Source organism: Bradyrhizobium sp. 61 (genome assembly GCF_023073075.1).
In the GTDB taxonomy this organism is placed as follows: domain Bacteria; phylum Pseudomonadota; class Alphaproteobacteria; order Rhizobiales; family Xanthobacteraceae; genus Bradyrhizobium; species Bradyrhizobium barranii.
On sequence record NZ_JADPIU010000084.1, the window covers coordinates 229,805 to 286,670 of the forward strand.

Sequence of the window (56,866 nt, forward strand, 5' to 3'; positions counted from 1 at the left end):
CTTGCTCTTGCGGGTCTCCTGCACGACCACTTTGCGCGGCTCTTCCGCGAGATCCATCGCCTTCGCGGGCTTCGCGGTGTCGATGTAGCGGCTGGCCCAGGCCGCGATCACGTCGGCCGCGTAGAGGGCGTCGGCCGGCTTGGTCAGGAGATGATCGGCGTGGTCGAGCGAGACGAAGCTCTTGGGGTGCTTGGCCGCAACGAAAATCTTGGTCGCATTGTCGATGCCGACGGTGTCGTCGACAGGGGACTGCATCACCAGCAGGGCCTTGTGCAGGCCGGTGATGTCCTTCATCAGTTCTTGCTCGGCGATGTCGTCGAGGAATTCGCGCTTGATGCGGAACGGGCGCCCCGCGAGCGAGACCTCGACTTCGCCCTGCGCGCGGATGCTGTCGAGATGCTCGCTGAACAGACCGGTGACGTGAGCGGGGTCGGACGGCGCCGCGATGGTCACGACAGCCTTGGCTTCCGGAATCCTTCCGGCCGCGGCGAGGATCGCGGCACCGCCGAGGCTGTGGCCGATCAGGATCGATGGCGCCGTGCGGAGCTGGCGCAGATGATCGGCGGCGCGCACGAGGTCGGCGACGTTGGAGGTGAACGTCGAATTGGCAAAATCGCCTTCGCTGGAGCCGAGCCCGGTGAAGTCGAAGCGCAGCACCGCAATGCCCGTGGCGGCGAGCGCGACCGAGATGCGTTTTGCTGCCAGCGTGTCCTTGCCGCAGGTGAAGCAGTGCGCGAACAGCGCGTAGGCCGCGGGCTCGCCATCGGGCAGTTCCAGCGCGGCGGCTAGTTGATGGCCACCTTCGCCGGTGAATTGAAAGCGTTCGGTCGGCATGGGTTTCCCCCGTCCTTGCTTGAACTTAATCGCTTGAATAACGCTGCTCGGCCCAGGGATCGCCGCGGTTATGATAGCCGCGGACTTCCCAGAAGCCCGGCGCGTCCTCGGTCAGGAATTCGATGGCCTGAAGCCATTTGGCACTCTTCCAGAAATACAGATGCGGCACGACGAGCCGTACCGGGCCGCCGTGCTCTTCGGTCAGCGGCTGACCCGACCAGCTGTGGGCGAGCAGGGCGTCTTCGGCGGCAAAGTCTTCCAGCGTCAGGTTGGTGGTGTAGCCGTCATGGGAATGCAGGACCACGAAGCGCGCATCCTCGCGCGGCTGGCAAGCTGCGAGCAGCTCGCGCGTGGCGAGGCCCTCCCACTCATTGTCGTAGCGCGACCAGGTTGTCACGCAATGGATGTCGGAGGTGATCTGCGCCTGCTTCTGCGCCGCGAATTCGGCAAATGTCCAGAACACGGGGGTCTCGATCGCGCCGTAGACGTCGAGCCGCCAGCGTTCGCGCGAAACCGGCGGCACGACTCCGAGATCGAGCACCGGCCAGTCCTTGGTGAGATGCTGGCCCGGCGGTAGCCGCTGATCCTCCGGTCGCGTAACGCGGCCGGTGAGGAAGCGGCCTTCGCGCGCCCATTTCTCCTTGGTGCGCGTCAGCTTGCTGTCGGGCGGCTCGTTGTCGTCGGCCATGAGCTACTCGTGGCGATGCATCGCAGAGGCGTGCTTGGTGTCACGCATGGTGGAATAGATGATCAGCGACAAACAGATGACGCCGGCGAGATAGTAGTAGAACCACTCCTCGTGCCCGATGCTCTTGAAATAGAGCGCGATCGCCGGCGCCGTGCCGCCGAAGATCGAGACCGTGATGGCGTAGGGCAGGCCGACACCGAGGGCGCGGACATTGGTCGGGAACAGCTCGGCCTTCACCACGGCGTTGATCGAGGTGTAACCGGCGACGAACAGCCAGGCGCAGCAGATCAGGATGAAGGCCATGAAAGGCGACTTGGTCTCCTTCAGCGTCATCAGCAGCGGCACGGTCGCGAGCGTACCCGCGACGCCGAAGAAGATCAGCAATGGCTTGCGCCCGATCTTGTCGGAGATCGCGCCGTAGATCGGCTGCAGGATCGTCGCGAAGATCAGCGTGCCGAAAATCACGAAAGTGGTCTGGTCCTCGGTCAGGCCGACCGAGAGCTTGACGAACGTCTGCATGTAGGTGGTGAAGGTGTAGAACGCCGCGGTGCCGCCGGCCGTGAGGCCCACTACCAGCAGCAACTCGCGCGGGTAGCGTAGCAGATTGGCCAGCGAGCCGGTCGGCTTCACCACCTTCTTGGCTTCCTCGAAGGCCTCAGTCTCGTGCAGATTGCGCCGCATCACCGCGGCAAAGATCGCCAGCGCCGCGCCGATCGCAAACGGGATGCGCCAGCCCCAGGCCTTCAGCTCCTCCGGCGTGAGGAAGACCTTTTGCAGGAGCAGCAGCACGATGATCGCGGTGAGCTGGCCGCCGATCAACGTGACGTATTGAAAGCTCGAATAGAAGCCGCGATGCTTGGGATCGGCAACCTCGCTGAGATAGGTCGCGCTGGCACCATATTCGCCGCCGAGGCTCAGGCCTTCGATGACGCGGGCGAGTGCCAGGATCACCGGCGCGGCGAAACCGATGGTCGCATAGGTCGGCGTCAGCGCGATGATCAGCGAGCCGAAGCACATGAAGACGACGGATAACGTCAGCGAGATACGCCGGCCGAAATGATCCGCGATGTAGCCGAACAGCCAGCCGCCCAGGGGGCGCATCAGGAAGGTCGCCGCGAACACCACGGCGACGTTCAATTGCTGGACGACGGGGTCGTTGCCGGGGAAGAAGGCCGGAGCGAAATAGAGCGCGAACGCCGTATAGGCGTAAAAGTCGTACCACTCGACGAGATTGCCGATCGAGCCGATAAAGATCGCCTTGATCCGCCGTTTGGCGTCGGCGATGTCGATGTCGATATCGATGTGATCAGAGGCCGGTAGGGTTGCTTGCTCTGTCACGTCCGGCCTCTCTCCGTTGGTCTTGGAAAGGCCTACATCGCCTTTCCGAACAGAAATGGCAACTGGCGGGGGCCTCTCACCGTGCCCTGTGACCAGGTCACCGTGCCTGCCGGATCGAGGGAGAAGTCCGGGATCCGCTTCAGCCATTCCTCCAGCGCAACCTGCATCTCCATGCGTGCAAGGTTGGAACCGACGCAGCGGTGGATGCCGAGGCCGAAGGCGGCATGGCGATTCTCCCGGCGGTCGATCACGACTTTGTCAGCGTCCGGAAACATCTTGGGGTCGCGGTTGGCGGCCGGGAACGACAGCAGCACCATGTTGCCCGCCTTGACCGGGCAGCCCGAGATCGTGGTCTCCTTGACCACCTCGCGGGCCATGGTCACCGGCGAATAGGCCCGCAGCAGCTCCTCCACGGCGATCGGGATCAGCCCGGGCTCGGCGATCAGCCGTTCGCGGTCGGCCGGCGTCCGGGCGAGATGCCAGAGCGAGGAGCCGATCGCACTCCAGGTGGTGTCGATGCCGGCGATCAGGAGCAGCCGCAGCGAACCCAGCACATGGGACTCTTCCAGCGGCTGGCCTTCCTTGTCCTTGGCGTTCATCAAATAGGAAATCAGGTCGTCGGTCGGCTTCGATCTGCGCTCCTCGATATGCGTCCTGAAATAGGCGCTCATCTCCTGCACGGCCTGGAGCAGCTTGTTCTCGTCCTTGATGCCGAGCTCGAGGATCATGTGGATCCAGTCGATGAACAGATCGCTGTCGCTCTCGGGAATGCCGAGCATGTGGGCGATGGCCTGAACCGGAATATATTTGCTGTAGCGCACTGCGGCATCGACCTTGCCATCGGCGATGAACCCGTCGATCAGCTCGTTGCAGATCGCGCGCATCCGCGGTTCCAGCTTCTTCATCGCGTCCGGCGTGAAAGGCGGCAACAGCAATTGCTTGGCTGGCTTGTGCACGGGCGGGTCGGAGGTGATCGGCGGAGCGGCGTTCCTGGCGACTTCGGGCCGAACGTCACGGACGATGATGCGGCGCGAGGAGAAATGCTCGGTGTCGTTGGCGATCTCGCGCACCGCCTCATAAGTCGTCGGCATGTAGCAGCCGAGGAAGCGCTTTGTATGCACCACCGGGCTCGCGGAGCGAAGCTCCTCCCAGATCGAGAACGGATCCTCCGTCCATTGCGGATCGGTGTGGTCGAAATCGTTGACCCAGTCGGTGACGGGCGGGTGGGCGACAGGCTGGCTGACGTCGGACATGGCAGGAAATCCCTCGGGGCTCGTGTTCGCTAAAAGCACGCAAGCGGGCAGGGGCCGCGCTACTCCTCGATCACATCGATCGCAATTTCCGGGCAGTTGGATTTGGCAAGCCACGCCTTGTCTTCGAGACCGGGCGGCACGGTGCCGTCCCCGGCCTCATGGGCGTTGCCGTATTCGTCGAGCTCGAACAGCTCCGGTGCGAGCGCCTTGCAGCGTGCGTGGCCCTGGCATTTGTCGGGATCGACGTGAACCCTCAGTCGCTCTGTCATGGCGGCTTCCTCGGTCGTGTGCGCGGGGCCCGAAGGCCGCGCGATCCTCATGTCAATTTTATCGGCGGCATTTGCCGCCGCTTTAAGTTATATGCTATTACATTCGCGACGGGCTTCCCCTGTCAAGCGCAAACTTATAGGCTTGACGTAACATGCGTTCACAACTCGTCCGTAAGCCGGAGAATACTTACCACCATGGCGATCTCCGTGACGCCTTGATCAAGGCCGCGCTGCGCGAGGCGGAGCAGGGCGGCGCCGAGGCGATCAGCATCAAGGCGCTTGCCAAACAGCTCGGCGTCTCGCAGCCGGCGCCGTATCGGCATTTTGCCGACCGTGATGCGCTGCTAACGGCGGTGACGGCGGAGGCGTTCCGGCAGCTCAGTGCACTTCTGCGCGAGGCGATGGCGAAGCCGTCGAAGCAATCGAAACTGTCGCGGCTGGCGCAGGCGACGCTCGATTTCGGTCTGCGCCGCAACGGCATCTATCGCCTGATGTTCGCTTCCCGCACCGTGTCATGCGCGGCAAAGGGCAGCGAGCTGCACGACGCCACGCGCGAGACTTTCGCGCTGGTGATCGAGGCCCTCGAGGCGCCGGCGGTCGGCTTCTTGCGCGAGCGGCAAGCGCTCAAGATCTGGGCGGCGTTGCATGGCGTCGTGATGCTGGCCGAGCAGGGCCTGTTCACCGGCGAGGCCGCGCATGCCACGCGCGAGGAACTGGTCGAGGACTTTGTGAGCGAAACGAAGGCCGCGCTCGTTGCTGCGATCAAGGATGCACGACGTCGGAAAAAGTCCGGCGCCTAGGCCTTCGCTTTCAGCAGCCTCATCAGCTTGTCGACCGCGCTGTCCGGGGTCGTCACGACCGGGCGGCCGGTGGCCTCGGCGACCAGCGGCGCGGTTGCCGCGATGCTGAATTGCGCAAGCGCAATGACGTCGCAATCGCGCAAGTCCTTTGAAGCCTCGACAATCAGCCTGTCGTGCGTGGTGCGATCGCCGCGATCGAGCGCGGCCAGCGCGCCCTCGGCGAGTTTCGGCACGACCTTGGCGGAGGCCGGAAACTCCGGTGGCATCGAGGCCAGTGTCGGCGGGAAGGTCGAGAGCAGGCCAATGCGCTTGCCCATAGTCACGGCCTGCTCGATCATCGCCTCGTTCGGCTTCAGCACGGGCATCGGCGCATGTGCGCGCGCGACGGCCTCGATGCAGGGGCCGAAGGCCGAGCAGGTGAACAGGATTCCGTCCGCCCCGGTCGCTGCCGCATAGTCGCCGAGCGCGAGGAAGCGCTCGGTCATGGCATCGTTGAGCACGCCGTCGCGGGCCAGATCCGCCGAGAGGCTGTCATCGAGCAGGTTCATCAGCCGCGCCTCTGGCCACGCCTTCGCGAACGCAGCCTCGATCGGCGCGATGGAATGCTTGAGGGCGTGAATCAGGGCGATGCGCATCGGTGTCTCTTCTCCCTCTCCCCGTTCTTACGGGGAGAGGGTCGGGGTGAGGGGCTCTATCCACGTTGAAAGTGAGGGATGAATTCGCGGAGGCTCCCCCTCACCCGACCGCTGCGCGGTCGACCTCTCCCCGCAGGCGGGGAGAGGTGAAGCACCGTTTACTTGAACGGCACCGCGTACATCAAGCCGCCCTTGCTCCAGAGGCCGTTGAGGCCGCGGTCGAGCTTGAGCGGGCTCGCCTTGCCGACATTGCGCTCGTAGATCTCGCCGTAATTGCCGGTGGCCTTGATCACGGTCACCAGCCACTTGTTGTCGAGACCGAGCCGCGAGCCGAGGTCGCCGGAGGCACCCAGCAGGCGCTGGACCGCCGGCGTCTGTGACTTCGCCATCTCATCGACATTGCCTTGCGTGACACCGAGTTCCTCGGCCTCGATCAGGCCGTAATGCAACCAGGTGATGATGTCGCTCCAGACTTCGTCACCGTTGCGGGTGAACGGGCCGAGCGGCTCCTTGCTGATGGTCTGCGGCAGCACGACGTAGTCGGCCGGATTCGGCGCCGCGGTCGTCACGGCGCCGGCGAGCGCGGAGGCGTCCTGGGTCATGGCATCGCAGCGGCCGCCGAAGAAGGTCTGGTACATGGTGTCGACGCGGTCGAACACCAGCGGCTTCCAGTCGATGCCGTTGGCGCGGCCGTAATCGCCGAGCGTGACCTCATGCGTGGTGCCCTGCGCGACGCAGACAGTCGCACCCTTCAAATCCTTTATCTCCTTCACGCCGAGGTCCTTCTTCACGACAAAGCCCTGGCCGTCGTAGAAGTTGACCGGACCCTGGCGGAGGCCCAGCGTCACGCCACGCAGATAGGTCTGGGTCGAGTTGCGGTAGAGTACGTCGATCTCGCCCGATTGCAGCGCGGTGAAGCGGTTCTGCGCGGTCAGCGAGACGTAGCGCACCTTGCTGGCGTCGCCGAGCACGCCGGCCGCGAGCGCGCGGCAATAATCGACGTCGAGACCCTTGTAATTGCCCTGCGAGTCCGGCGCGGAGAAACCGGCAAAGCCGGCGCTGACGCCGCAGATCAGCGTGCCGCGGCTCTTCACCGTGTCGAGCGTCGCCGCCGACGCGGCAACCGTCGATGCCGCAAGCATGCCGGCTACGATAACAACTTTCCTCATCATATGACTCTCCCCTCAGTGATTGACACTACGCAACACGTTGTCGACGGCGGTGCCGAGCTTGTCGACGATCAGATCGATCTCGGCAGCCGAAGCGATATAGGGCGGCGCCAGCAGCACATGGTCGCCACGGACGCCGTCCACGGTACCGCCGCCGGGATAGCAGCCGAGCCCGTTGGCGAAGGCATCCGCCTTGATCTTCTGGTTCAGCTTGAGCGCGGGATCGAACGAGGTGCGGCCGGCGCGATCGGCGACGAACTCGATCGCCCAGAACAGGCCGCGGCCCCTGATGTCGCCGACATGGCGGTGATTGCCGAAGCGCTCGGTCAGCCGTTGCTCGAGCTGCTTGCCACGCTCCTTGACGCGGTCGAGCAGGCGGTCCTCGCGGATCACGTCCTGCACCGCGAGCGCGGCCGCGCAGGCGAGGGGATGCGCCAGATAGGTGTGGCCATGCTGGAACGCGCCGGAGCCTGAGCGGATGGTGTCGATAATCTTGCCGCTCGCGAGCATCGCGCCGATCGGCTGGTAGCCGCCGCCGAGACCCTTTGCGATCGCCTGGATATCGGGAGCAACGCCCTCCTGCTCCCAGGCGTGCGTCGTGCCGGTGCGGCCCATGCCGCTCATGACTTCGTCGAGGATGAGGAGGGCGCCATGCCGGTCGCAGATCTCGTGCACCGCCTTGAAGTAGCCGTCCGGTGCCGTCACCGCACCGGCGGTGGCACCGACGACGGGCTCGGCGAGGAACGCGGCGACGGTGTCGGGGCCCAGCCGCTGAAATTCGCCTTCGAGCTCCGCGGCCAGTCGCGCCACGAACTGCGCATCGGATTCGCCCTCGTGCTTCTCGTGATAGGCGAAGGCCGGCGTCACATGGCTGAAAGCACCGGACAGCAGGGGCGCATAGGGCGCGCGCCGCCAGGCATTGCCACCGGCGGCGAGCGCGCCGAGCGTGTTGCCGTGATAGCTCTGCCGCCGCGCAATGAAGTGCTGCCGCTGCGGCTCGCCGCGCTCGATGAAATATTGCCGCGCCAGCTTGATGCTGGCTTCGATCGCCTCCGATCCGCCACTGACGAAATAGGCGTAGGCGAGACCGCCGGGTTCATGCCCGACCAGCGTCTCGGCCAGCGCCTCGGCCGGCTCGGAGGAGAAGAAGGCGGTGTGCGCATAGGCCAGCGTCGAGGCTTGTTTTGCCATCGCCGCGATCACGCGCGGATGCTGATGGCCGAGGCAGGAGACGGCTGCGCCGCCGGAGGCGTCGATCACGCGCCGCCCGTCCTCGGCGAAAAGATAGACGCCTTCGCCGCCGATCGCCTTGGGCGGCGTTTCGCGCAACGAACGGTGCAGCACGCGGCTGGTGCGAGCGGCCATGGGTCAACCTTTCTCTGGGACGTAAGTGGAGGCCGCGGCGAGCCGCGCCTCGGTGGTTTCCAGGCGCTTCTTCGCGGCCGTGCCGCCGAGCGAGAATGTGACCGCCGCGAGCGATTGCGCAATCGCGATGGCACCCGTGAGACTCGGGAAGAAGCCGGGGGACGAGGCCGCCTCAAACAGCAGCACGTGGTCGGCGCCTTCGGCCATCGGCGCCGAGAGGCTGTCCGCGATCGCGATCAGCGCTGCGCCTGCACGATGGGCGGCCTGCGCAACACGGACGCTCGCGTGCGTGTAGGGCAGGAAGCCGATGACGATGACGGCTTCGCCGGGACGAAAGGCGCCGAGATCGAGATCGTCGGGGCCGGATGCGCCGACGAGTTGCACCTGTTCGGGACGGAACAGCCGGAGCTCGTAGTTCACGAGCTCCGCGACGCTCCGGCAGCTTCGGTAGCCGGCAATCCAGATCCGCTTGGCGTCGTGCAGCGCGCGGGCGGCATCCGCAATCGGCTGGGCCGGAATGCGCAGAAGGCCGGCGCCCTCGGCCTCGAGCTTGTCGGTGACGAGCGCGACATCGGCGTGCGGGCCGTGACGGCGGCTCTTGGCGCGGCCGGAGAAAGGTGAGATCTGCGACGGCCGCCGCGCTTCGGTGAGTGCCGCGCGCAATTGGTCCCAGCCGGAATAGCCGATGGCCTTGGCAAGCCGCGTGAATGCGGCCGGGTCGGCGCCGGCCTCGGCGGCGAGATCACGCATCGAACGGGTGGTGGCGTCGTAGTCATTGGCGGCAACGAAGCGGCCGACCTCCTGCAGGCGCAGGGGGAGCGATGGCAACGCAATGCGCAGTTCGCTCAAGGGCGAGGATTTCGCGGGCTCGGCCATGAAACATTTGTTGCACGCTTTTTAGATTGGTGCAACAGTTGACGTGCGCCGCCGGAAATCGTTGCTCGCCAGAAGGATTTTTGTGCTGTGACTTCAGACAGTCCAAGACCGCCGCCCCGCCGTCGCTTCTTCGGCGGATTTGGCCGCCGAGAGCTGCAAGGCCTGTTCTGGCAGGTGCTCGTCGTCGGAATCGTGCTTGGGGTTGTCGCCTTCCTCTGGTCCAACACCGTCACCAATCTCTCGGCCCGCCGCATCACCACCGGCTTCGCTTTCCTCGGCCGCGAAGCCGGCATGCCGATCGCCGACAGCCTGCTCTCTTATAATCCAAGAGACACGTACCTGTGGGCCTTCGTCGTCGGCATCGCCAACACCTTGCGCGTCGCCGTGATCGGCATCGTGCTCGCGACGATCCTGGGCACGCTGATCGGCATTTCGCGTCTCTCCGCCAACTGGCTGTTGTCGCGGCTCGCCGCGGTCTATGTCGAAACGCTCCGCGACATCCCGCTGCTGCTGCAGCTCCTGTTCTGGTACGTGTTGATGCAGGCGCTGCCGGCCGCGCGCGCGGCCTGGCGGCCGGTCGAGGGCGTATTTCTGTCCAATCGCGGCCTGATCCTGCCGGCGATTCCGGTCGGCTCGCCGCAGCTCTGGGTGCTTGGTACAGCCGTGCTCGGGCTTGCCGTGTTTTATCTCATCAGGCGATGGCTGATCGCGCAGCAGATGCGCGACGGCAAGCCGCGGCCGGCGTGGCCCTTTGCGGTTGGCTTCATCGTCGCGCTGCCGGCGGCAATGTCCGTGGCGCTTGGTGTGTCCTGGAAGATCGAATGGCCGGAGTTGCGCGGCTTCAACTTCGTCGGCGGGCTGACGCTCGCGCCGGAGTATTTCGCGCTGCTGATCGCGCTCGTGACCTACACCTCGGCCTTCATTGCCGAGATCGTGCGCAGCGGCATCCAGTCCGTGCCGCGCGGACAATGGGATGCCGCCAATGCGCTCGGCTTGCGCCGCAGCTTCATGCTGCGGCAGATCATCCTGCCGCAGGCGCTGCGCGTCATCGTGCCGCCGATGACGAGCCAGTATCTCAACCTGACGAAGAATTCCTCGCTCGCGGTCGCGATCGGTTACCAGGACGTAGTGTCTGTCGCCAATACCACGCTGAACCAGACCGGGCAGGCGATCGAGGCGATCGCGCTGATCATGGCGGTGTTCCTGACCATCAGCCTCGGCATCAGCTTCTTCATGAACTGGTACAATTCGCGCATCGCGCTGGTGGAGCGCTGATCATGACGGCGATCACCGACATTCCGGACGCCCCGCGTGCTGCCCGCCGCCCGCAGATGGGCAACCCGGTGCTGCGCTGGCTCCGCACCAACTTGTTCTCGTCGATTCCCAACGCCATTCTTTCGGTCGTGTTGCTGGCGATCCTCGCCAAGGGCATCTTCAGCTTCGTGCAGTGGGGCATCGCGAACGCGGTCTGGCTCACGCCGGCAAACGATTCCAGCGCCTGCCGCGCCGCACGCAGCCTCGGTGCCTGCTGGGCGATCATCCCCGAAAAATATCGCTTTATCCTGTTCGGCACCTATCCGTTCGACGAACAGTGGCGGCCGGCACTGTCGGTCGTGCTGTTCATCGCGCTGTTCTATCTCTCGACGCGTCGCGCCCTGTGGCGACGCGAACTGGCCTATATCTGGATCGGCGCGCTCGCGCTGATCAGCGTGCTGATGTGGGGCGGGGTGCTCGGCCTCTCCTTCGTCTCGCAGGACCGTTGGGGTGGCTTGCCGGTGACGCTGATCCTGGCGACGTTTGGTCTCGCGTTCGGCTTCCCGCTCGGCATCCTGGTCGCACTCGGCCGGCGTTCAAAGCTGCCGGCGATCCGCTCGCTCAGCGTCCTCTATGTCGAGCTGATCCGCGGCGTGCCGCTGGTGAGTCTGTTGTTCATGGCGAGCGTGATGTTTCCGCTGTTCATGCCGAGCGGATTCAACATCGACAAGCTGTTGCGCGCGCAGATCGCCATCATCCTGTTCGCGGGCGCCTACCTTGCCGAAGTCATCCGTGGCGGCCTCCAGGCCGTGCCGCGCGGGCAATATGAGGCCGCCGATGCGCTGGGGCTGTCCTACTGGCGCAAGCATCGCCTGATCGTCCTGCCGCAGGCGATCCGCCACGTCATCCCGCCGCTGGTCAACACCTTCATCGCGTTCTTCAAGGACACCAGCCTGGTCCTGATCATCGGCATCTTCGACCTGCTGACGACGGCCAAGACCGCGATCATCGATCCGGCCTGGCAGCAGTTCTCGGTCGAGGTCTACATCTTCGTTGCCGCGATCTACTTTGTCTTTTGCTTTGCGATGTCGCGGTACAGTCGCGGCCTGGAGGCGAATACCGCCGCGAGGTGAGCGGCTTTCCCCGCCGCGGGAGCGAGCCAGGAGCGCTGGAAGCCTATACTGGAGCGCGAAATGCTTATGCCGCGCCTATATCGCGTGCCTGGATTCAAACTGGCAATCCTACGCGGCGAGATCCATCTGCAATTTGCTGGTGGCACTCACAAGAGGCACGTCACATCATGATGAAATCAGTTCTCGCAGCGTCGGCCATGCTGGTCGCGCTTTGCTCCGCCGCCTCTGCCCACGAGGCAATGAATCACTCGCACGTGGCTTCGGCGGCCACCGTCCAGATGTCGGAAACGCATCCGAACTCCTTCGCCTTCGCCGCTCCAACGGATGAGGCCGGATACGATGCGCATCGGTATCACGGCGGGCCGAAAGCGAACGACTAGGGTCTGACCGGCGCACGGCGGGGACGGCCAAGTCCCCGCGGTGCGGCTCGCGTTATGCCTTCACCTTGGGATCGATCGGCGTGGAGCCGCGCAGACCCAGAATATCCTCCAACACCTTCGCGCCGGCGATCACCTGCGCATCCGCGCGCGGGGCGCCGACGACCTGCACACCGATCGGGAGGCCCGATGCCGTAAAGCCGCAGGGCAGCGACAGCGACGGGCAGCAGGCGAGCGTGATGGCGTAGACGATGCCGAGCCATTCGACATAGTTCTCGAACTTCTTGCCGGCGCATTCGGCGACATAGCGGTGCTCGATCGGGAAGGGCGGTACGATCGTGGTCGGCGTCAACAGCAGGTCGTAGTTTTTGAAGAACTCGATCGCGCGCGCGGTCATGCCGACGCGCTGCGCCTCGGCGCGCGCGAGCTGCTCGACGGTGAGCTTGATGCCTTCCTCGATGTTCCAGATCACCTCGGGCTTCAGAAGGTCGCGCTTGGTCCGCAGCAGATTGGCCTTGGTGATCGCGAAATCGAAGGCGCGCAGGACGTGGAAGCATTCATGCGCCTCGCGCCAGTCCGGATGCGCTTCTTCCACGATCGCGCCAGCCTCCGCAAAGCGTTCAGCGGCCTTGCGCGTGATCGCCTTGACCTCTGGATCGACCGGCGTGATGCCGAGATCGGGCGAATAGGCGATGCGCTTCGGCTTCTTGCCTGACTGCGCCGCCGACAGGAACGAGGTCGCAGGCGCCGGCAGCGACAGCGGGTCGTCCGCATAGTCGCCGCTCATGGCATCTAACAGCAGCGCAAGATCCTCGACGTTGCGCGCCATCGGCCCCACCACGCCGAGATTGCGGTCGATTGCCGATTTAGGCGTATGTGCGACGCGCCCGATGCTCGGCCGCATGCCGACCACGCCGCAGAACGCCGCGGGGCTGCGCAAGCTGCCGCCCATGTCGGAGCCCTGGGCGAGCCAGGCCATGCCGGTGGCAAGCGCCACCGCAGCGCCGCCGGAGGAGCCGGCCGCAGACTTCGTCGTATCCCAGGGATTGAGGGTCGCGCCGAATACTTCGTTGAAGGTGTTGGCGCCGGCGCCGAATTCCGGTGTGTTCGACTTGGCGTAGACGACCGCGCCATTGCCTTCGAGGTTCTCGACCATGAGATCGGACTGCTTGGGCACATTATCCCTGAAGATCGGCGAACCCTGTGTGTTCAGCACGCCCGCGACATCGGTCAGGTCCTTGATCGGTACCGGCAGGCCGGCAAGCAGCCCGCGGGCTCCGGCCGGCTTCTGCATCAGCGCCTTGGCGTTGTCCCGCGCGCGTTCGAAGCATAGCGTCGGCAGCGCGTTGACCTTGCCGTCGACCTCACCGATGCGCGTCTCCAGCACATCCAGAAGCTCGAGCGGCGAGACGTCGCCGGATCGCAGCTTGTCGACGACGGCGCATGCGGTTTCGCGGATCAGGTCTTGAGACAACTATTTTACTCCTGTGCTTATTCAATCGTCATTGCGAGCGCAGTGAAGCAATCCAGAAATGTACCTGAGATGGCAATCTGGATAGCTTCGCTGCGCTTGCAATGACGCGGATAGAGTTAACCCCAGCCCGCGCTGATGCCGCCATCCACGGTATAGATGACCCCCGACGTATATCCGGCGCGATCGGACGCCAGGAACGCCATGAGATCGCCGATCTCGCGCGCATGCGCGGGCCGGCCGAGCGGCAGGCTCTTCTGGAATTCCTTGTAACGGCTCTCATCGCCGAACTGGTGCTTTGCCCGCGTCTTGAGCAGGGTGACGTGGCGATCAGTGCCGACCGGGCCGGGATTGATGCCGACCACGCGGATGTTGTCGGCGAGGCTCTTGCCGCCGAGCGCGCGGGTGAAGGCCATCAATGCGGCGTTGCCGGCGCTGCCGCAGATGTAATTGGCGTCGAATTTTTCGCCGGCCGCGCCGATGTCATTGACGATGACGCCGCCGGCCTTCGCCTTCATCTGCGCGTAGATCTGCCGCGTCAGGTTGATGTAGCCGAACACTTTCAATTCCCAGGCGTGCCGCCAGGTCGCCTCGTCGATCTTGTCGATCGAGCCGCCGGGAATGTCGCCGGCATTGTTGACGAGCACGTCGATGTCGGCGGCTTCCCTCGCGAGCCGCGCCACGTCCTCGGCCTTGCGCAGGTCCACGATGCTCGTCGCGGCATCGATCTGGTGCGCGGAGCGCAGGCGGTCCGCCAGCGCCTTGAGCTGGTCGCCGCTGCGGGCGGCGAGCAGGAGGTTTGCGCCTTCCTCGGCAAACGCCTCGGCGGCGGCTGCGCCAATGCCTTTGGACGCGCCTGTGATCAGGACGCGCTTGCCACGCAGATGCAGATCCATGAAGGGTACTCGCTCGGTGGGAACATCAGGATCAAACCAGTAGGCGCTCGGCCGCGCCACGGTCAACATTGCAGTGCAGCGTTGCACTGCTGCCGAGTTTGGTCCATTGCAGTGCGGTCAAAAAGGCGGCGGCTGCCGGACCAACCAAGGACGTTCTCGATGAGCAAGAAACAATACCGGATTGCAGTCATTCCTGGCGACGGCATCGGCAAGGAAGTGATGCCCGAGGGCCTGCGCGTTCTGGAGGCAGCGGCGAAGAAGCACGGGGTGTCCCTGCATTTCGACCATTTCGACTTCTCGTCCTGGGACTATTACGAGAAGCACGGCCAGATGATGCCGGACGACTGGAAAGAAAAGATCGGCAAGCATGACGCGATCTATTTCGGCGCCGTCGGCTGGCCGGCCAAGATTCCGGATCACGTCTCGCTGTGGGGGTCGCTGATCAAGTTTCGCCGCGAGTTCGACCAGTATGTGAATTTGCGCCCGGTGCGGCTGATGCCCGGCGTGCCGTCGCCGCTGGCGAACCGCAAGCCCGGCGACATCGATTTCTGGGTGGTGCGCGAGAACACCGAAGGTGAATATTCCTCCGTCGGCGGCCGCATGTTCCCGGACACCGACCGCGAGTTCGTGACGCAGCAGACGGTGATGACCCGCATCGGCGTCGACCGCATCCTGAAATTCGCTTTCGAGCTCGCGCAATCGCGGCCGAAGAAGCACCTGACCTCGGCGACCAAGTCGAACGGCATCTCCATCACCATGCCCTATTGGGACGAGCGCGTGGAGGCGATGGCCAAGAAATTCCCGGGCGTGAAGTGGGACAAGTACCACATCGACATCCTGACCGCGAACTTCGTGCTGCATCCGGACTGGTTCGACGTCGTGGTCGGCTCGAATCTGTTCGGCGACATCCTCTCCGATCTCGGCCCGGCCTGCACCGGCACCATCGGCATCGCGCCATCAGGCAACATCAATCCCGAGGGCGATTTCCCCTCGGTGTTCGAGCCGGTGCACGGCTCGGCGCCTGACATTGCGGGGCAGGGCATCGCCAACCCGATCGGCGCGATCTGGTCCGGCGCGATGATGCTCGAGCACCTCGGCGAGAAGGAAGCCGGCAAGTCGATCGTCGATGCGATCGAGCGCACGCTCGCCGAACGCACGCTGCGCACCAAGGACCTCGGCGGCAACGCCGACACCACCGCCTGCGGCAAGGCGGTTGCGGATATGGTGGACTAAGGCGGCAGATCTTCCCCTCTCCCCTTGTGGGAGAGGGTGGCTCGCCGCGTAGCGGCGAGACGGGTGAGGGGTCTGTCTCCGCAGAGACGGGCCTCCCGTCCGAGAATGTTTTCTTCGCGGAGAGAACCCCTCATCCGGCGCTTCGCGCCACCTTCTCCCACAAGGGGAGAAGGGAAGGGGCAGCGGTGTTTTGGGCGCGCCCTACACATACGATTTCCGCGTCGGATCGAAGATCGGCGGATAATTGTTCTCGTCGAGCAGATCGAGAAACGGGTCGAGTCCCCTGGACTTGATGAGGCCGAGCTCCTGATGCGAGATCAGGTTCACGGTCAGGATCTCCACGGGATCGCTCGCGATCTCCAGCGCCTCGGCGATCTGCTTATCGGGGTCGATGATCGGTGTGAGAAACAGGAACGTCTGGAAGTCCGTTCCTGCAACCGGCGGACACGGCAGCGCGACGCGATGACCAAAACCGAACCAGGTCGTGTCGATGAACGGCAGATTGGCGAGCCAGCGCAGATTGGCGCAAACCTCCTCTGTCGGCTCCCGGACATACCACATCAGCTCGGCACGTGGCTTTGCGTCGCCATGCACCCCCGGCATTCGCTGTTCGCTCATGCCGTTGGTCAGAAGCACATAACCTTCGTCAGATCCCTCTTCGCACACCGGCACGAAATCGCGGCCAAAGGCGTGGATGTCGATGCGGCGCTCCGCGCTGTCGGTGATGCTGTGCTCGGGCTCGCCAAGCTCGCTTTCATAGATCGCGAGCCGATGCCGGTAGAAGTCGGTTTCGGGTAACGGCTCGCTCGAGCCGGACATGAGCTTTGCAAGACGGGAGAACATGTGAACCTCGGGGGCGGATGTGGACCGGGATATCCGCGTTGTCGTGAGACGACGCGGGCCGGTTCAAATCCGCTCCACGAGTGCGGTGCTGCTTCGCTTTAGTCCAGACCTCGTTGCGCGATTGTGCATTCGGCAGGGAGTATTCTGCGAGATGCGCTTCGTTCCCGACTAGCCCGCGATCTTCTCGATCGCGGCCTGGTCCAGTCCGAACTTCGTCCCGGCCTCCAGGATTTCCTGCCAGGTGGTCGGGTCGACCGGAATGCCTTCGGCCAGACGCTTCTTCCTGGTCTCGCGCTCGGGATCGCCGGCGATCTTCACCTTGTCGACGCCGGGAGCGGGCGGCGAGCCGGTGTGCCAGGCAACAAAACTCTCGACCTCGCTCGCAAGGTTGTCGCCGGTGCCGAGCTTGTTCGGGTCGATGACGATCGAGAGCATGCCGTTGAGGACGTTGTACTTGCCGTCGGACGGGCCCTTGACCACCTGCCCGCCGGAGAGCGCCCCGCCGAGGATTTCGCACACCAGTGCGAGCCCCGAGCCCTTGTGCTCGCCGAACGGCAGGATGGCGCCGTGCGGCGGGATCACGGTGTAGCGCGGGTTGGTGGTCGGCTTGCCTTCGTTGTCGATGATGGTGCCGGGCTCGAGCTCGACGCCCTTGTTGTGGGCGACGCGGGTCTTGCCCTGCGCGATCCTGCTGGTGGCGAAGTCGAGCACGATCGGGTCCTTGCCCCTGCGCGGGATGCCCACGCAGAACGGGTTGGTGCCGTGGCGCGCATCGCTGCCGCCCCACGGCGCCACGATCGGGCGCGAGATCACGTTGACGAAGTGGATCGAGACCAGCCCGTGGTCGATGCACTGCTCGGCCCAATGGCCGATGCGGCCGATGTGGTGCGAGTTGGAGAGGCCGACGAGACACACGCCGTTGCGCTTGGCGCGCTCTGCCGCCAGCTCCATCGCTTCATGGCCGATCACCTGGCCATAGCCGGTGAGGCCGTCAAGGGTGAGAAGCGGACCGGTGTCGAGCACGATCTTGACGTGCGCGTTCACGGCGAGGCCGCCCGTGGTGACGCTCTGGACATAGCGCGGGATCATGCCGACGCCGTGCGAGTCATGTCCTCTAAGATTGGCCTCGACGAGGTTGGTGGCCACGAGCTCGGCTTCGCGGTCCGTAGACCCGCCCGCCTTGACGATGGCACGGACGACGTTGGTGAGCGGCTCTGCCTTGATGGTGCGATAGTCGGCCATTGTTGTTGCTTTTATCCCTTCACGATCCGGCGGCAATGGACCCATGCCGCTTCAATCAGGTTCTCGCTCGCTTCCGGCGTGCGGAAGGCCGAATGCGCCGACAGCGTCACGTTCGGCAGTCTTGTCAGCGGATGGTCGCCGGGCAGGGGCTCGATGTTGAAGACGTCGAGGCCGGCATGGCGGATATGCCCCGACTTCAGCGCGTCGATCATCGCCTGCTCGTCGACGACCGCGGCACGCGCGGTGTTGATCAGGATGACACCGGGCTTCATCGCAGAAATCTTCTCGCGCGTGATCATGCCGCGGGTCTCGTCGTTGAGCAGCAGATGCAGCGACACGACGTCGCTTCTCGCCAGCAGCGTGTCGAGATCGGTGAACTCGACGCCCGGATGGCTCTTTGGCGATCGGTTCCAGGCGATCACCTTCATGCCTGAGCCGACCGCAATGCGTGCGACTTCCGCGGCGATGCCGCCGAAGCCGATCAGGCCGAGCGTCTTGCCGGTGAGCTGCATGCCATCCTCGCGCAGCCAATTACCGACGCGCATCTCGCGGTCCATCATCGCGATGACGCGGGCAGAGGCCCACATCAGGGCGATCGCGGACTCCGCGACTGCCGTGTCGCCATACCCCTTGATCAGATGCACGGAGATGCCGAGCTCGGCGAGCTCTTCCGGATTCATGTAGCTGCGCGCGCCGGTGCCGAGGAACACGACGTGCTTGAGGCCGGCGCATTTCTTCGCGACCTCGGTCGGCAGCGCGGTGTGGTCGACGATGGCGATCTCCGCACCATCGAGAACTTCGGGATATTGCTCGGGCTTGATGTCGGGATCCCTGTGGATCCGCACCTTGGGATCGCCGGGCTTCTCCAGCCGCTCCATGATCACGGCGAGGGCTTCGTTGGCGTCGACGAAAACTCCGCGCATGGCTCTCTCCGATCAGGACGCGACGCCGGCGATCGCCAGCACGGTATGCATCAGCACGTTGGTGCCCGCGGCGCAGTCGGGCTGCGTGGCGTCCTCCAGCTCGTTATGGCTGATGCCGTCCTTGCAGGGCACGAACACCATCGCCGCCGGCATGACGGTGTTGAGGTTGCAGGCATCGTGGCCGGCGCCGGAGGTGATGCGGCGAGAGGAATAGCCGAGCATCTTCGCCGCGTTCTCGACCGCCGCGATCAGCTTGGGATCGAAATGCGTCGGTGGCTTGCGCCAGACCAGGTCGATCTTGACCTCGACCTTGCGGCGCGCGGCGATCTCGGCAATGGCGGCGCGCAAATCGCGATCGAGCGCGTCCATGATGGCGCCATCCGCGCTGCGGCAATCCATGGTGAAGGCGATCTCGCCGGGAATGACGTTGCGCGAGGGATTTGCGATCACGGCCTCGCCGATGGTGCCGACTGCCTTCGGCCCATGCTTCTTCGCAATGGCCTCCATCGCCAGCACGATTTCGGAGAGCGTCGCGAGCGCATCGCGCCGCAGCGGCATCGGCGTCGATCCGGCATGGCTCTCGAAGCCGGAAATCTTGCCGTCGTACCAGAGCACGCCCTGGCCGGAATCGACCACGCCGATGGTCTTGCCTTCGGCCTCGAGGATCGGACCCTGCTCGATGTGCAGCTCGACGAAGCAGCCGAGCTTCTGGAAGCCGACCGGCCTGTCGCCGCGATAGCCGATGCTGTCGAGCGCTTGGCTGACGGTCGTGCCGTCGATATCCTTGCGCGACAGGATGTCATCGGTGGTGAAATCGCCGACGTAAGCGGCGGAGGCCATCATCGCCGGTGCGAAGCGCGAGCCTTCCTCGTTGGTCCAGTTGACGACGCAGATCGGCGCTTCGGTTTCGATGCCGGCGTCGTTCAGCGTGCGGATCACCTCCAGCGCGCCGAGCGTCCCCAGAATGCCGTCATACTTGCCGCCGGTCGGCTGGGTGTCGAGATGCGAGCCGATGCCGACGGGCAGCTTCGTCATGTCGCGGCCCTTGCGCAGGCCGAACTGTGAGCCGAGTGCATCGGTGTGCACCTCGAGGCCGGCGTCCTCGCAGGCCTTGCGGAACCAGTCGCGCACCTGCTTGTCTTCGCTGCTCAGCGTCAGCCGCCGCACACCGCCCTTGGCCGTCCCGCCAAACTGGGCGGTCTCGTGGATGGAGCCCCAGAGGCGGGCGGAATCGATTTGCAGATTGGTGGCGGCTCGGCTCATGCGGTCGGTCTCTCGGTTGTCCGGCGCTTTTTCAATGACGCGCCGGCGCGGGCTCGTCAACCGCGAGGCTGCTCTGCGCAATCTGCCGTGCGAGTTCGGCGACGCGCTCCACCGCGACGACGTCAGGCGAGGCGAGCCAGCTCGCCGTGAATGTCAGCGGCGCTATGGCGAGATCGGTTTCGAGCAGTTGCAACCGCCCGTCGGCGAGCTCGTTCTCGACGATGGCGTCGGGGATCACGGCGATGCCGAGCCCTTCGACCGCCATATGGATGACCGTCGCCAGCGATGCGGACGCATGCAGCCGGATCGGCGGCAGCTCCGGCCGGTCGAAAACTTCGCGCACGACCTCGTAAGGCCTGGTCTTGCGCGGGAAGGTGATGATCGGAAACCGCGCGAGGTCGGCGCGCGTCACCGGGCCGTCGCCGAGCCCGAGCGAGGGGCTTGCGAGAAAGCCGATCGGATAATCCGCGAGCACGCGATTGTGGACGCCCGAGGCCGACAGCGGCCCCACCACGAAGGCCAGCTCGATCTCCTGCGCGAGCAGGCGTGCAGTGAGGTTCGGCGTGATGTCGACCTCGATCTCCAGCGACAGGTTCGGATAGACTTCGTTCATGCTCTTGACGAGCCGCGGCAGCCAGGTGTGCACGATGGTCTCGGCGACGCCGAGGCGCATCACGCCGCGCATCGCCGAGCGATCGCCGATCTCGGCGATCATCGCCGCCCTCAGGCCGATCAACTTCTCCGCATAGACCATCATCTGCCGGCCGCTCGGCGTCGGCGAAGCAACGCGATGATCGCGGTTGAGGAGCTTTACGCCCATCTCGCGCTCGAGCTGGGCGATGCGCTGGGAGATCGCCGGCTGGGTCGTATTGAGCCGTGCTGCGGCGCCGCGAAAGCTGCCGAGCTTCACAACCCAAAGGAAGGTTTCGATCGACCTGAAGTCCAGCATGAGAAGGATTTTCCCGATCGATAAATCTAATTTATCAAGATCGATTAGAAAGGAAGATTAGACTTTATAGCATGCTTGGTGTTGGCTGTCTTTGTCGAGTTTATAGGCAGGTCGATCAAATGACTGTTTTGGTGGCAGCGCAGCAAACTGAAACACCCGACACGCTCCCGAGCCGCCAGGCGCGGCTCGCCTATCGCGGCGGCCAGGTCGGATCTACTGCCGGCGTCGCCCCCGGCTTCGTCCAGGGCAATCTGGCGATCCTGCCGGCCGAATACGCCAGCGCCTTTCACCGCTTCTGCCAGCTCAATCCGAAACCGTGCCCGATCATCGGCATGTCCGACGTCGGCAGCCCTCACATCCCCGCACTCGGCGCCGATCTCGACATCCGCACCGACGTGCCGCGCTACCGCATCTGGCGCGACGGCGAGGCGGTCGACGAGCCGACCGACGTGACCAAGCATTGGCGCGACGATCTCGTGACCTTCGTGCTCGGCTGCTCGTTCTCGTTCGAAGAGGCGTTGCTCGACGAGGGCATGCCGATCCGCCACATCGAGCAGAACGTGCGCGTGCCGATGTACCGCACCAACATCGCCTGCGGCGAGGCCGGTCCGTTCGCCGGTCCCATGGTGGTGTCGATGCGTCCGTTCAAGCCGGCCGATGCGATCCGCGCGGTGCAGATCACCTCGCGTTATCCCGCCGTGCACGGTGCCCCCGTGCATCTCGGGCATCCGCATTTGATCGGCATCAAGGATCTCGCCAAGCCGGACTACGGCGATCCCGTGCCCGTCGCCGACGACGAGATCCCGGTGTTCTGGGCCTGTGGCGTGACGCCGCAATCGGTGATCAACGCCGCCAGGTTGCCGTTCGCGATCACGCATTCGCCCGGCCTGATGCTGGTGACGGATCTGAAGAACCGGAACATGGCCGTGATTTAGTAGGCAGCGTTTGCTGCTTCTTCGGGCTTTACCGCATCCATCAATCGCTCCATTCGATCAGTCGAAATTTAGTAACAGGGGACTTTGCCATGACGATCTCTCGCCGCGACGTGCTGCTTGGTGCCACAGCCACTGCCGCGCTGGTGCCGCTCGCTGCACGCGCCCAGACCTCCGAGGTCGTGATCGGCGTGATCTATCCGTTCTCCGGCGGCAGCGCGCAGCAGGGCGTCGACGCGCAGAAGGCCTATGAGACCGCGCTCGAGGTCATCAACAAGGACACCGATTTCGATCTGCCGCTGGCCAAGGGCGAGGGTCTGCCGGGCCTCGGCGGCGCAAAAGTCCGCCTCGTGTTCGCCGACCACCAGGCCGATCCGCAAAAGGGCCGCGCCGAGGCCGAGCGCCTGATCACGCAGGAGAAGGTCTCCGCGATCATCGGCACCTATCAAAGCGCGGTCGCCGTCACCGTCAGCCAGATCTGCGAACGCTACCAGATCCCGTTCGTCTCGGCCGACAACTCCTCGCCGAGCCTGCATCGCCGCGGCCTCAAATATTACTTCCGCGCCGCCCCGCATGACGAGATGTACTCGGCTGCGATGTTCGACTTCTTCGATGCTTTGAAGAAGAAGGGCACCAAGATCGAGACGCTGTCGCTGTTCCACGAGGACACCATCTTCGGCACCGATTCCGGCAACGCCCAGGCCAAGATCGCCGGCGAGCGCGGTTACAAGATCGTCTCCGACATCAAGTATCGCGCCAATTCGCCGTCGCTGTCGGCCGAGGTGCAGCAGCTCAAGAGCGCCAATGCCGACGTGCTGATGCCCTCGAGCTACACCACCGACGGCATCCTGCTGGTCAAGACCATGGGCGAGCTCGGCTACAAGCCGAACGCGATCGTGGCGCAGGACGCCGGCTTCTCGGAGAAGGCGCTCTATGATGCCGTCGGCGACAAGCTCGAAGGCGTGATCTCGCGCGGCACCTTCTCGCTCGATCTCGCGCAGAAGCGCCCCATGGTCGGCAAGATCAACGAGATGTTCAAGGCGCGCTCGGGCAAGGACTTCAACGATCTCACCTCGCGCCAGTTCATGGGCTTGATCATCCTGGCCGACGCCATCAATCGCGCCAAGTCGGCTGATGGCGAGAAGATCCGCGATGCACTGGCCGCGACCGACATCCCGGGCGAGCAGACCATCATGCCTTGGAAGCGCGTCAAGTTCGACGAGGCCGGCCAGAACAACGACGCCGACCCGGTGCTGCTGCAATATATCGGCGGCAAGTTCGTCACCATCTTCCCGCCGCAGGCCGCGATCGCCGAAGCGACCTGGCCGATGAAGTAAGATTGGGAAGCGGGAGCTCGGGCGTAGCTCCCGCCCTCATCCTGAGGAGCGGGCGTAGCCCGCGTCTCGAAGGACGAGGGCTGGGCCATCCTTCGAGACGCGCGCTGGTGCGCGCTCCTCAGGATGAGGATCTATTTCGGGGGACGACTTTTGACAGCTCAAGCCATTATCCAGAGTCTCGCGAGCGGCCTTCTGATGGGCCTGCTCTACGGACTGATCGCGGTCGGCCTCGCGCTGATTTTCGGCCTGATGGACGTCACGAACTTCGCCCATGGCGAATTCCTGATGCTCGCGATGTACCTGTCCTTCTTTCTGTTCGCGTTCTTCGCGATCGATCCCCTGCTGTCGGCCCCATTGGTCGCCGCGGCGATGTTCGTGTTCGGAGCGGTGGTCTATCTACTCCTTGTACGCTTCGCCATGCGGGCCAAGGCCAATGCCGGCATGGTGCAGATCTTCACGACTTTCGGCCTTGCGATCGTGATGCGCGGCCTCGCGCAGTACTTCTTCACGCCGGACTATCGCAGCATTCCACAGTCCTGGCTCGGCGGTAAAACCATCTCGGTCGCCGGCATCTTCCTGCCCGAGCCGCAGCTCATCGGTGCGCTGGTCTCGATCGCGGCCTTCGCCGGGCTCTACCTCTTCATCCACCGCACCGACTTCGGCCGCGCGCTGGAAGCCACCCGCGAGGATCCCGGCGCCGTCGCGCTCGTCGGCATCGACAAGAACCGCGTGTTCGCGTTCGGCTGGGGCCTCGGCGCCGCGCTGGTCGGTCTCGCCGGTGCGATCATGGCGGTGTTCTTCTACATCTATCCCGATGTCGGCGCGTCGTTCGCGCTGATCGCCTACGTGACCGTCGCGCTCGGCGGCTTCGGCAGCGTGTTCGGCGCCTTCGCCGGCGGCATCATTGTCGGCCTGGTCGAAGCGGTGACCGCGCTGGTGTTGCCGCCATCGCTGAAGTCCGTCGGCATCTATGCCGTCTATCTCCTCGTCGTCTTCATCCGGCCGCGCGGCCTGTTCGGGTCGATGTGATGGACAAGGCTTTTGCAGCGCGGCGCCGCCGCGACCTCATCATCGCCGCAGTGCTGGCCGGGCTCGCAGCGCTGGCTCCGCTGTTGATCAAGGATGTTTACGTCCAGAACATCCTGATCCTGACCCTGATGTATGCGGCGCTGTCGCAGAGCTGGAACATCCTGTCCGGCTATTGCGGGCAGATCTCGCTGGGGCACGCGCTCTATTTCGGCATCGGCGCCTACACCACCGAGCTGCTGTTCACCAAGTTCGGCGTGCTGCCCTGGTTCGGCATGCTCGCCGGCGGCGTGATTGCGGCGATCATCGCAATGGGGCTCGGCTATCCCTTCTTCCGCCTGCGCGGCCATTACTTCGTGATCGCGACCATCGTCATCGCCGAAATCGGACTGCTCTTGTTCCAGAACTGGGAATGGGCGGGGGCTGCGATGGGAATCACCGTTCCCGTGCGCGGCGACAGCTGGCTGAAATTCCAGTTCATGCGCAGCAAGCTGCCGTACTTCTATTTCGCGCTGGTGCTGTGCAGCCTCGCCTGGTTCGTCACCTGGTGGCTGGAGGACTCCAAATGGGGCTTTTGGTGGCGCGCGGTGAAGGACAATCCGGAAGCGGCCGAGAGCCTCGGCGTCGTCGTGTTCAACTCCAAGATGGGCGCGGCCGCGGTCTCCGCCTTCCTCGTCGCCATCGGCGGTGCCTTCTATGCGCAGTTTCTCGCCTATATCGACCCCGAAAGCGTGATGGGCTTCCAGTTCTCGCTGCTGATGGCGCTGCCGGCCGTGCTCGGCGGCATCGGCACCCTCTGGGGCCCGGTGCTAGGGGCGGCCATCCTGATCCCGATGACGGAGCTGACGCGCTCCTATATCGGCGGCTCCGGCCGTGGCGTTGACCTCATTGTCTATGGCGCACTCATCGTCGCGATCTCGCTGGCCCTGCCGCGCGGTCTGGTGAGCCTGTTCTCCCGTTCGAAGGCAAGAGGAGCCACGCGATGACTGCGCTCCTTGAAACCCGCGGCGTCTGGCAGCGGTTTGGCGGCCTGGTCGCCAACAGCGATGTCTCGATCTCGGTCGGCCGCGGAGAGATCGTCGGTCTGATCGGGCCGAACGGTGCCGGCAAGTCGACGCTGTTCAATCTCATCGCCGGCGTCCTGCCGCCGACGCAAGGGTCGATCTGGTTCGACGGCGAGGATGTCACCAACATGCCGGCGGCCGAGCGCTGCCAGCGTGGCGTCGGGCGCACCTTCCAGGTGGTCAAGAGCTTTGAGACCATGACTGTTATCGACAACGTCATCGTCGGTGCTCTCGTCCGCAACACCGTGATGCGTGAGGCACGCCGCAAGGCGCATGAGGTGCTCGAATTCACCGGCCTTGCCGCGCGCGCCGACGTGCTCGCGAGCGACCTCGTGCCGGCCGAGAAACGCCGCCTCGAAGTCGCCCGTGCGCTTGCGACCGAACCAAAGCTGCTGCTGCTGGACGAGGTCCTGACCGGCCTGACGCCGACCGAGGCGCAGACCGGCGTCGCGCTGGTGCGCAAGGTGCGCGATGCCGGCATCACCGTGTTGATGGTCGAGCATGTCATGGAGATCGTGATGCCACTGGTCGACCGCGCCATCGTGCTCGACCTCGGCAAGGTGCTGGTCGAGGGTAAGCCTTCCGACGTCGTCCGCGATCCCAAGGTGATCAGCGCATATCTGGGAGATCGTCATGCTGTCGGTGCATGAAGTCACGACCGCCTATCAGGGTCTGGTCGCGATCTCGGCGGTCTCGATCGAGGTCCAGAAGGGCGAGATCGTCTGCGTCGCTGGCGCCAACGGCGCGGGCAAGTCGACGCTGCTCAAATCCATCGCCGGCGCCGAGCGTCCGCGCTCGGGCACGGTGACGTTCGACGGCAAGCGTCTCGACGGCATGGCGCAGCATCACATCACCGCCACCGGCATCGCCTATGTGCCGGAGAACCGCCGCCTGTTCCCGCGCCTGTCGGTGCGCGACAATCTGCGCCTCGGCAGTTATCTGTACCGCGGCGACGCCGACCGCGAGGGGCCGCTCAATCTCGTGTTCACGCTGTTCCCGCGTCTCCAGGAACGTTTGGAGCAGCGCGCCGAGACGCTGTCCGGCGGTGAGCAGCAGATGCTCGCGATCGGCCGCGCGTTGATGACGCGCCCGCGGCTGCTGATGCTGGACGAGCCCTCGCAAGGCATCATGCCGAAGCTGGTCGACGAAATCTTCCAGGCGGTGCTGCGCATCCGCGACGCCGGCATGACCGTGCTGATCGTCGAGCAGCGCATGGCCGAGTGCCTGGAGATCGCTGACCGCGCCTACATCCTGCAAACCGGCCGTGTGCTGATGCAGGGCCCTGCAGCGGAGATCAGGGGGAACCCGGACGTACGGAAGGCGTATCTGGGGCTTTAGCGACTGTTGCTATCCGCATCTCGCTTAGCCTCTGATGCGGCCATCAATATACGTTCTACGATTGCCTCGAACTCGTCTTTGCCGATGGGGTCCGTCTCGGCCATCTCGTCGTATGGTTTGATGGTCTTTGGCCACCAATTGTGATGTCGCCCAGCCTTATCAAGGACACGGGCCGCTGCCTCGACCTCCGCGTTAGTCGGTCGTGCTGCTGCGGTCGCCGCGTGCGGAGCGTGCGAATGCTCGTGCCCATGCTCCGGCAGCGCCACCCCGAACACCTTCACCAGATCCTTCACCTGCTCCGGCGACAAATACCGCGGGTTCATCCCGCGCAGCAACAGGTACAGCTTCGCCGTCTCCTCCAGCTCCTCCGTCGCGAACACCGCGGCCTCCAGCGTGTCGCCGGCGACCACCGGGCCGTGATTGGCGAGCAGCACGGATGAATATTTGCCCGCCAGTCCCTTGATCGCATCCGCAACCGCGGGATCGCCGGGGCGGTAATAGGGCACAAGCGCGGTGGCGCCGCATTTCATCAGATAATAGGCCGTCATCGGTGGCAGCGCGGCGCGCGGGTCGATCTCGGGCAGCATCGAGAGCGCGACCGAATGGGTGGAGTGCAGATGCACGATCGCCCGCGCGCTTTCGCGCGTGTCGTAGAGCGCGGTGTGCAGCGGAACTTCCTTGGTCGGCGCATCGCCCGAGAGGAGGCGCCCCCGTGCGTCCAGCCGCGACAGTCGCGCCGGGTCGAGGAAGCCGAGCGAGGCGTTGGTGGGGGTGACGAGCCAACCCCCGTCGTGCATCTTGACGCTGATATTGCCGGAAGAGCCCGGTGTCAGGCCGCGCTCGAACAAGGACCGTCCGAAGCGGCAGACATCCTCACGCAGCCGGGTCTCGTTGCTCATAGCCGTCATGCCCGCTTGTCTCACGCTTTGGCAGCGCGGCCAAGCCGTGTTATTCGGATCAGTGAGCCGCCGCAAAGGGCGGCCGTCCTGGAAACGTTCGCAAGGGTCAGTTGCATGTCCGCCTCCACGTCACAAAATCAGCGTATCGCGGTCATCGGGCTCGGCTCGATGGGGTTCGGCATGGCGACCTCGCTGAAGCGCGCTGGTCATGTTGTGACCGGCTGCGACGTCTCGGCTGACGCGGTGGCGCGTTTCGTGAAGGACGGCGGCGCAGGCGCCAGCACGCCGGCGGAAGCGGCCAAGGGCGCCGACATCGTCGTCAGCGTCGTCGTCAATGCCGCGCAGACCGAGACCATCCTGTTCGGCAAGGATGGCGTCGCCGAGACCCTGCCGAAGGACAGCGTCTTCCTGTCCTCCGCAACCATGGACCCGGATATGGCCCGTCGCCTCGCAAAGCAGTTGGAGGCGACCGGCCGTCACTATCTGGATGCGCCGATCTCCGGCGGCGCGCAGCGCGCGGCCCAAGGCGAACTGACGATCCTTGCCTCCGGCAGTCCCGCTGCCTTTGCAAAGGCACGGCCGGCGCTCGATGCCATGGCGGCAAAACTGTACGAGCTCGGCGATGCCGCAGGGCAGGGCGCCGCCTTCAAGATGATCAACCAGTTGCTCGCCGGTGTGCATATCGCCGCCGCCAGCGAAGCGATGGCGTTCGCCGCCAAGCAGGGCCTCGACATCCGCAAGGTCTATGAGGTGATCACGGCCTCCGCCGGCAATTCCTGGATGTTCGAGAACCGCATGCCGCACGTGCTCGACGGCGATTACACGCCGCGCAGCGCGGTCGAGATCTTCGTCAAGGACCTCGGCATCATCCAGGACATGGCGCGCAGCGCCCGCTTCCCGGTGCCGGTCTCGGCCGCCGCTCTCCAGATGTTCCTGATGACGTCAGCTGCCGGCATGGGCCGCGATGACGACGCCTCGGTGGCGCGCATGTACGCGCAGGTCACCGGCGTCAAACTTCCCGGCGACAAGTAAAGCCAAGAGGATTCCAATGCCCCGTTTCGCCGCCAACCTCTCGATGATGTTCACCGAGGTGCCGTTCCTCGACCGTTTCGACGCCGCCGCGCAAGCGGGCTTCACTGCAGTCGAATTCCTCTTTCCCTACGAGCATCCGGCTGAAGTGGTCGGCGAGCGGCTCAAGCGCAACGGTTTGACGCAGGCGCTGTTCAACCTGCCGCCGGGCGATTGGAATGCCGGCGAGAAGGGTTTTGCGGCGCTGCCGGCGCGATTCTCCGATCTTAAGGCGAGCCTGGAGACCGCGTTGCCTTACGCCAAGGCGACCGGCGTCAAGCGGCTGCACTTGATGGCCGGCATTGCCAACCGCGGCGAGCGCGTCGCGATCGAGGCGTTCTACAAATCGGTGGCGTGGGCTGCGGAGTTCTTCGCTCCGCACGGCATCGATATCGTGCTCGAGCCGATCAATGCGCGCAATGTGCCCGGCTACTTCCTCAACGATTTCGGCTTCGCGCGCGACCTGATCCAGGAACTGAGACTGGCGAACCTGAAGCTCCAGTTCGACATCTATCACTGCCAGATCATCCATGGCGACGTCACCATCCGCCTGCGTGAGATGATGCCGATCATCGGGCACATCCAGATCGCCAGCGTCCCCTCGCGCAACGAGCCCGACGGCGAGGAGCTGAACTATCCTTTCCTGTTCACTGAACTCGACCGGCTCGGCTATACCGGCTTCGTCGGTTGCGAATACAATCCGCGCGGCAAGACCACCGATGGCCTCGCCTGGTTCAAGCCTTATGCGGGAGTGAAGCCGTGACGCTCGCACTGGGTTGCATCGCCGACGACTATACCGGCGCCTCCGATCTCGCCAACACGCTGACGCGCGCGGGCCTGCGTACCGTGCAGACTATCGGCGTGCCCGCGGACGATCTCACGCTGCCCGAGGTCGACGCCGTCGTGGTGTCGCTGAAGAGCCGCTCGATCGAGGCGGGCCTTGCCGTGTCGCGCTCGCGCGCGGCGGAGAAATGGCTGCGTGGCCGCGGGGCGCGCCATGTGCTGTTCAAGATCTGCTCGACCTTCGATTCCACCGATGCGGGCAATATCGGCCCGGTGATGGACGCGCTGCGCGCCGATAGCGGCGAGGCCGTCGTGCTGGTGACGCCGGCCTTCCCGGAGACCGGTCGCACGGTCTACCAGGGCAATCTGTTCGTCGGCGCCGTGCCGCTGAACGAGAGCCCGCTCAAGGACCATCCGCTCAACCCGATGCGCGATTCCAACCTGGTGCGCGTGCTGGCACGCCAGAGCAAGACGCAGGTGGGTCTCGTCGACCTCGCGACCGTCACCCGCGGCGCGGAGGCCGTGCGGGCTCGGCTGGCCGAACTGTCAGGCAAGGGCATCGGTGCCGCGATCATCGATGCCGTGTTCGACCGCGATCTCGAGACCATCGGCCTCGTCGCTGCCCAGCATCGGCTATCGGTCGGCGCCTCCGGCATCGGCCTCGGACTGGCGCGGGCTCTGGTCTCGACGGGCAAGGTCAAGTCGGCCGCTGGCAGCGGCGGGGCGGACGCCGCCGTCGGCGGACCGGCGGCCTGCCTCGCCGGAAGCTGCTCGCAGGCGACGCTTCAGCAGATCGCCAATGCCGAACGCGTCATGGCGGTGCTCCATCTCGATCAGGACCGTATTCTTACGGGAGCGGACGAAGTGCAGCGCGCGATCGCCTGGGCCAAGCCGCGACTTGCCGACGGTCCGGTCCTGATCGCGTCGAGCGCGACACCGGATCAGGTCGCCGCCTTGCAGGCGCGCCACGGCCGCGATGCAGCCGGTCACGCCATCGAGCAGGCGATGGCCGACATTGCGGAAAACCTAGTCAAATCAGGCGTCCGGCGGCTGGTCGTGGCTGGCGGCGAGACCTCCGGCGCCGTCGTCGATCGCCTCGGGATTCCCGGCTTCCTGGTCGGCGCTGAGATCGCCGCGGGCGTCCCGGTGTTGCGCGCCGTCGGCGCTGAAGCAGGCGATATGCTGCTTGCGCTGAAGTCCGGAAATTTCGGCGGGCCGGAATTCTTCGCGGACGCGCTTGGGCTCATGCGCTGAGCGCAGGGCGTTCTTAGCTGCCTGTTCATTTCTTTCAGGCTCCGTACTCGAACGGAGTCGTAGTTAACATCTGCTCAGTCGCTCTGTGGTCTGATGTCGGCGTCGCTCCTTTTGGTTGATTGTTAAGACCTCCCGGACGCGCGCCCGCGCCAGCACAACGAGACCCGATTATGTTCGCCACCATTTCCATTCGCGCCAAGATCATCAGTGTCGTGGCGTTCCTGCTGGTCGCGATGACCGGCATGGGCCTGCTCGCCGTCACGAAGATGCGGTCGATGAACGCCAACACCACCGACATCACCACGAGCTGGCTGCCCAGTGTCCGGGTGCTCGGCGAACTCCGCGCCAGCGTCATCACCTACCGCAACGTGGTCCGCCAGCACATGCTGTCCGAGACCCTCGAGGAGAAGCTCGCCAACGAAAAGACGGCCGGCACCGTCATCGAGGCGCTCGCCAAGTCCCGCAAGGCCTACGAGCCGAAGATCACTTCGCCCGAGGAACGCCGGCTGTACAACGAATGGGCCAAGCTCTGGGACGATTACAAGAAGGGCACCGAAGACGTCATGGCGCTGTCGCGCAAGGAGGCCGGCAAGGTCCCGCATGACGCCCAGGAGCTGAACACCAAGACGGTCAACAAGATCGGCCTTGCGTCGGATGAGGTCCTGATGAAGGACATCGATCTCAACACCAAGGGCGGCGACCAGGCTGCCCAGGATGCCGCCGACAGCTATTTCTATGCCTTCATGCTGGTCTCGATCATCCTCGGCGCCGCCGTGATCATCGGCATCGGCGTCAGCTTCTACGTGGTCCAGGACGTCTCCGCCGGCATCAACTCGATCATCCAGCCGATGCAGGCGCTCGGCAAGGGCGACCTCTCCGCCGAAGTCCCGCATCGCGGCGAGAAGACCGAGATCGGCGCCATGGCCGATGTGCTCCAGATCTTCAAGGAAGCCTTGATCGCCAAGAAAGCCGCCGACGAGGCCGCCGCCGCCGATGCCGAAGCCAAGATCGAGCGCGGCCGCCGCGTCGACGGCATCACCCGCGATTTCGAAACGATGATCGGCGAGATCGTCCAGACCGTGTCGTCGGCCTCGACGCAGCTCGAAGCCTCCGCCTCGACGCTGACCTCGACCGCCGACCGCTCACAGCGGATGGCGACCACGGTCGCCGCGGCCTCGGAGGAAGCCTCGACCAACGTGCAGTCGGTAGCCTCGGCCACCGAGGAGATGGCCTCGTCGGTCGGCGAGATCAGCCGTCAGGTGCAGGAATCAGCGCGGATGGCGGGCGACGCCGTCGGCCAGGCCCGTGCCACCACCGAGCGCGTCAGCGAGCTGTCCAAGGCGGCCTCCCGCATCGGCGACGTCGTCGAGCTGATCAACACCATCGCCGGCCAGACCAACCTCTTGGCGCTGAATGCCACCATCGAGGCGGCGCGTGCCGGTGAAGCCGGCCGCGGCTTTGCGGTGGTCGCCTCCGAGGTGAAGGCGCTCGCCGAGCAAACCGCCAAGGCGACCGGCGAGATCGGCCAGCAGATCTCCGGCATCCAGGCGGCGACCAACGACTCGGTCGGCGCCATCAAGGAGATCTCCTCGACCATCGAGCGTCTCTCCGAAATCTCCTCGGCAATTGCGGCTGCGGTGGAAGAGCAGGGCGCAGCGACCCAGGAGATCGCCCGCAACGTGCAGCAGGCGGCGCAGGGCACCCAGCAGGTCTCCTCCAACATCACCGACGTGCAGCGCGGCGCGACCGAGACCGGCACGGCCTCCTCGCAGGTGCTGTCGGCAGCGCAGATGCTGTCCAACGACTCGAGCCGCCTCAAGACCGAGGTCAGCAAGTTCCTGACCAACGTCCGCGCGGCCTAAGCCGGGAAACGATCGCAGTTCTGAAAGCGGCGCCTGCGGGCGCCGCTTTTTTACGTGGGGGTGAGCCGCTTCCGTAATCTTCCGGCCGCAGGCTGCATATCTGGAATGCGATTTCGCAGTGCGATAGCAGGGAAGTGACCGGACGGGGCGGCGCTGTCGTTGGCCATTTCCACGGTGTTCGGGTAAATCAGCCCTAGGAACCCGTGGGGCGTGTTCCCTGTCCCCGATTTGGAATTACCTGACCGATGATTGCTCTGGTCCGTATTGCCCTGAGCCGACCCTACACGTTTGTCGTGCTCGCGCTTCTGCTCCTGATCATCGGGCCGCTCGCGGCCCTGCGGACGCCGACCGACATCTTCCCGGACATCCGCATCCCCGTGATCGGCGTGGTCTGGCAGTACACCGGCCTGCCGCCGGACCAGATGTCCGGCCGCATCACCACGCCGTTCCAGCGCGCGCTGACGACGACCGTCAACGACATCGAGCACATTACCGCCAACTCCTATAACGGCTTTGGCATCATCAAGATCTTCTTCCAGCCGAACGTCGACATCCGCACCGCCAACGCGCAGGTCACCGCGATCTCGCAGACGCTGCTGAAGCAGATGCCTCCGGGCGCGACGCCGCCCCTGATCCTGAACTACTCCGCGTCGACCGTTCCGATCATCCAGGTGGCTTTGTCGGGCGATGGCCTGACCGAGCAGAACCTCGCCGATATCGGCATTAATAATCTGCGCACCCCGCTGGTCACCGTGCCCGGCGCGGCGATCCCGTATCCGTTCGGCGGCAAGCAGCGCCAAATCCAGATCGACCTCGATCCGACCGCGCTCCAGGCCCGTGGCCTGTCGGGCCAGGACGTCGCCAACGCGCTCGCAGCCCAGAACCTGATCACGCCGGTCGGCACCCAGAAGATCGGCCAGTTCGAATACAACATCCAGCTCAACAACTCGCCGCTGAAGATCGACGAGCTCGGCAATCTGCCGATCAGGACCGTCAACGGCGCGATGGTCTATGTGCGCGACGTCGCGACCGTGCGTGACGGCAATCCGCCGCAGACCAACATCGTCCATGTCGACGGCAATCGCTCGGTGCTGATGATGGTGCTGAAGGCGGGCGCGACCTCGACGCTCGATATCATCGCCGGCATCAAGCAGAAGGTGATCGACGTCAAGGACCAGCTGCCGGACGCGCTGAAGATCGGCTTCATCGGCGACCAGTCGGTGTTCGTCCGCGGCGCGATTCAAGGCGTCGCGTTCGAAGGCGTGATCGCGGCGTTGCTGACCAGCGTCATGATACTGCTGTTCCTCGGCAGCTGGCGCTCCACGGTCATCATCGCGGTCTCGATCCCGCTCTCGGTGCTCGGCGCCATCATCATGCTGTCGGCGATCGGTGAGACGCTCAACATCATGACGCTCGGCGGCCTTGCGCTCGCGGTCGGCATCCTCGTCGACGACGCCACCGTGACCATCGAGAACATCAACTACCATCTGGAGCAGGGCAAGCCGGTCGAGCAGTCGATCCTCGACGGCGCCAACCAGATCGTGACACCGGCCTTCGTCTCGTTGCTGTGTATCTGCATCGTGTTCGTGCCGATGTTCTTCCTCACCGGCGTCGCGCGCTTCCTGTTCGTGCCGATGGCCGAAGCCGTGATGTTCGCGATGATCTGGTCGTTCCTCCTGTCGCGCACGCTGGTGCCGACCATGGCGAACTATTTGCTGCAGGCGCACGTCCATCACGAGGGCGGCCCGCCGAAGTCGCGCAATCCGCTGGTTTGGTTCCAGCGCGGCTTCGAGAAGCGGTTCGAGCGCATCCGCGGCGGCTACCATAATCTGCTGGGACTGGCGCTGGTGCACCGCGCGGTGTTCGTGATCGGCTTCCTCTGCGTGGTCGGCGCGTCCTTCGCGCTGGTGCCGTTCCTCGGGCGCAACTTCTTCCCGGCGGTCGATGCCGGCAATATCCTGATGCATGTCCGCACCCAGGTCGGCACCCGCGTGGAGGAGACGGCCAACCAGCTCGCCGACGTCCAGAAGGCGATCCGCAAGCTGATCCCCGGCGAAATCGAGACGCTGACCGACAACATCGGCATGCCGATCTCCGGCATCAACATGACCTACAACAACACGGGCGTGATCGGCCCGCAGGACGGCGACATCCAGATCAAGCTGAAAGAGGGCCACAAGCCGACGGAAGAGCACGTGCGCGTGCTGCGCGAGCAGCTGCCGCGCCTGTTCCCCGGCGTCAGCTTCGCGTTCCTCCCCGCCGACATCGTCAGCCAGATCCTGAACTTCGGCGCGCCGGCGCCGATCGACCTGCAGATCCGCGGCGCCAACATCAACGCCAACTTTGCCTACGCCAACAACCTGCTGGCGAAGGTTCGCAAGATTCCCGGCGTTGCCGATGCGCGTATCCAGCAGTCGCCGAACAATCCCACCTTCAACATCGACGTCGACCGCACCCGCGCGCAATATGTCGGCCTGACCGAGCGCGACGTCACCAACAGCCTCGTGGTCAATCTCGCCGGCTCCTCGCAGGTCGCGCCGACCTACTATCTCAATCCGGAGAACGGCGTTTCCTACTCCATCGTGATGCAGACGCCGCAATACCAGATCGACTCGCTCAGCGCGCTGCAGACGCTGCCGATCACGGCAACGGGCGCCTCGCAGTCGCCGATCCTCGGCGGCATCGCCGACATCAAGCGCGCGACCTCGAGTGCGGTAGTGTCGCAATACGACATCCAGAACCTCGTCCAGATCTTTGCCACGACCTCGGGCCGCGATCTCGGTGCGGTCGCCGCCGACATCCGTCAGGTGATCGCCGACACCGCCAAGGACGTGCCGAAGGGCTCCTCCGTGGTGCTGCTCGGCCAGGTGCAGACGATGAACAGCGCCTTCACCGGCCTTCTGTTCGGCCTGCTCGGTGCCGTCGTGCTGATCTACTTCCTGATCGTCGTGAACTTCCAGTCCTGGTCCGACCCGTTCGTGATCATCACCGCGCTGCCGGCCGCGCTTGCCGGTATCGTCTGGATGCTGTTCGCGACCGAGACGACGCTGTCGGTGCCGGCGCTGACCGGCGCGATCATGTGCATGGGCGTTGCCACCGCCAACAGCGTGCTCGTGATCTCCTTCGCCCGTGAGCGCTACGAGGAACTCGGTGACCCCATCGCCGCTGCACTCGAGGCCGGCTTCGTCCGGTTCCGCCCGGTGCTGATGACCGCGCTCGCCATGATCATCGGCATGGCGCCGATGGCCCTGGGGCTCGGGGAGGGCGGCGAGCAGAATGCGCCGCTTGGCCGCGCCGTGATCGGCGGCCTGATCTTTGCAACTTTCGCCACGCTGATGTTTGTTCCCGTGGTGTTCAGTATGGTACACAAGAAACAAGGCGCCAAAGCCGCCGCCCCATTGGAGACTCCGCATGTCGCCCACTGAACCCCGCTCCCCGGTGTCGCACCGGAAACTGGGCATCTTCGGCGTGGTGGCGCTGATTGCGGCAGGCCTCGTCGTGGGTACCGGCATTCGTGCCCGCGAGGAGCAGGGCTCCAAGCTGAAGGAATGGACCGACGATCAGGCCGTTCCCAGCGTTGCGGTGACCCTGCCGAACGCAAAATCCCTCAACGGCACCATCGACCTGCCGGGTCGGCTCGAAGCCTATTACCGCGCGCCTATCTTCGCACGCGTCTCCGGCTATCTGAAGAGCTGGAGCGTCGACATGGGCGCGCGCGTCAAGGCGGGGCAGGTGATCGCCGAGATCGAGGCGCCCGACCTCGACCAGCAACTGCTTCAGGCCCGCGCCGACCTCGCCAGCCAGCAGGCCAGCGCAAGGCTGTCGGAAGCAACGCTGAACCGGCGCAAGACGCTGGTCGCCTCCAACTTCGTCTCCGCGCAGGAGATCGACGAGCGCACCGCCGATCTCTCCAACAAGAACGCGGCCGTCCACTCAGGCCAGGCAAATGTCGAACGGCTTGAAGCACTGGCCGGCTACAAGAAGATCACGGTGCCGTTCGATGGCGTGGTCACGGCGCGCGATACCGACGTCGGCGCGTTGATCAATGCCGGCGGCGGCTCCGGCCCGGCGATGTTTGTGGTCTCCGACATCACCAAGCTGCGCGTTTACGTCAATGTTCCCCAGAACTACGTGCCTGCGATCAAGATCGGCGCCAAGGCCACCATGGTCATGCCGGAATACCCGAACCGGACATTCCAGGCGACGGTCGAGGCGTCTTCGCAGGCCGTCGACGTCGCCTCAGGAACCACCCGCATGCAGCTTCGGCTCGACAATTCCAACGGCGAGTTGATGCCCGGCGGCTATGCCAGCGTGAAGCTCAACCTTCAGCGCGACACCGCGCCGCTGAGCATTCCCGCCAGCGCCCTGATCTTCAACGGCAGCGGTCTGCGTGTTGCGACCGTCGGTCCCGACGACAAGGTGCAGTTCAAGACCGTGACCATCGCGCGCGATCTCGGCAAGGAGATTGAACTCGCCTCGGGCATCGCACCCGACGACCGCGTCATCGCCGCCCCGCCGGATGGCATTTCCGACGGCGACCAGGTTCGCGTCGTCGGCGGCGCCGGTGCCAAGGGCAAGCCGGCGACGGCGTCGGAGAAGCAGGCGCCGAAGGGCTAGGTTGATCTCGTAGGGTGGGCAAAGCGAAGCGTGCCCACCATCTTCATGTGATTGGAAGAAGAATGGTGGGCACGGCGCAAGAGCGCCTTTGCCCACCCTACGTAAGCTACGCCACCCGCCACTCCGGCACGTCATCTGCGGCCATCGCGATCTCGCCGAGCGAGCCTACCGGCGTGCGATCCATGTTGAGCAGATGCGCCAGCGTCGCCGCGTCGCTCGCCGGAATGCGCGCGAGTGTGCGCCGCTCGTCCGCCGTCCGCAGCATCACCACGCCGTGTTCGACCTCGCCGCCGCGGCCATAGAGCACCGTAAAACTCTCGACCTTGCCCTTGCCTGAGGCCTCCGTGACGAACTCGGGCACCGCGCGCTTGTTGCGGTCGGCCTCTGCTTGCACGCTTGTCTCCTGCGCCAGCGCCTCACGTGGCGTCTTCGACACCACCAATGCGTGGTGCTTGGTGACGAAGCCGCCCTGGCCGTAGAGCAGCCCGAGCTTGGCACCATCGCGCACACGCCGCACCATCGCGCAGGCCGCGTGCGTCATGTAGGTGTTGAGCGGCGCGCCGAAGAAGGTGAGGCCACCGGTCACGGTCGGCTGCACGTCGGCCCCGAGGCCAAGCGTCCGCCGCGCCATCTTGGGCACGCAGGGGAAGCAGCTATAGAGCTCGATCGCGTCGAATTTTTTTCCGTCGCCGCCGGCGAGATCCATCGCCGCTTTCAGCACCGCATTCTGCGGATGGCTTTCATGGAACTGATCGCGCAGGAGGTAATCGCGCGGCTCTTCGGCCGAGGCGCCGCCAAGCGGGTAGACCAGCTTGTCCTCCGCGATGCCGGCCGCGCGCGCCTTGGCGAGGCTGGTGAGCAGCAGCGCGCCGCCCATGTTGACGCTGGGGTTGGCGACCATGAGCTTGTTGTAGGGCCAGGCGATCAGCCGGTTGTCGGCCGTCGGCGTTGTGATCTCGTCCGGCGCATGGCGCCGCTTCAGCCAGGCGTTGGGATTTTCGGCGGCGGCCTCGGAGTAGCGCGACCACAGCGTGCCGGACTCTGCCATGGCTTCGCGCGGCGTCTGGCCCCAATGGGCGGAGGAGGCGGACTCATAGAATGGATAGACGGTGACGGGACGGAACACGCCGAGCTTCACCGCCAGCGGCTTCTGGAATGCCGCTCCACGCTTGGGCTCCTCGACGTCATGGGCGAACGGCGTCCAGGGCAGCTTGACCCCGGCGCGCTCCGCCTTGGTCGCGGTCGACTGCGCCTCCGCGCCGCAGACTGCCGCCACCGTGCATTCGCCGCGCGCGATGCGCTTTGCCGCCTCGTGAAGGTAGCGGATCGGGCTCTCGCCGCCGACCGGGCCGTAATAGCAATGCGCAGGCGCAATGCCGAGCCGCTGCGCCAAAAGCTTCTCCGGATCGCGATAGCGCCAGCTCAGGAAGTTGACGACGTCGAGCGACTGCACCTCGCCAAGCAGCTTTGCGCCGGCGTCCTGTTCGGCCCGCCGTAGCGCCTGTTCGAGCAGATCCAGCGGCTCGAGGCCGTCGGTGATCTCCTTGGGTCGGTCGACGATCTCGCCGATGCCGACGATGACGGGGATGAGGTCTTCCGGGATAGAGGTCTTGGTCATTTCTTCTTGGTTCACTTTCTGGGTCTTCGGCACGCCGTCGCCCTTCGAGGGCCGCTGAAGAAGCGGCCACCTCAGGGTGACGGCTACGGATGAAGCGTCATCCTGAGGTGCGAGCCGAGCGACGCTTGCGGCGCTTGGCGAGCCTCGAAGGATGAGCCACGGACTCTATTCCGGCCACAGGCAATTACTCCGCCACCAGCGCATTCATGTGTTCGACGGCCTCGGCAAATTCTTCCTTGAACTCCTGCACTACCGCGCCCGCCGACTTCACGCTGTCGATCAGGCCGACGCCCTGGCCGACGAAATAGCTGACGAGGTCGCGCGCTTTGGCGTTGCCGCTCGCCGCCGCGCGGTCGATCGCGTTGAAGGCGTCGCGGCTGATGACGCTTTGCAGCGGCATCGGCAGCGCGCCGGGGCTTTCCGGCGCGCGGTCCCAGGCATCGGTCCAGACCGAGCGGAGCTGGCGTGCCGGCTTGCCGGTGCGCCCCTTCGAACGGATCGCGTCGCGCGAGGACGCCGCGATCATCTTCTCGCGGAAGATCTCCGTGGTCTCGGCCTCGACGGTGGCGAGCCACACCGAGCCGGTCCAGGCGCCGGCCGCGCCCATCGCCATGCAGGCGGCCATCTGCCGTCCCGTCATGATGCCGCCGGCCGCGAGCACCGGCACGTCGCGGATGTTCTTGATCGCCTTGATCACCTCCGGCACCAGCACCAGGGTGGAGACCTCGCCGCAATGGCCGCCGGCCTCGGTGCCCTGCACCACGAGAATGTCGACGCCGGCCGCGACCTGGCGCAGTGCATGTTCCTTGGCGCCGACGAGGGCGGCAACCGGCACGCCGTGCTTCCTGCCCATCTCGATCATCGCCTTCGGCGGCACGCCCAGCGCGTTGGCGATCAATCGGATCGGATGGTTGAAGGAGACCTCGAGCAGCTGAAGTGCGGTCTTCGCGTCGAACGGTTGCGGCTGGTTGTCGGCCACATCACTTGTCGTCAACTCGATGTCGTATTTCTTCAGGAGGTCGCGCGTGTAGGCGCGGTGCTCCTGCGGCACGCGCGCCTCCAGGCTCTTCCAGGTGACGTCCTTCTCACCCGCGGTCGAGATGTTTTCGGGGATCAGGACGTCGATGCCGTAGGGCTTGCCGTCGACATGCTCGTCGATCCATTTCAGCTCGCGTTCGAGCGTGTCGGGCGTGTGCACGGTGGCCCCCAACACGCCAAAGCCGCCGGCACGGCTGACGGCGGCAACGACGTCGCGGCAATGGCTGAAGGCGAGCAGCGGGAACTCGATGCCCAGCATGTCGCAGATCGGCGATTTCATGGCTCTCTCCCGGCAGCCGTCGCGTTGCTGTTGTTGCTTTGCTTGAGCGAAGGCGCTTCGAAGCTAGCCCATCGTCGTCAACGATGCCAATCCGGATTTGGCCGCGCATCTTGCGTGCAGACGCCACGCGGCGGATGAGCCATTCCGCTGCACAAAATAAACAGACCAGAGCCCGCCGATTTGCCTCTTGCGCTTTTGTGGGTCTGTGAGAATGCTGGCGCAAACAAAGAGAAAACAGCGAGGGAGCGCCAACCGATGTCGCAAGCGCAAGCGAGTCCGGCTCGAACCGTGAAGGCCTACGACGTGGTCATTGTCGGCGCGGGCTTTGCCGGCATGTACATGCTGCACCGCCTGCGCGGTCTTGGCTTCTCTGCACGCGTCTATGAGCAGGGTGGTGGCGTCGGCGGCACCTGGTACTGGAATCGCTATCCCGGCGCGCGCTGCGATGTCGAGAGCATGCAGTATTCCTACTCGTTCTCGGAAGAGCTTCAGCAGGAGTGGGACTGGAGCGAGCGCTATGCGCCGCAGTCGGAGATCCTGAAATACGCCAACCACGTTGCCGATCGTTTTGACCTTCGCCGCGACATCCAGTTCGACACCCGCGTCGAGCGCGCGGCGTTCGACGCGGGCGCGAAGTGCTGGTCGGTGACGACGTCGGACGGCCAGACGGTCGAGGCGCAGTTCATCGTGCTCGCGACCGGCTGCCTCTCGAACGCGCGCAAGCCCGACATCAAGGGCCTCGAGAGCTTCAAGGGACCTGTCTACCACACCGGCAGCTGGCCGCATGGACCGGTCGATTTTACCGGTCAGCGCGTCGGCCTCATCGGGACCGGTTCATCGGGTATCCAGTCGGCCCCCATCATTGCCGAGCAGGCAAGACATCTCACCGTTTTTCAGCGCACGGCGAATTTTTCGATTCCTGCGCGCAACGCCGCGCTGACCGACGAAGAACGCAACAATTTCCGCAAGACCTATCCGGAGATCCGCCGCTTCGCCCGCGAAGTCGCACGCAACGGCATTTTCGCCGAGCAGCCCGATCGCGGTGCGCTCGACGACAGCGACGAGACCAGGAATGGCAAATATTCGGCGCGCTGGGAGCGCGGCGGGCTCACCTTCATGTATGTCTACAACAATCTCGGCCTCGAGCGATCCGCGAACGACACCGCGGCGAGCTTCGTGCGTGGCAAGATCGCCGAGATCGTGAAGGACCCCGAAACCGCGAAGCTGCTGCAGCCGAACAGCCATCCGATCGGCACCAAGCGCATCTGCATCGATACGGATTATTTCGCGACCTTCAACCGGCCGAACGTCTCGCTGGTCGATATCAAGACCAATCCGATCGAGGAGATCACCGCGAATGCCGTGCGTGTCGCAGGCAAGGACCACGAGGTCGACGCGCTGGTGATGGCGACGGGCTTCGACGCCATGACCGGCTCGGTCGCGAAGATCGACATCAGTGGCCGTGGTGGGCAGACGCTGAACCAAAAATGGGAGGAGGGGCCGAAGACCTATCTCGGGCTGATGAGCGCGGGCTTTCCGAACCTCTTCATCATCACCGGCCCCGGCAGTCCGTCGGTGCTCTCGAACATGATCGTCTCGATCGAGCAGCATGTCGATTGGATCACCGATTGCCTCGTCCACATGCGCAGGCAGGGTGTTGCCACCATGGAGGCAAGCGGGGAGGCCGAGGACAAGTGGGTCGCCCATGTCAACGAGGTCGCCCACGGCACGCTCTATCCGCAGGCCAATTCCTGGTACATGGGCGCCAACATTCCAGGCAAGCCGCGCATCTTCATGCCCTATATCGGCGGTGTCGGTGTCTACCGCCGGATCTGCGACGAGGTCGCGGCGAAGGGATATGAGGGGTTTTTGCTGGGGCGGGCCGAGCGGGGGCTGACGGCGGCCGCGTCCTGAACCTGGCTCTTTCCGATCGTTATTCCCGGGGGGCGCGGAGCGGCGGGCGCGGAACGAGGGCGGGGAAGTGGCCTGCCATGACGAAACGTAGAGTTGCCCCGCCCGGCAATGCATTTCTGCGCCCTTGCCATCGGCCATTCGCGGGCTAATTAATGCAGGCGCATCTTTTCGCCGGAGCCCCCGCATGACCGACGCCCCCGCCTACGTGCCGCCCAAAGTCTGGACCTGGAACAAGGAGAACGGCGGGCAGTTCGCCAGCATCAACCGCCCCATTGCCGGCGCGACCCACGACAAGGAGCTGCCGGTCGGCAAGCATCCCTTCCAGCTCTATTCGCTGGCGACGCCGAACGGCGTGAAGGTCACGGTGATGCTGGAGGAACTGCTGGCGCTCGGCCACAAGGGCGCTGAATACGATGCCTGGCTGATCAGGATCGGCAATGGCGACCAGTTCGGCAGCGGCTTTGTCGACATCAACCCGAACTCGAAAATTCCCGCGCTGGTGGACCGCTCCGGTCCCGAGCCGATCCGGGTGTTCGAATCCGGCTCGATCCTGGTCTACCTCGCCGAGAAGTTCGGCGCCTTCCTGCCGAAGGACATCAAGAGCCGCACCGAAGCGATGTCCTGGCTGTTCTGGCAGATGGGCAGCGCGCCCTATCTCGGCGGCGGTTTTGGTCACTTCTACGCCTACGCGCCGACCAAGATCGAATACGCCATCGACCGCTTTGCGATGGAGGTCAAGCGCCAGCTCGACGTGCTCGATCGGCGCCTTGCCGACAACGAGTACCTCGCGGGCAATGAGTACACCATCGCCGACATCGCTGTGTGGCCCTGGTACGGCGCGCTCGCCAAGGGGCTGGTCTATGGCGCCGGCGAATTCCTGTCGGTGCAGGACTACAAGCACGTGCAGCGCTGGACCGACCAGATCGCCAAGCGCCCGGCCGTCAAGCGCGGCCGCATGGTCAACCGCGTCTCCGGCGATCCCGCCAGCCAGCTCCACGAGCGCCACGACGCCGGCGATTTCGACACCAAGACCCAGGACAAGATCGGCGAGCCGGCGGCGACGTAAACGGTGCTCGCTTCATCTCGCCCCGCTTGCGGGGAGAGGTCGAATTCGATCGAAGATCGAATTCGGGTGAGGGGGACTCTCCGCGAGTCCAACTCACACTGTTTTCTCGGAAGCAGCCCCTCACCCCAGCCCTCTCCCCGTAAGAACGGGGCGAGGGAGCGCGATGGCGCGGCCTACTTCCCCTTCGCCCCTTCCGCCGCCGGGAACACCACGCGATCATCCGTGCGGCAGTAGCGGTCGGCGAACATGCGGCCGATCGGGTGATAGCGGTCCATGTGCACCCGCATCGCCTTGTCGTCCCACAGCTCGTCGCGGATATGGAAGTGGATGCCTTCGCCCATGATCAGCCGGCGATCGTCGTTGACGTCGATCATCTTCCAGAGCTTGCACTCCATCGCCCAGGGCGTGTCGGCGAGCCGCGGGACGGCGATCTTCGCCGACGGTGCGAGCTTCAGCCCGAGATAGTCAGGCTCGCCCACTTCAGGGGGAAAATCTCCGCTGCTCTCGTGCATGGCCTTCGCCAGCGGCTCGTCGGCGAGGTTGACCACGAACTCGCCGGTGCGCTGGATGTTGAGAAACGTGTCCTTGTCCTGACCGTTGGGCTTGCGGTTCGCCGCGAACATGCACAGCGGCGGATCTTCGCAGAAGGCGTTGAAGAAGCTGAACGGCGCGGCGTTGACGACACCGGTCGGACCGACCGAGGTCACCCACGCGATCGGCCGTGGCAGGATGAAGGACGTCAGCACCTTGTAGCGCTCGCGTGGCGTCAGGTCGCTGGCGGCGTATTCCATGGTGGCTCCGTGGTGAGGGGAGGCTTGCTTTCTTCACCTCGCCCCGCTTGCGGGAGAGGTCGAATTCGATCGCAGATCGAATTCGGGTGAAGGGGAGTCTCCGCGAGTCCGACTGTCGCCGTCCTTGCGGAGACTCCGCCTCACCCTGACCCTCTCCCCGCAAGCGGGGAGAGGGGAAAGGGAGGGTTACGCCATGCTCAGCTCGTGGCGTCCCACCACCATCCAGTGCACCTCGTCCGGACCGTCGGCGAAGCGCAGATGGCGCACGTCCTGGTACATCTCGGCAAGCGGGGTCCAGTGCGAGATGCCGGTGGCACCGTGCATCTGGATCGACTGGTCGATGATCTTGCAGGCGCGCTCCGGCACCATGGCCTTGACCATGGAGACCCAGACGCGGGCCTCCTTGTTGCCGAGCACGTCCATGGCCTTGGCGGCCTTCAGCACCATCAGCCGCATCGCCTCGATCTCGCAGCGCGCCTGCGCGATGATCTGCATGTTGCCGCCGAGATGGGCAATCTTCTTGCCGAAGGCCTCACGGGTGAGGCCACGCTGCACCATCAGATCAAGCGCCTTCTCGGCCTTGCCGATGGTGCGCATGCAGTGATGGATGCGGCCCGGGCCGAGGCGGAGCTGCGAGATCTCGAAGCCGCGGCCTTCGCCGAGCAGCATGTTCTCCTTGGGCACACGGACGTTGTTGAAGCGCATGTGCATGTGGCCGCGCGGGGCGTGGTCCTGGCCGAACACGTACATGGGCCCGAGCACCTCGACGCCGGGCGTATCGCGCGGCACCAGGATCTGCGACTGCTGCTTGCTCGGCGCCGCATCCGGATTGGTCTTCACCATCACGATGAGGATCTTGCAGCGGGGATCGCCGACGCCGGAGATGTAATATTTCTCGCCGTTGATGACCCATTCGTCGCCGACGAGCTTTGCGGTCGTCGAAATGTTCTTGGCGTCGGAGGAGGCGACGTTCGGCTCGGTCATGACATAGGCCGAGCGGATCTCGCCGTTCATCAGCGGCTTCAGCCACTTCTCCTTCTGCTCCTTGGTGCCGACGCGCTCGAGCACCTCCATGTTGCCGGTGTCCGGCGCGGAGCAGTTCATCGTCTCGGAGGCCAACGGACTCTTGCCGAGCTCGGAGGCGATATAGGCGTAGTCGAGATTCTTCAGGCCCTGGCCGGTTTCGTCATCGGGCAGGAAGAAGTTCCAGAGGCCTTCCTTCTTGGCCTTGTTCTTGGCGACCTCGAGCACCTCGAGCTGCTTCGGGGTGAAGCTCCAGCGATCCTCTTTGCCTTCGCCGGCCTTGGCGAACTCGATCGACATCGGCTCGACGGTGTCGCGGATGAATTTCCTGACGTGATCATAGAGCGGCCGGACCTGGTCCGACATGCGGAGATCGTTGAGCTCGTCGCCGGGATTGAGGGTGTAGTTGGTGGTGCGGGGTATGTAGGCGTGCTTTGTCATTGTTCCTCCCGGGGTCACTGAGATCGCGTTGGGCCGCAGAATAGTCGCAGCGCGGCCAAAGCGCGAGCGCGCATTTTTTCAGGCGACCCATGCCATGCGATGGAATATCGCGAGGGCGTTTGAAATGTTGTTTGAATGGCGCCGAAGGCTCGGTGTACGCGCGCCACATTTCTCCGCTGTCATCGCCCGCGAAGGCGGGCGATCCAGTACTCCGTGACGGTGGTGATTGAATCGAGAAGCCACAGCGTACTGGATTCCCCGCTCCAGTGCGCAATTGCGCACAAGGCGGGGCATGACAGCGGTAGATGTGGCTGGCCTAGTTCGCCATCCGATGCATCGCGCAAATCTTGTTGCCGTCGAGATCGCGCAAATAAGCGATGTAAAGCTTGTTCCCTGCGCCCTCGCGGATGCCGGGCGGATTCTCGATCGGCGTTCCGCCGGCGGTGACACCGGCGGCGTGCCACTTGTCGACCTGCTCAGGCGAGTTGGCGGCAAAGCCGATGGTGCCGCCATTCGCACACGTAGCGGCCTCGCCGTTGATCGGCTTCGTCACCGAGAACACGCCGGTCTTGGTGATGTAGAAGATGCGATGGCCGTCAACCCTGGCCGGGCGCACCTCGAGCGTGCCGAGCAGGTTGTCGTAAAAAGCCTTGGCCTTGTCGAGATCGTTGGTGCCGATCATGATGTGTGAGAACATTTGCCCATTCCCCTCAGAGTTTGTAGCCCGGATGGAGCGCAGCGAAATCCGGGTCTTGCTTGCTTTTGAAAGTCCCGGATTACGCTTCGCTCCATCCGGGCTACGAGATTCAAAACGCCGTATAGCCGCCGTCGATCACGAACGTATCCGCGGTGTGATACGACGACGCCTTGCTCATCAGATACACCGCGATGCCGCCGAAATCGCTGGCCTCGCCGAAGCGCCGCATCGGAATGCGCGGCATCACATTGGCGACGAACTTCTCGTTGGCCATGATGCCCGCGGTCATGTCGCTCTTGATCCAGCCGGGCAGGATCGCGTTCGCGGTGACGCCGTGACGCGCCAGCTCGACGCCGAGCGCGCGCACCAGCGCGTTGATCGCGGCCTTGGTCGCGGCATAATGCTCATTGCGCGCAGTGCCGAAGATCGAGGCGAGGCTCGATGTCGCGACCAGCCGGCCGAAGGGATCGCCGGCATTGGCGCGCTCGGTCATGTGTTTTGCGGCGGCCTGGAATGCGTGGAACACGCCGTCCAGATTGGTCGCAAACATCGTGCGCCACTCTTCCTCGGTGCGCTCGATGAAGGAGCGCCGGCCGCCGCCGCCGATGCCGGCATTGGCAAAGCAGCCGTCGACCCGGCCGAAAACGTCGAGTGTCGCCTTCATTGCGGCATTGACCGAAGCCGGATCGGTGACGTCGCGGACGCGGGTGTCGACCTTGCCGGAGAGGCCCGTCATGCTCGCGGCAGCAGCCTTGTTCTTGTCAGGATTGCGGCCCCAGATCGAGACGCTGCAGCCTTGGCCGGCGAGCGCCTGTGCGATGCCGAGCCCGATACCGCCATTGCCGCCGGTGATCACGGCGACGCGGCCGGTAAGGTCGAAAAGGTTCATGGCGCGTTTCCTGTTTTTGGCACGGGCGCGCGCCAGCCTGTGCGCGCAAGATTGTGCGATACGACGACAAGGTATGTTCGGACCACCATGGACAAGGCCGCGACAAAAATCAAATATGCGCCCCGGCAAAACTAATTCCGGTCTGCGAAACATTGCTAGTACCAACTGACGAGGAAACAATGCAGTTCAAACACGTCACGCTCGATTTCGATGGCTCGGTCGCGATCCTCCGGCTCGACCATCAGGAGGTGATGAACGCGGTCTCCATGGACATGCTGGGCGGCCTCTCCGATGCGCTCGACGCGATCGAGGAGAAGAAAGGCGAGGTGCGCTGCGTGGTGCTGACTGGCGCGGGGCGGGCGTTCTGCACCGGTGCGAATCTGCAAGGGCGCAACAACCAGTCGAAGAAGACCAAGGCCGGCCTGACGCTGGAGACCGGCTTTCATCCCTTCCTGCGCCGCATCCGCAATCTGCACTGCCCGATCGTGACCGCGGTCAACGGCCCGGCGGCCGGCGCCGGCATGAGCTTCGCACTGCTCGGCGACATGATTTTGTGTGCGCGATCCTCTTACTTTCTTCAAGCGTTCCGTCGCATCGGCTTGGTGCCGGATTGCGGCTCGACCTGGCTGCTGCCGCGCCTGATCGGCCGGGCGCGCTCGATCGAATTGTCGCTGATGGGTGAGCGGCTGCCGGCCGAGAAGGCGCTGGAATGGGGCCTCGTCAACCGCGTCTATGACGACGGCGTGCTGATGGAGGAGGCGATGAAGCTCGCGCGCGATCTCGCCAGCGGCCCGACGGTCGCGCTGTCGCTGATCCGCAAGCTCTACTGGGACAGCCCCGAAAATTCCTTCGAGGATCAGCTCAATCTCGAATTCCAGTGCCAGCTGCGTGCCGGCGACACGGACGATTTCCGCGAAGGCGTTGGCGCGTTCCTGGAGAAGCGCCCGGCGCAGTTCAAAGGCAAATGATCGAGGCCGAGCTCTCCCGAAGCGTCGTGCGCTGGTGCGAAGGGGCGACTGGCGTCACCGGCGCGGCAAAACTGTCCGGCGGCGCCAGCCAGGAAACCTGGCGCTTCGACATCGAGCATCCCGATGGGTCGATCGGCGCGATCCTGCGCCGCTCGCCGAAGGGCTATGGCGCCGCGCCGACGCGGGCGGCGGGCCTCGCCGCCGAAGCGCAGTTGATGCAGCTTGCCTATGAGGCCGGCGTGCCGTCGCCGCGCGTCATGCATGTGCTGACGCCGGACGAGAATCTCGGCACCGGCTTCATCATGCAGCGGGTCGAGGGCGAGACCATCGCCCGCAAGATTCTTCGCGATGATGAGTACGCGGCGGCGCGGCCGCGTCTCGCGCGGCAGATCGGCGGCGTGCTCGCCGGCCTGCACAAACTGCCGCAGGACAAGCTGCCCGAGCTGCGCAGCCGGTCCGCGACCCAGGAGATCGGCGAGTTCGAGCGCGACTATCGCAGCCTGAACTGGCCCAAGCCCGTGTTCGAGCTGGCGCTGCGCTGGCTGCGCGACCATGATCCGGGGCCGTCGGCCGAGACCACGTTGGTGCACGGCGATTTCCGCAACGGCAACCTCATCATCGGTGCCGACGGCGTCCGCGCCGTGCTCGACTGGGAGCTCGCCCATCTCGGCGATCCCATGGAGGATCTCGGCTGGGTCTGCGTCAATTCCTGGCGTTTCGGTGAGATCGACAAGCCGGTCGGCGGTTTTGGCACACGCGAGGAATTGTTCGCCGGCTATGAGGCCGCGGGCCGCAAATGTGATCCTGCGCGCGTCAAATTCTGGGAAGTGATGGGCACACTGCGCTGGGGCATCATGTGCGGCGGCATGATGCAGCGGTTTCGCGAGGGGCCTGACCATTCGATGGAACGCGCCATGATCGGCCGCCGCGCCAGCGAGACCGAGATCGATCTGTTGCGGCTGCTGGCGCCGCGCGGGAGCTGACACATGCAGGACGAACCAACACCGACCGAGCTGACCAAGGCGGTCGCCGATTTCCTCCGCAACGACATCACGCCGCTGATCTCCGGCCATCAGGCCTTCAAGCTGCGCGTCGCCGTCAACATCCTCGACCTCGTCACGCGGCAGCTGACGCAGGAGGAGGGGAGCGACGCGAAGGAGGTTGAGCGGTTGCGCACGCTGCTCGGCATGGACGGCTCAGTCACCGATCTCAACCGCGCGCTCGCCGAGCGCATCGCCAACGGTGAGGTTGATCTGGCAACGCCGGGGCTCGCCGAGCATCTCTGGCAGACCACGATGGATAAGCTCGCGGTCGACCAGCCGAACTATGCCTCATACAAGCGGGAGCTGGGGCGAGGCGGGTAGACGGTGCCATATTCTCCGCTGTCATCGCCCGCCTAGTGCGCAATTGCGCACAGGGGCGGGCGATCCAGTATTCCAGAGATGGCAGTGAGATACGTTGAAGCCGCGGCGTACTGGATGCCCCGGTCAAGCCGGGGCATGACACCTGTGGTGTTGGGGCATCCGTCGTCGTGACGAGGAGAGCGGCGCTCTACTTCCCCACCCATTTCGGCGGCCGCTTCTCCGAGAACGCCTTCGGGCCCTCGATGTAATCCTGCGAGGCCACCATCGCCTTCACCGCCGGATATTCGCGCTGCTCCTCGATCGCCTGCTCCAGCGACACGGCGAGGCCCTTCTGAATGGTCTGCTTCGACGCCCGGATCGACATCGGCGAGTTCTTGGTGATCATCTCCGCCCAGCGCAGCGCGCCCGACAGGGCCTCGCCCTGCGGCACCACCTCGTTGACGAAGCCGAGCTCGTGGCCCTCCTTGGCGCTGACATGGCGCGCGGTGAGGATCATGCCCATGGCGCGCTTCAGCCCGATCTGGCGCGGCAGGCGATGGAGGCCGCCGGCGAGCGCGGCAAGGCCGACGCGCGGCTCGGGCAGGGCGAAGGTCGCATTCTCGGACGCGATGATCAGGTCGCAGGCGAGCGCGATCTCGAAGCCCCCGCCCATGGCGACGCCATTGACCGCGGCGATGATCGGCTTGTCGCAATCGAATCGCGAGGTGAGGCCGGCGAAGCCGCCCTTGTCCCAGCCGCGCTTGCCGCCCGCCGCCTGCCACTTCAGATCGTTGCCGGCGCAGAACGCCTTGTCGCCGGCGCCGGTGACGACCGCGACCCACTGCTCGGGATCGGCGGAGAAATCGTCGAACACCTTGTTGAGCTCGAAATGCGCATCGATGTGCAGCGCGTTGTAGACCTCGGGCCGCGACAGCGTGATGATCGTGATTGGCCCCTTGCGTTCCACCTTTGAGAATTTCAGATCCATCGCGCGCTCCCGCATTTTCTCGTAAAGGAATATTGCGGACATACTAGCGCGCGTCAGCGCCGCGACACCATCGAATTGCGCGGGCGCGCCTTGCGCCTGTCACGCGCCTTGCCTTGCTTGACTTGCGCGCGCACTTCTCACCTTAATCGCGCGAAGCGAAAAGCGCGGTAGCGCCTTAACGCAAAACAACAAAATCAATCCGGGAGAGAGCCGTGGATTTCTCATTGCCTGCCGATCTCGTCGCCTATCTCGGAGAGCTCGATCGCTTCATCGAACGCGAGATCAAGCCGCTCGAACAAGCCGACGACAACATCCGCTTCTTCGACCATCGCCGCGAATGGGCGCGCACCGATTTCGACAATGGCGGCCTGCCGCGCCATGAATGGGAAGCGCTGCTGCGCAAAGCCAAGGATCTCGCGGACGCCGCCGGCCATCTGCGCTTTCCGGTGCCGAAGCAATATGGCGGCAAGGACGGCTCCAACCTCTGGATGGCCGTGATCCGCGAGCACTTTGCCGCCAAGGGTCTCGGCCTGCACAACGATCTCCAGAACGAGCACTCCATCGTCGGCAATTTCCCTGTCGTCACCATGCTCGATCGCTATGGCCGCGACGACCAGAAGGCGATGATCGACGGCTCGATCAAAGGCAAGTACCGCATCACCTTTGGATTGACGGAGCCGCATCACGGCTCGGACGCGACGCACATGGAGACGCGCGCGGTGCCCGCGACCCGCGACAACGTCACGGGCTGGATCATCAACGGCGAGAAGATGTGGACGACCGGCATGCACGTCGCCACCCACTGCGCGTTGTTCGCGCGCACCTCGGGCAATGACGGCGATGCGCGCGGCATCACCTGCTTCCTGGTGCCGGCCAAGAGCCATGGCGTGAAGGTCGAGGAGTACATGTGGACCTTCAACATGCCGACCGACCATCCCCGCGTCAGTTTTACGGACGTGTTCGTGCCGGAGGACGCGCTGTTCGGCGAAGTCGGCCGCGGCCTGTCGCTGGCGCAGTGCTTTGTCCACCAGAACCGCATCCGCCAGGCGGCAAGCTCGCTCGGCGCTGCCGTCTACTGCATCAACGAGAGTGTGAAATACGCGCGCGAGCGAAAGCCGTTCGGCAAGGCGCTCGCCGAGAACCAGGCGATCCAGTTCCCGCTGGTCGAGCTCGCGACCCAAGCCGAGATGCTGCGCCTGTTGATCCGCAAGACGGCCTGGGAGATGGACCAGCTCAATGAGGAGCAGATCGAGCGCACGCTCTCCGACCGCGTCTCCATGTGCAACTACTGGGCAAACCGCCTCTGCTGCGAATCCGCCGACCGTGCCATGCAGGTCCACGGCGGCATGGGCTATTCACGCCACAAGCCGTTCGAGCACATCTACCGCCACCACCGCCGCTATCGCATCACGGAGGGCAGCGAGGAGATCCAGATGCGCAAGGTGGCGGGGTTCCTGTTCGGGTATATGGGGCCGGGGAAGCATTGAGGCGCACAGCTATCGTAGGGTGGGCAAAGCGAAAGCGTGCCCACCACCTCTGTTGCAAACGTGGAAGAATGGTGGGCACGGCGCTTTGCGCCTTTGCCCACCCTACGGCACCGTGGGATCAATTCACCCTTCTATCCTTCCCCGCCCAATAAGGCTCGCGCAGCTGCCGCCGCAAAATCTTGCCTGACGGGTTCCTCGGCAGGGCCGGCAAAAACTCCACGCTCTTCGGCGTCTTGAACCCGGCGATACGTTCGCGGGTGAAGTTGATGATGTCGGTGGCGGTCGCCTGCTTGCCGGGCTTCATCACCACGACGGCCTTCACGGCTTCGCCCCATTTGTCATCGGGCACGCCGATCACGGCGGCCTCGGCGACATCAGGATGATCGCACAGCGCGCTCTCGACCTCGGCCGGGTAGATGTTCTCGCCGCCGGAGATGATCATGTCCTTGATGCGGTCGTGGATGTAGAGATAGCCGTCCTCGTCCATGTAGCCGGCGTCACCCGTGCGCAGCCAGCCATCGCCGCGCAGGGTCGAGGCGGTCGCCTCCGGCAGGTTCCAGTAGCCGGCCATGTTCGAGCCCGAGCGCGTCGCGATCTCGCCGACCTCGCGCGGCGGCAGCGGCTTGCCGTCCGCATCCAGGATCGCGATCTCGACACCCGACAGCGCCTTGCCGGCCGAGCGCATTCGCTCAAGGCCCTCGACGTGGTCCTCGGGCGGCAGCGCGACGATGGTGCCTGTCGTCTCGGTCATGCCGTACATCTGCACGAAGCCGCATTTGAAGACCTCGATGCATTCCTTCAGCAGCGCCGCCGGAATCGGCGAGGCGCCATACAGCATGTATTTCAGCCGCGAGAAATCGACCGTCTTCGCGCGTGGCTGCCGCACCACGAACTGCATCGCCGCCGGCACCATGAACAGCTTGGTGATGCCCGACTGCTCGAAGAAATCCAGAACCTTGGTCGGATCGAACTCGCGCGCGATCACGCCGCGGGCGCCGTGATAGAGTCCCATCACGCCCCAGCCGGAGCCGCCGATGTGGAAGATCGGCATCGCCACCAGCGACACGTCGTCGGTGGACCACCGGTTCCACTCCGGCTTGTCCTCGGCGTTGCCGGTTTGCACGAGGTTGAGGAAGTTCGCATGCGACAGCATCGCGCCTTTCGGCTTGCCTGTGGTGCCCGACGTGTAGAGCTGGATGGCGATGTCCCTGGTATCGATCGGAACCTTCGGATCGTCGCCGCTCTGCGCATCGCGCCAGGCCGTAAAATCCTGCCATTCCGGCGCGCCGCCTTCGGTGGTGATGACGGTGCGCACGCTGGGCAGCTGGTCCTTGATCTGCCGGACCTGCGCGATGAACTCCGGCCCGACGAACAACACCGGCGCGTTGCAGTCGCCGACGATGAAGGCGACCTCGGGCCCCGCGAGCCGCCAGTTCACCGGCGCCATCACCACGCCGGCCTTCATCGCGCCCATCAGCAGCTCGAAATAGAGATCGCTGTTCTTGCCGAGATAGGCGATGCGGTCGCCGCGTCTGACACCCATCGCGATCAACGCGTTGGCGACCTTGTTGGTCTTGACGTCAAACCCGGCAAAGCTGGTGAGGCGGCCCTCGAACTCGTAGGCGGTCGCGTTGCCGCGGCTGGTCGCGCGCTCGCGCACCATGTCGGCGAGATTCGCCAATGGCTGTGTGGTGGACATGTCTCTCCCGTGGCGTCTTGTTTTTATGTCTGGGAGTGTGGCGTCATCCGCGGGTGAAGACAAGATGGGAAAGGCCCCGCTGTCGTCCCGGACAAGCGCAGCGAAGCGGAGCGCAGATCCGGGACCCAAAGCCACAGGGAGGAGTGTGGCGCGAGATCGGGTTGTGAGTCTTCGCCAAACCTCATCCTGGGGTTATGGGTCCCGGGCTCGCGCTATGCGTGCCCCGGGACGACAACGGTGGGTGCATCACCCCCGCTTGGCCCGGTCCTTCTCGTTCTGCGCCATGATGCTCTCGCGCGCGGTTTTCCAGTCGTCGTCGCTCCAGTCGCGGAGCTGATAGAAATTGCCGCCCATCGCCAGCGCCTGCGCGCCGTCCATGGCGATGGTCTCGCCGCTGATCCAGTCGCAGCCGCCGGAGATCAGGAACACCGCGAGGTTCTGCAATTCCTCCATGGTGCCGACGCGGCCCATCGGGTTCATCGCCTTGGTGCGCGCGCCGGCTTCGTCGCCGGGCTTGATGCGCTTGCTCATGCCCTCGGTCGGGATCTCGCCCGGCGCGATCGTGTTGAGGCGGATGCCGTAACGGCCCCATTCGGTCGCGAGCGACATCGTCATGGCGTGGATCGCCGACTTGCTCATCGCGGACGGCACCACGTAAGGCGAGCCGTTGCGCACCCAGGTCGTGGTGATGGAAACGACATTGCCGGGCTGCTTCAAGGCGATCCAGCGCTTGCCGACGGCATGGGTCACATAGAACGTGCCGTGCATCACGATGTTGGCGACGGCATCGAAGCCGCGCGGCGACAGCTCTTCGCTGCGCGAGATGAAATTGCCCGCCGCGTTGTTGATGAGATCGGTGAGGGGAGCGTCACGAAAGATGGTCTCGATCATCTCGTCGACCGCGAGCGCGTTGCGGATGTCGACGCCATGGCTGGTGACGCGGCCACCATACTGATCCATCAGCTCGGTCGCGGTCTCGTCGCACACGATCTTGCGCCGGCCGCAGATGTGCACCTCTGCTCCAAGCTGGAGGAAGCGCGCCGCCATCGACTTGCCGAGCCCGGTGCCGCCGCCGGTGACAAGGATGTTCCGGCCGGCCAGAAGATTTTCCTTGAACATGGCTGTTTCCTCCGCAGGCATTGTCAGTTAATTGGTCGATTGACTAAATCCGGCCGTCGGCTTCCTGTAAAGCGGCACTGAACAAGAACAGGGGAGAATTCATCCATGGAAGAGCGCGTCTCGATCTCGATCTCGGAAGGCGTCGCCGACGTGCGCCTGGTGCGCGCGGACAAGATGAATGCGCTCGATCAGGCGATGTTCGAGGCCCTTGTTGCCGCAACCGACCGGCTTTCGAAGGAAAAGGGCGTGCGTGTCGTCGTGCTCTCGGGCGAAGGCCGCGCCTTCTGCGCCGGTCTCGACATGGGGCGTTTTGCCGCCATGAAGGAGAAGGGCGGCAACGGAATTCCGGGTGGCGAAAATCGCGATCTCGCCAAGCGCACGCATGGCCAGGCGAATTTTCCGCAACAGGCGGTGTGGGGCTGGCGCCAGTTGCCGGTTCCGGTGATCGCGGCCGTGCACGGCGTCGCTTTCGGCGGTGGGTTCCAGCTCTCGCTCGGTGCCGACATGCGCTTTCTCTCACCGGATGCGCGGATGTCGGTGATGGAGATCAAATGGGGCCTCGTGCCCGACATGGCCGGCACGCCGATCCTGGCCTCGCTCGTGCGCGATGACATCCTGCGCGATCTCACCTACACCGGCCGCATCTTCTCGGCGCAGGAGGCGATGGCCTATGGCCTCGCGACGCGCATCTGCGATGATCCGCGCGCCACGGCTCTCGAAGTCGCGCGCGAGATCGCCGGCAAGAGCCCCGATGCGATCCGCGCCGCAAAGCGCCTGCTCAACAATCTCTCGGTCGATCCGGGCCCGGCGCTGCTCGCCGAGTCCGTCGAGCAGCAGAAGCTGATCGGCAGTGCGAACCAGACCGAAGCGGTGCGCTCCAATCTGGAGAAGCGCGCGGCGAGGTATTTGGATTAGTAACTCCCCGTCATTCCGGGGCGATGCGTAGCATCGAGCCCGGAATCCATAACCACGATCGGGAGTATGGATTCTCAGATGCGCAATTGCGCATCGTAGCCTGCGCCTTCGGCGCATCCCGGAATGACGACCGCGGTTGTGACTGAGGCCTCAAACCCGACGAAAGATCGGAAAGCAAAAATGAGCGAAACGTCAAACTTCCTCGGCATCGTCTCCGGCGAGCGCCGCCGCACCCATGCCGAAGTCGCCAACCGCGCGGATCGCATCGCGAGCGGCCTCGCCAAAATCGGCGTCAAGCAGGGCGATTGCGTCTGCATGCTGATGCGCAACGACATCGCCTTCCTCGAAGCCGCCTACGCCGCGATGCGGTTAGGCGCCTATGGCGTGCCGATCAATTGGCACTTCAAGCCGGAGGAGATCAATTACATCCTCGGGGATACCGGCACGTCCGTGCTGATCGGGCATGCCGACATGCTGCACGCCCTGCGCGATGCCATCCCGAAGGGCGTCACCGTGCTCAGCGTGCCGACGCCGCCGGAGATCCTGTCCAATTACAAGATCGATCCCGGTCATCTGGTGACGCCGGACTTCGCGGTCGATCTCGAGTCATGGCTGGCGCAACACCAGCCCTATGACGGCCCAATCGTGCCGCAGCCCATGAACATGATCTACACGTCAGGCACGACCGGACACCCCAAGGGCGTGCGGCGCAATGCGCCCACGCTGGAACAGGCGGCGGCCGGCGAGCGCATGCGTGCGATGATCTATGGGCTCAAGCCCGGCGCCCGTGCGATCCTGCCGGGTCCGCTCTATCACTCCGCACCGAACTCGTTCGGCATTCGCGCCGGCAAGCTCGGCGGCGCACTGGTGCTGATGCCACGGTTCGAGGCCGAGGAGTTCCTGGAACTGATCGAGCGCTTCGGGATCGACACCATCTTCATGGTCCCGACCATGTTCATTCGCCTGATGAAGCTGCCTGAGGCGGTCCGCGAGAAATACGATGTCTCCTCGCTCCGCCACATCATCCATGCCGCCGCGCCATGTCCGGCCGACGTCAAACGCGCCATGATCGAATGGTGGGGGCCGGTGATCTACGAGTTCTACGGCTCGACTGAATCCAGCGCGGTCACCTTTGCGACCTCCGAGGACGCACTGAAGAAGCCCGGCACGGTCGGCAGGATCTCGCCCGGCGCCGAACTGCGCTTCATCGGGGACGACGGCCGCGTGCTGGGTGTTGGCGAGATCGGCGAGATCTATTCCCGCATGGCCGAAATGGCTGACTTCACTTACCACAACAAGCCGGAGAAGCGCGCCGAGATCGATCGTGACGGTTTCATCACCTCGGGCGACGTCGGCTATATCGACGAGGACGGCTACGTCTTCATCTGCGACCGCAAGCGCGACATGGTGATCTCAGGCGGCGTCAACATCTATCCGGCCGAGATCGAATCCGTGCTCCACGCCGTGCCCGGCGTGCATGATTGCGCCGTGTTCGGCATCCCCGATGCCGAGTTCGGCGAGGCGCTGATGGCGGTTGTCGAGCCGCAACCGGGTGTCACGCTCGATGCCGGCGATATCCGCACCCGGCTCAAGGGCTCG

General features: G+C 64.7%; 50 protein-coding genes and 1 pseudogene (2 of these 51 cut by a window edge). 25 read left to right on the forward strand and 26 right to left on the reverse strand.

Features of this window, described 5'->3' with window-relative positions:
- The 5 genes in view from IVB46_RS34575 to IVB46_RS34595 are tightly spaced (at most 59 nt apart) and all read right to left on the reverse strand, a layout consistent with a single transcriptional unit that may run on beyond the window.
- On the reverse strand, nt 1-834 hold the 5' portion of the coding sequence (locus IVB46_RS34575) for a bifunctional alpha/beta hydrolase/OsmC family protein (protein WP_208085643.1). Its footprint begins 390 nt before the window's first position; the window shows 834 of its 1,224 coding nt (coding positions 1-834); the start codon lies at nt 832-834; the stop codon falls past the left edge of the window.
- A gap of 25 nt (nt 835-859) precedes the next feature.
- Nucleotides 860-1,522, reverse strand: coding sequence for a sulfite oxidase-like oxidoreductase (locus tag IVB46_RS34580; RefSeq protein ID WP_247308076.1), 663 nt, complete (start codon nt 1,520-1,522; stop codon nt 860-862).
- A 3-nt stretch (nt 1,523-1,525) separates the two neighbouring features.
- Nucleotides 1,526-2,860, reverse strand: coding sequence for an MFS transporter (locus tag IVB46_RS34585; protein WP_247308079.1), 1,335 nt, complete (start codon nt 2,858-2,860; stop codon nt 1,526-1,528).
- A 32-nt stretch (nt 2,861-2,892) separates the two neighbouring features.
- Nucleotides 2,893-4,113: a cytochrome P450 gene (locus IVB46_RS34590; RefSeq protein WP_247308083.1), complete on the reverse strand. Its 1,221-nt coding sequence runs from the start codon at nt 4,111-4,113 to the stop codon at nt 2,893-2,895.
- A gap of 59 nt (nt 4,114-4,172) precedes the next feature.
- Nucleotides 4,173-4,382: a ferredoxin gene (locus tag IVB46_RS34595; RefSeq protein ID WP_007607931.1), complete on the reverse strand. Its 210-nt coding sequence runs from the start codon at nt 4,380-4,382 to the stop codon at nt 4,173-4,175.
- Between the two features lie 152 nt (nt 4,383-4,534).
- On the opposite strand from IVB46_RS34595, the gene IVB46_RS34600 reads away from it, so the two are divergent.
- Nucleotides 4,535-5,182, forward strand: a complete 648-nt coding sequence (locus IVB46_RS34600) for a TetR/AcrR family transcriptional regulator (RefSeq protein WP_247308086.1) — start codon at nt 4,535-4,537, stop codon at nt 5,180-5,182.
- On the opposite strand, the gene IVB46_RS34605 is transcribed toward IVB46_RS34600, so the two are convergent.
- The 4 genes from IVB46_RS34605 to IVB46_RS34620 form a co-directional block, all read right to left on the reverse strand.
- Nucleotides 5,179-5,817, reverse strand: a complete 639-nt coding sequence (locus IVB46_RS34605; protein ID WP_247344558.1) for an aspartate/glutamate racemase family protein — start codon at nt 5,815-5,817, stop codon at nt 5,179-5,181. The two genes, IVB46_RS34600 and IVB46_RS34605, sit on opposite strands and share 4 nt — an antisense overlap.
- 158 nt (nt 5,818-5,975) lie before the next feature.
- Nucleotides 5,976-6,989, reverse strand: a complete 1,014-nt coding sequence (locus tag IVB46_RS34610; protein ID WP_063984716.1) for an amino acid ABC transporter substrate-binding protein — start codon at nt 6,987-6,989, stop codon at nt 5,976-5,978.
- 12 nt (nt 6,990-7,001) lie between these two features.
- Nucleotides 7,002-8,351: an aspartate aminotransferase family protein gene (locus tag IVB46_RS34615; protein ID WP_247308089.1), complete on the reverse strand. Its 1,350-nt coding sequence runs from the start codon at nt 8,349-8,351 to the stop codon at nt 7,002-7,004.
- Between the two features lie 3 nt (nt 8,352-8,354).
- A complete protein-coding gene (locus tag IVB46_RS34620; RefSeq protein ID WP_247308092.1) occupies nt 8,355-9,227 on the reverse strand; it encodes an SIS domain-containing protein in 873 nt (290 codons plus the stop codon).
- Between the two features lie 87 nt (nt 9,228-9,314).
- Here IVB46_RS34620 and IVB46_RS34625 point away from each other — a divergent pair, with 87 nt between their 5' ends.
- The 3 genes from IVB46_RS34625 (at nt 9,315) to IVB46_RS34635 (ending at nt 11,994) form a co-directional block, all read left to right on the forward strand.
- Nucleotides 9,315-10,502: an ABC transporter permease subunit gene (locus IVB46_RS34625; protein ID WP_014496910.1), complete on the forward strand. Its 1,188-nt coding sequence runs from the start codon at nt 9,315-9,317 to the stop codon at nt 10,500-10,502.
- A gap of 2 nt (nt 10,503-10,504) precedes the next feature.
- Nucleotides 10,505-11,614: an amino acid ABC transporter permease gene (locus IVB46_RS34630; RefSeq protein WP_247308095.1), complete on the forward strand. Its 1,110-nt coding sequence runs from the start codon at nt 10,505-10,507 to the stop codon at nt 11,612-11,614.
- A 197-nt stretch (nt 11,615-11,811) separates the two neighbouring features.
- Nucleotides 11,812-11,994 (forward strand): hypothetical protein, encoded by a 183-nt coding sequence (locus tag IVB46_RS34635; protein WP_247308097.1) that lies wholly within the window; start codon nt 11,812-11,814, stop codon nt 11,992-11,994.
- Between the two features lie 52 nt (nt 11,995-12,046).
- Here IVB46_RS34635 and IVB46_RS34640 read toward each other — a convergent pair whose 3' ends face one another.
- Both IVB46_RS34640 and IVB46_RS34645 read right to left on the reverse strand, forming a co-directional pair.
- Complete coding sequence (locus IVB46_RS34640) at nt 12,047-13,465, reverse strand: amidase family protein (protein ID WP_247308100.1); 1,419 nt, start codon at nt 13,463-13,465, stop codon at nt 12,047-12,049.
- Between the two features lie 116 nt (nt 13,466-13,581).
- Nucleotides 13,582-14,358, reverse strand: a complete 777-nt coding sequence (locus IVB46_RS34645) for an SDR family oxidoreductase (RefSeq protein WP_247344561.1) — start codon at nt 14,356-14,358, stop codon at nt 13,582-13,584.
- Between the two features lie 159 nt (nt 14,359-14,517).
- Here IVB46_RS34645 and IVB46_RS34650 point away from each other — a divergent pair, with 159 nt between their 5' ends.
- On the forward strand, nt 14,518-15,591 hold the full coding sequence (locus IVB46_RS34650) for a tartrate dehydrogenase (protein ID WP_063984708.1): 1,074 nt from the start codon (nt 14,518-14,520) through the stop codon (nt 15,589-15,591).
- Nucleotides 15,592-15,792: 201 nt separating this feature from the next.
- Here IVB46_RS34650 and IVB46_RS34655 read toward each other — a convergent pair whose 3' ends face one another.
- From IVB46_RS34655 to IVB46_RS34675, 5 genes are all read right to left on the reverse strand, one after another.
- Nucleotides 15,793-16,434 carry a suppressor of fused domain protein gene (locus tag IVB46_RS34655; RefSeq protein WP_247308106.1) on the reverse strand — a complete coding sequence of 214 codons (642 nt, stop codon included), beginning with the start codon at nt 16,432-16,434 and terminating at the stop codon, nt 15,793-15,795.
- Between the two features lie 168 nt (nt 16,435-16,602).
- A complete protein-coding gene (locus IVB46_RS34660) occupies nt 16,603-17,676 on the reverse strand; it encodes a malate/lactate/ureidoglycolate dehydrogenase (RefSeq protein ID WP_247308110.1) in 1,074 nt (357 codons plus the stop codon).
- An 11-nt stretch (nt 17,677-17,687) separates the two neighbouring features.
- Nucleotides 17,688-18,599, reverse strand: a complete 912-nt coding sequence (locus IVB46_RS34665; protein ID WP_247308113.1) for an NAD(P)-dependent oxidoreductase — start codon at nt 18,597-18,599, stop codon at nt 17,688-17,690.
- 12 nt (nt 18,600-18,611) lie between these two features.
- Nucleotides 18,612-19,862: a Zn-dependent hydrolase gene (locus tag IVB46_RS34670; RefSeq protein WP_247308116.1), complete on the reverse strand. Its 1,251-nt coding sequence runs from the start codon at nt 19,860-19,862 to the stop codon at nt 18,612-18,614.
- Between the two features lie 31 nt (nt 19,863-19,893).
- Nucleotides 19,894-20,811, reverse strand: a complete 918-nt coding sequence (locus IVB46_RS34675) for a LysR family transcriptional regulator (protein WP_247308119.1) — start codon at nt 20,809-20,811, stop codon at nt 19,894-19,896.
- A 119-nt stretch (nt 20,812-20,930) separates the two neighbouring features.
- Here IVB46_RS34675 and IVB46_RS34680 point away from each other — a divergent pair, with 119 nt between their 5' ends.
- The 6 genes from IVB46_RS34680 to IVB46_RS34705 all read left to right on the forward strand — a co-directional run bounded on the left by IVB46_RS34680 (nt 20,931) and on the right by IVB46_RS34705 (nt 26,508).
- Nucleotides 20,931-21,746, forward strand: coding sequence for a putative hydro-lyase (locus tag IVB46_RS34680; protein ID WP_247308122.1), 816 nt, complete (start codon nt 20,931-20,933; stop codon nt 21,744-21,746).
- An 89-nt stretch (nt 21,747-21,835) separates the two neighbouring features.
- A complete protein-coding gene (locus tag IVB46_RS34685; RefSeq protein ID WP_247308124.1) occupies nt 21,836-23,080 on the forward strand; it encodes an ABC transporter substrate-binding protein in 1,245 nt (414 codons plus the stop codon).
- Between the two features lie 150 nt (nt 23,081-23,230).
- Complete coding sequence (locus IVB46_RS34690; protein ID WP_063984700.1) at nt 23,231-24,109, forward strand: branched-chain amino acid ABC transporter permease; 879 nt, start codon at nt 23,231-23,233, stop codon at nt 24,107-24,109.
- Nucleotides 24,109-25,092 (forward strand): branched-chain amino acid ABC transporter permease, encoded by a 984-nt coding sequence (locus IVB46_RS34695; protein WP_063984699.1) that lies wholly within the window; start codon nt 24,109-24,111, stop codon nt 25,090-25,092. The genes IVB46_RS34690 and IVB46_RS34695 overlap by 1 nt, the downstream gene beginning before the upstream one ends.
- Complete coding sequence (locus IVB46_RS34700) at nt 25,089-25,820, forward strand: ABC transporter ATP-binding protein (protein WP_028146884.1); 732 nt, start codon at nt 25,089-25,091, stop codon at nt 25,818-25,820. Before IVB46_RS34695 ends, IVB46_RS34700 begins: the two co-directional genes overlap by 4 nt.
- Nucleotides 25,804-26,508: an ABC transporter ATP-binding protein gene (locus IVB46_RS34705; protein WP_085403940.1), complete on the forward strand. Its 705-nt coding sequence runs from the start codon at nt 25,804-25,806 to the stop codon at nt 26,506-26,508. The genes IVB46_RS34700 and IVB46_RS34705 overlap by 17 nt, the downstream gene beginning before the upstream one ends.
- A 236-nt stretch (nt 26,509-26,744) precedes the next feature.
- On the opposite strand, the pseudogene IVB46_RS34710 reads toward IVB46_RS34705, so the two are convergent.
- Nucleotides 26,745-27,416 (reverse strand): annotated as a pseudogene (locus tag IVB46_RS34710) (aldolase); the annotation flags it as partial.
- 105 nt (nt 27,417-27,521) lie between these two features.
- Between IVB46_RS34710 and ltnD the strand changes: the two are divergent.
- From ltnD to IVB46_RS34740, 6 genes are all read left to right on the forward strand, one after another.
- Nucleotides 27,522-28,439: an L-threonate dehydrogenase gene (ltnD, locus tag IVB46_RS34715; protein ID WP_247308128.1), complete on the forward strand. Its 918-nt coding sequence runs from the start codon at nt 27,522-27,524 to the stop codon at nt 28,437-28,439.
- Between the two features lie 16 nt (nt 28,440-28,455).
- Nucleotides 28,456-29,238, forward strand: a complete 783-nt coding sequence (gene otnI, locus IVB46_RS34720) for a 2-oxo-tetronate isomerase (protein WP_247308130.1) — start codon at nt 28,456-28,458, stop codon at nt 29,236-29,238.
- Nucleotides 29,235-30,512 carry a 3-oxo-tetronate kinase gene (gene otnK / locus IVB46_RS34725; RefSeq protein WP_247308133.1) on the forward strand — a complete coding sequence of 426 codons (1,278 nt, stop codon included), beginning with the start codon at nt 29,235-29,237 and terminating at the stop codon, nt 30,510-30,512. Before otnI ends, otnK begins: the two co-directional genes overlap by 4 nt.
- Before the next feature lie 170 nt (nt 30,513-30,682).
- A complete protein-coding gene (locus IVB46_RS34730; protein WP_247344565.1) occupies nt 30,683-32,374 on the forward strand; it encodes a methyl-accepting chemotaxis protein in 1,692 nt (563 codons plus the stop codon).
- A gap of 245 nt (nt 32,375-32,619) precedes the next feature.
- A complete protein-coding gene (locus IVB46_RS34735) occupies nt 32,620-35,799 on the forward strand; it encodes an efflux RND transporter permease subunit (RefSeq protein ID WP_247308140.1) in 3,180 nt (1,059 codons plus the stop codon).
- Nucleotides 35,786-36,991 (forward strand): efflux RND transporter periplasmic adaptor subunit, encoded by a 1,206-nt coding sequence (locus IVB46_RS34740; RefSeq protein WP_247308143.1) that lies wholly within the window; start codon nt 35,786-35,788, stop codon nt 36,989-36,991. The genes IVB46_RS34735 and IVB46_RS34740 overlap by 14 nt, the downstream gene beginning before the upstream one ends.
- 106 nt (nt 36,992-37,097) lie before the next feature.
- Here the strand turns inward: IVB46_RS34740 and IVB46_RS34745 are convergent, their stop codons facing one another.
- On the reverse strand, nt 37,098-38,609 hold the full coding sequence (locus IVB46_RS34745; protein ID WP_247308146.1) for an acetyl-CoA acetyltransferase: 1,512 nt from the start codon (nt 38,607-38,609) through the stop codon (nt 37,098-37,100).
- Nucleotides 38,610-38,793: 184 nt separating this feature from the next.
- A complete protein-coding gene (locus IVB46_RS34750) occupies nt 38,794-39,927 on the reverse strand; it encodes a nitronate monooxygenase (RefSeq protein WP_247308149.1) in 1,134 nt (377 codons plus the stop codon).
- A gap of 255 nt (nt 39,928-40,182) precedes the next feature.
- On the opposite strand from IVB46_RS34750, the gene IVB46_RS34755 reads away from it, so the two are divergent.
- Both IVB46_RS34755 and yghU read left to right on the forward strand, forming a co-directional pair.
- The gene (locus IVB46_RS34755) at nt 40,183-41,841 is read left to right on the forward strand and encodes an NAD(P)/FAD-dependent oxidoreductase (RefSeq protein ID WP_247308153.1); all 1,659 of its coding nucleotides are present in this window, start codon (nt 40,183-40,185) and stop codon (nt 41,839-41,841) included.
- 184 nt (nt 41,842-42,025) lie between these two features.
- Nucleotides 42,026-42,907, forward strand: a complete 882-nt coding sequence (yghU, locus tag IVB46_RS34760) for a glutathione-dependent disulfide-bond oxidoreductase (RefSeq protein WP_247308156.1) — start codon at nt 42,026-42,028, stop codon at nt 42,905-42,907.
- A 173-nt stretch (nt 42,908-43,080) separates the two neighbouring features.
- Here the strand turns inward: yghU and IVB46_RS34765 are convergent, their stop codons facing one another.
- From IVB46_RS34765 to IVB46_RS34780, 4 genes are all read right to left on the reverse strand, one after another.
- Nucleotides 43,081-43,698, reverse strand: a complete 618-nt coding sequence (locus IVB46_RS34765) for a flavin reductase family protein (protein ID WP_028146895.1) — start codon at nt 43,696-43,698, stop codon at nt 43,081-43,083.
- 186 nt (nt 43,699-43,884) lie between these two features.
- Nucleotides 43,885-45,162, reverse strand: a complete 1,278-nt coding sequence (locus IVB46_RS34770; protein ID WP_028146896.1) for an acyl-CoA dehydrogenase family protein — start codon at nt 45,160-45,162, stop codon at nt 43,885-43,887.
- 316 nt (nt 45,163-45,478) lie between these two features.
- On the reverse strand, nt 45,479-45,859 hold the full coding sequence (locus IVB46_RS34775; protein ID WP_247308159.1) for a VOC family protein: 381 nt from the start codon (nt 45,857-45,859) through the stop codon (nt 45,479-45,481).
- A 109-nt stretch (nt 45,860-45,968) separates the two neighbouring features.
- The gene (locus IVB46_RS34780) at nt 45,969-46,748 is read right to left on the reverse strand and encodes an SDR family oxidoreductase (RefSeq protein WP_247344569.1); all 780 of its coding nucleotides are present in this window, start codon (nt 46,746-46,748) and stop codon (nt 45,969-45,971) included.
- A 179-nt stretch (nt 46,749-46,927) separates the two neighbouring features.
- Here IVB46_RS34780 and IVB46_RS34785 point away from each other — a divergent pair, with 179 nt between their 5' ends.
- The 3 genes from IVB46_RS34785 to IVB46_RS34795 are packed head-to-tail and all read left to right on the forward strand — an operon-like array spanning nt 46,928 to nt 49,080.
- Complete coding sequence (locus IVB46_RS34785; RefSeq protein WP_247308164.1) at nt 46,928-47,716, forward strand: enoyl-CoA hydratase/isomerase; 789 nt, start codon at nt 46,928-46,930, stop codon at nt 47,714-47,716.
- Nucleotides 47,713-48,699: a phosphotransferase family protein gene (locus tag IVB46_RS34790; protein ID WP_247308165.1), complete on the forward strand. Its 987-nt coding sequence runs from the start codon at nt 47,713-47,715 to the stop codon at nt 48,697-48,699. The genes IVB46_RS34785 and IVB46_RS34790 overlap by 4 nt, the downstream gene beginning before the upstream one ends.
- 3 nt (nt 48,700-48,702) lie before the next feature.
- On the forward strand, nt 48,703-49,080 hold the full coding sequence (locus tag IVB46_RS34795; RefSeq protein ID WP_247308166.1) for a DUF6285 domain-containing protein: 378 nt from the start codon (nt 48,703-48,705) through the stop codon (nt 49,078-49,080).
- Between the two features lie 187 nt (nt 49,081-49,267).
- Here IVB46_RS34795 and IVB46_RS34800 read toward each other — a convergent pair whose 3' ends face one another.
- Nucleotides 49,268-50,047 (reverse strand): enoyl-CoA hydratase-related protein, encoded by a 780-nt coding sequence (locus tag IVB46_RS34800; RefSeq protein WP_166351187.1) that lies wholly within the window; start codon nt 50,045-50,047, stop codon nt 49,268-49,270.
- Nucleotides 50,048-50,259: 212 nt separating this feature from the next.
- On the opposite strand from IVB46_RS34800, the gene IVB46_RS34805 reads away from it, so the two are divergent.
- Nucleotides 50,260-51,534 carry an acyl-CoA dehydrogenase family protein gene (locus IVB46_RS34805; protein ID WP_247308168.1) on the forward strand — a complete coding sequence of 425 codons (1,275 nt, stop codon included), beginning with the start codon at nt 50,260-50,262 and terminating at the stop codon, nt 51,532-51,534.
- 118 nt (nt 51,535-51,652) lie between these two features.
- Here the strand turns inward: IVB46_RS34805 and IVB46_RS34810 are convergent, their stop codons facing one another.
- Both IVB46_RS34810 and IVB46_RS34815 read right to left on the reverse strand, forming a co-directional pair.
- Complete coding sequence (locus tag IVB46_RS34810) at nt 51,653-53,233, reverse strand: fatty acid--CoA ligase (protein WP_247344572.1); 1,581 nt, start codon at nt 53,231-53,233, stop codon at nt 51,653-51,655.
- Between the two features lie 246 nt (nt 53,234-53,479).
- Nucleotides 53,480-54,352, reverse strand: coding sequence for an SDR family oxidoreductase (locus IVB46_RS34815; RefSeq protein WP_247308169.1), 873 nt, complete (start codon nt 54,350-54,352; stop codon nt 53,480-53,482).
- A gap of 105 nt (nt 54,353-54,457) precedes the next feature.
- On the opposite strand from IVB46_RS34815, the gene IVB46_RS34820 reads away from it, so the two are divergent.
- Together IVB46_RS34820 and IVB46_RS34825 are read left to right on the forward strand one after the other, a co-directional pair.
- Nucleotides 54,458-55,267, forward strand: coding sequence for a crotonase/enoyl-CoA hydratase family protein (locus tag IVB46_RS34820; RefSeq protein WP_247308171.1), 810 nt, complete (start codon nt 54,458-54,460; stop codon nt 55,265-55,267).
- A 180-nt stretch (nt 55,268-55,447) separates the two neighbouring features.
- Nucleotides 55,448-56,866: the 5' portion of an acyl-CoA synthetase gene (locus tag IVB46_RS34825; RefSeq protein WP_247308173.1), read on the forward strand. 126 nt of this gene lie beyond the right edge of the window; 1,419 of the gene's 1,545 nt are visible here — the first part of the coding sequence; the start codon lies at nt 55,448-55,450; its stop codon lies beyond the right edge, outside the window.

Bases quoted from the DNA above. Each gene is read 5' to 3' on its own strand.
- IVB46_RS34580 (WP_247308076.1), bottom strand. From the start codon at position 1,522: ATGGCCGACGACAACGAGCCGCCCGACAGCAAGCTGACGCGCACCAAG.
- IVB46_RS34685 (WP_247308124.1), top strand. From the start codon at position 21,836: ATGACGATCTCTCGCCGCGACGTGCTGCTTGGTGCCACAGCCACTGCC.
- IVB46_RS34770 (WP_028146896.1), bottom strand. From the start codon at position 45,162: ATGACAAAGCACGCCTACATACCCCGCACCACCAACTACACCCTCAAT.
- IVB46_RS34695 (WP_063984699.1), top strand. From the start codon at position 24,109: ATGGACAAGGCTTTTGCAGCGCGGCGCCGCCGCGACCTCATCATCGCC.
- IVB46_RS34745 (WP_247308146.1), bottom strand. From the start codon at position 38,609: ATGACCAAGACCTCTATCCCGGAAGACCTCATCCCCGTCATCGTCGGC.
- IVB46_RS34600 (WP_247308086.1), top strand. From the start codon at position 4,535: ATGCGTTCACAACTCGTCCGTAAGCCGGAGAATACTTACCACCATGGC.
- IVB46_RS34590 (WP_247308083.1), bottom strand. From the start codon at position 4,113: ATGTCCGACGTCAGCCAGCCTGTCGCCCACCCGCCCGTCACCGACTGG.
- IVB46_RS34670 (WP_247308116.1), bottom strand. From the start codon at position 19,862: ATGAGCCGAGCCGCCACCAATCTGCAAATCGATTCCGCCCGCCTCTGG.
- IVB46_RS34700 (WP_028146884.1), top strand. From the start codon at position 25,089: ATGACTGCGCTCCTTGAAACCCGCGGCGTCTGGCAGCGGTTTGGCGGC.
- IVB46_RS34780 (WP_247344569.1), bottom strand. From the start codon at position 46,748: ATGAACCTTTTCGACCTTACCGGCCGCGTCGCCGTGATCACCGGCGGC.
- IVB46_RS34635 (WP_247308097.1), top strand. From the start codon at position 11,812: ATGCTGGTCGCGCTTTGCTCCGCCGCCTCTGCCCACGAGGCAATGAAT.
- IVB46_RS34650 (WP_063984708.1), top strand. From the start codon at position 14,518: ATGAGCAAGAAACAATACCGGATTGCAGTCATTCCTGGCGACGGCATC.
- IVB46_RS34615 (WP_247308089.1), bottom strand. From the start codon at position 8,351: ATGGCCGCTCGCACCAGCCGCGTGCTGCACCGTTCGTTGCGCGAAACG.
- IVB46_RS34730 (WP_247344565.1), top strand. From the start codon at position 30,683: ATGTTCGCCACCATTTCCATTCGCGCCAAGATCATCAGTGTCGTGGCG.
- yghU (WP_247308156.1), top strand. From the start codon at position 42,026: ATGACCGACGCCCCCGCCTACGTGCCGCCCAAAGTCTGGACCTGGAAC.
- IVB46_RS34595 (WP_007607931.1), bottom strand. From the start codon at position 4,382: ATGACAGAGCGACTGAGGGTTCACGTCGATCCCGACAAATGCCAGGGC.
- IVB46_RS34765 (WP_028146895.1), bottom strand. From the start codon at position 43,698: ATGGAATACGCCGCCAGCGACCTGACGCCACGCGAGCGCTACAAGGTG.
- IVB46_RS34645 (WP_247344561.1), bottom strand. From the start codon at position 14,358: ATGGATCTGCATCTGCGTGGCAAGCGCGTCCTGATCACAGGCGCGTCC.
- IVB46_RS34620 (WP_247308092.1), bottom strand. From the start codon at position 9,227: ATGGCCGAGCCCGCGAAATCCTCGCCCTTGAGCGAACTGCGCATTGCG.
- IVB46_RS34705 (WP_085403940.1), top strand. From the start codon at position 25,804: ATGCTGTCGGTGCATGAAGTCACGACCGCCTATCAGGGTCTGGTCGCG.
- IVB46_RS34665 (WP_247308113.1), bottom strand. From the start codon at position 18,599: ATGCGCGGAGTTTTCGTCGACGCCAACGAAGCCCTCGCCGTGATCATG.
- IVB46_RS34610 (WP_063984716.1), bottom strand. From the start codon at position 6,989: ATGATGAGGAAAGTTGTTATCGTAGCCGGCATGCTTGCGGCATCGACG.
- ltnD (WP_247308128.1), top strand. From the start codon at position 27,522: ATGTCCGCCTCCACGTCACAAAATCAGCGTATCGCGGTCATCGGGCTC.
- IVB46_RS34775 (WP_247308159.1), bottom strand. From the start codon at position 45,859: ATGTTCTCACACATCATGATCGGCACCAACGATCTCGACAAGGCCAAG.
- IVB46_RS34785 (WP_247308164.1), top strand. From the start codon at position 46,928: ATGCAGTTCAAACACGTCACGCTCGATTTCGATGGCTCGGTCGCGATC.
- IVB46_RS34735 (WP_247308140.1), top strand. From the start codon at position 32,620: ATGATTGCTCTGGTCCGTATTGCCCTGAGCCGACCCTACACGTTTGTC.
- IVB46_RS34630 (WP_247308095.1), top strand. From the start codon at position 10,505: ATGACGGCGATCACCGACATTCCGGACGCCCCGCGTGCTGCCCGCCGC.
- otnI (WP_247308130.1), top strand. From the start codon at position 28,456: ATGCCCCGTTTCGCCGCCAACCTCTCGATGATGTTCACCGAGGTGCCG.
- IVB46_RS34655 (WP_247308106.1), bottom strand. From the start codon at position 16,434: ATGTTCTCCCGTCTTGCAAAGCTCATGTCCGGCTCGAGCGAGCCGTTA.
- IVB46_RS34795 (WP_247308166.1), top strand. From the start codon at position 48,703: ATGCAGGACGAACCAACACCGACCGAGCTGACCAAGGCGGTCGCCGAT.
- IVB46_RS34680 (WP_247308122.1), top strand. From the start codon at position 20,931: ATGACTGTTTTGGTGGCAGCGCAGCAAACTGAAACACCCGACACGCTC.
- IVB46_RS34660 (WP_247308110.1), bottom strand. From the start codon at position 17,676: ATGGCCGACTATCGCACCATCAAGGCAGAGCCGCTCACCAACGTCGTC.
- IVB46_RS34800 (WP_166351187.1), bottom strand. From the start codon at position 50,047: ATGGATCTGAAATTCTCAAAGGTGGAACGCAAGGGGCCAATCACGATC.
- IVB46_RS34790 (WP_247308165.1), top strand. From the start codon at position 47,713: ATGATCGAGGCCGAGCTCTCCCGAAGCGTCGTGCGCTGGTGCGAAGGG.
- IVB46_RS34810 (WP_247344572.1), bottom strand. From the start codon at position 53,233: ATGTCCACCACACAGCCATTGGCGAATCTCGCCGACATGGTGCGCGAG.
- IVB46_RS34755 (WP_247308153.1), top strand. From the start codon at position 40,183: ATGTCGCAAGCGCAAGCGAGTCCGGCTCGAACCGTGAAGGCCTACGAC.
- IVB46_RS34740 (WP_247308143.1), top strand. From the start codon at position 35,786: ATGTCGCCCACTGAACCCCGCTCCCCGGTGTCGCACCGGAAACTGGGC.
- IVB46_RS34820 (WP_247308171.1), top strand. From the start codon at position 54,458: ATGGAAGAGCGCGTCTCGATCTCGATCTCGGAAGGCGTCGCCGACGTG.
- IVB46_RS34815 (WP_247308169.1), bottom strand. From the start codon at position 54,352: ATGTTCAAGGAAAATCTTCTGGCCGGCCGGAACATCCTTGTCACCGGC.
- IVB46_RS34605 (WP_247344558.1), bottom strand. From the start codon at position 5,817: ATGCGCATCGCCCTGATTCACGCCCTCAAGCATTCCATCGCGCCGATC.
- IVB46_RS34675 (WP_247308119.1), bottom strand. From the start codon at position 20,811: ATGCTGGACTTCAGGTCGATCGAAACCTTCCTTTGGGTTGTGAAGCTC.
- IVB46_RS34750 (WP_247308149.1), bottom strand. From the start codon at position 39,927: ATGAAATCGCCGATCTGCGACATGCTGGGCATCGAGTTCCCGCTGCTC.